This is a genomic window from Pseudomonas batumici, assembly GCF_000820515.1.
GTDB lineage: Bacteria > Pseudomonadota > Gammaproteobacteria > Pseudomonadales > Pseudomonadaceae > Aquipseudomonas > Aquipseudomonas batumici.
In genome coordinates this window covers 1-57,671 of record NZ_JXDG01000011.1, presented here as the reverse complement: position 1 = coordinate 57,671, position 57,671 = coordinate 1, and the positions used below count along the sequence as shown (strand labels likewise).

General features: G+C 60.6%; 46 protein-coding genes and 2 pseudogenes (1 of these 48 running past the window's edge). 15 read left to right on the top strand and 33 right to left on the bottom strand.

Annotated features, from left to right (window positions below):
* The 3 genes from UCMB321_RS05465 to UCMB321_RS05455 form a co-directional block, all read left to right on the top strand.
* Positions 1–902 carry the final stretch of a valine--tRNA ligase gene (locus tag UCMB321_RS05465; RefSeq protein WP_040064479.1) on the top strand. Its footprint begins 1,945 nt before the window's first position, so 902 of the gene's 2,847 nt are visible here — the last part of the coding sequence; its start codon lies beyond the left edge, outside the window; its stop codon occupies positions 900–902.
* A gap of 297 nt (positions 903–1,199) precedes the next feature.
* Entirely contained in the window at positions 1,200–2,237 is a 1,038-nt protein-coding gene (rlmF, locus tag UCMB321_RS05460; RefSeq protein WP_040064478.1) for a 23S rRNA (adenine(1618)-N(6))-methyltransferase RlmF, read from the top strand.
* Positions 2,238–2,773: 536 nt separating this feature from the next.
* On the top strand, positions 2,774–4,411 hold the full coding sequence (locus UCMB321_RS05455; RefSeq protein ID WP_167337419.1) for a membrane-targeted effector domain-containing toxin: 1,638 nt from the start codon (positions 2,774–2,776) through the stop codon (positions 4,409–4,411).
* Between the two features lie 69 nt (positions 4,412–4,480).
* Here the strand turns inward: UCMB321_RS05455 and UCMB321_RS05450 are convergent, their stop codons facing one another.
* A complete protein-coding gene (locus tag UCMB321_RS05450; protein WP_040064476.1) occupies positions 4,481–4,762 on the bottom strand; it encodes an HU family DNA-binding protein in 282 nt (93 codons plus the stop codon).
* Between the two features lie 389 nt (positions 4,763–5,151).
* Between UCMB321_RS05450 and yejK the strand changes: the two genes are divergently transcribed.
* Both yejK and UCMB321_RS05440 read left to right on the top strand, forming a co-directional pair.
* Entirely contained in the window at positions 5,152–6,159 is a 1,008-nt protein-coding gene (gene yejK, locus UCMB321_RS05445; protein WP_040064475.1) for a nucleoid-associated protein YejK, read from the top strand.
* A gap of 3 nt (positions 6,160–6,162) precedes the next feature.
* Positions 6,163–6,513, top strand: coding sequence for a glutaredoxin family protein (locus UCMB321_RS05440; RefSeq protein WP_040064474.1), 351 nt, complete (start codon positions 6,163–6,165; stop codon positions 6,511–6,513).
* Positions 6,514–6,637: 124 nt separating this feature from the next.
* On the opposite strand, the gene UCMB321_RS05435 is transcribed toward UCMB321_RS05440, so the two are convergent.
* The 9 genes and pseudogenes from UCMB321_RS05435 to UCMB321_RS05395 all read right to left on the bottom strand — a co-directional run bounded on the left by UCMB321_RS05435 (position 6,638) and on the right by UCMB321_RS05395 (position 14,945).
* Positions 6,638–7,573: a glutathione S-transferase family protein gene (locus tag UCMB321_RS05435; RefSeq protein WP_040064473.1), complete on the bottom strand. Its 936-nt coding sequence runs from the start codon at positions 7,571–7,573 to the stop codon at positions 6,638–6,640.
* Positions 7,574–7,698: 125 nt separating this feature from the next.
* On the bottom strand, positions 7,699–8,019 hold the full coding sequence (locus UCMB321_RS05430; protein WP_040064472.1) for a GIY-YIG nuclease family protein: 321 nt from the start codon (positions 8,017–8,019) through the stop codon (positions 7,699–7,701).
* Between the two features lie 46 nt (positions 8,020–8,065).
* On the bottom strand, positions 8,066–8,536 hold the full coding sequence (locus tag UCMB321_RS05425; RefSeq protein WP_040064471.1) for a nuclear transport factor 2 family protein: 471 nt from the start codon (positions 8,534–8,536) through the stop codon (positions 8,066–8,068).
* Positions 8,537–8,638: 102 nt separating this feature from the next.
* Positions 8,639–9,947, bottom strand: a pseudogene (locus UCMB321_RS05420) (CynX/NimT family MFS transporter).
* The gene (locus tag UCMB321_RS05415) at positions 9,937–10,596 is read right to left on the bottom strand and encodes a FadR/GntR family transcriptional regulator (protein ID WP_040064470.1); all 660 of its coding nucleotides are present in this window, start codon (positions 10,594–10,596) and stop codon (positions 9,937–9,939) included. The pseudogene UCMB321_RS05420 and the gene UCMB321_RS05415 overlap by 11 nt, the downstream one beginning before the upstream one ends.
* A gap of 186 nt (positions 10,597–10,782) precedes the next feature.
* Positions 10,783–11,547 carry an amino acid ABC transporter ATP-binding protein gene (locus UCMB321_RS05410; protein ID WP_040064469.1) on the bottom strand — a complete coding sequence of 255 codons (765 nt, stop codon included), beginning with the start codon at positions 11,545–11,547 and terminating at the stop codon, positions 10,783–10,785.
* A gap of 10 nt (positions 11,548–11,557) precedes the next feature.
* Positions 11,558–12,655 carry an amino acid ABC transporter permease gene (locus UCMB321_RS05405; RefSeq protein WP_040064468.1) on the bottom strand — a complete coding sequence of 366 codons (1,098 nt, stop codon included), beginning with the start codon at positions 12,653–12,655 and terminating at the stop codon, positions 11,558–11,560.
* A gap of 10 nt (positions 12,656–12,665) precedes the next feature.
* Entirely contained in the window at positions 12,666–13,847 is a 1,182-nt protein-coding gene (locus UCMB321_RS05400) for an amino acid ABC transporter permease (protein ID WP_040064572.1), read from the bottom strand.
* 66 nt (positions 13,848–13,913) lie between these two features.
* Positions 13,914–14,945 carry an amino acid ABC transporter substrate-binding protein gene (locus UCMB321_RS05395; RefSeq protein WP_040064467.1) on the bottom strand — a complete coding sequence of 344 codons (1,032 nt, stop codon included), beginning with the start codon at positions 14,943–14,945 and terminating at the stop codon, positions 13,914–13,916.
* A gap of 479 nt (positions 14,946–15,424) precedes the next feature.
* On the opposite strand from UCMB321_RS05395, the gene UCMB321_RS05390 reads away from it, so the two are divergent.
* The 5 genes from UCMB321_RS05390 to UCMB321_RS05370 all read left to right on the top strand — a co-directional run bounded on the left by UCMB321_RS05390 (position 15,425) and on the right by UCMB321_RS05370 (position 20,655).
* A complete protein-coding gene (locus tag UCMB321_RS05390) occupies positions 15,425–16,081 on the top strand; it encodes an alpha/beta hydrolase (RefSeq protein ID WP_040064466.1) in 657 nt (218 codons plus the stop codon).
* A gap of 76 nt (positions 16,082–16,157) precedes the next feature.
* Positions 16,158–17,633 carry an ATP-dependent RNA helicase RhlB gene (rhlB, locus tag UCMB321_RS05385; RefSeq protein ID WP_040064465.1) on the top strand — a complete coding sequence of 492 codons (1,476 nt, stop codon included), beginning with the start codon at positions 16,158–16,160 and terminating at the stop codon, positions 17,631–17,633.
* A 147-nt stretch (positions 17,634–17,780) separates the two neighbouring features.
* A complete protein-coding gene (locus tag UCMB321_RS05380; protein WP_040064464.1) occupies positions 17,781–18,731 on the top strand; it encodes an ornithine cyclodeaminase family protein in 951 nt (316 codons plus the stop codon).
* Positions 18,732–19,859: an NAD(P)/FAD-dependent oxidoreductase gene (locus tag UCMB321_RS05375; protein ID WP_040064463.1), complete on the top strand. Its 1,128-nt coding sequence runs from the start codon at positions 18,732–18,734 to the stop codon at positions 19,857–19,859. It abuts the gene before it with no gap.
* Positions 19,860–20,025: 166 nt separating this feature from the next.
* Positions 20,026–20,655 (top strand): helix-turn-helix transcriptional regulator, encoded by a 630-nt coding sequence (locus UCMB321_RS05370; protein ID WP_040064462.1) that lies wholly within the window; start codon positions 20,026–20,028, stop codon positions 20,653–20,655.
* Between the two features lie 182 nt (positions 20,656–20,837).
* On the opposite strand, the gene UCMB321_RS05365 is transcribed toward UCMB321_RS05370, so the two are convergent.
* The 6 genes from UCMB321_RS05365 to UCMB321_RS05340 form a co-directional block, all read right to left on the bottom strand.
* The gene (locus UCMB321_RS05365; RefSeq protein WP_040064460.1) at positions 20,838–21,614 is read right to left on the bottom strand and encodes an ABC transporter substrate-binding protein; all 777 of its coding nucleotides are present in this window, start codon (positions 21,612–21,614) and stop codon (positions 20,838–20,840) included.
* 352 nt (positions 21,615–21,966) lie between these two features.
* Entirely contained in the window at positions 21,967–22,416 is a 450-nt protein-coding gene (moaE, locus tag UCMB321_RS05360; RefSeq protein WP_040064458.1) for a molybdopterin synthase catalytic subunit MoaE, read from the bottom strand.
* 1 nt (position 22,417) lies between these two features.
* Positions 22,418–22,660 carry a MoaD/ThiS family protein gene (locus UCMB321_RS05355; RefSeq protein ID WP_040064455.1) on the bottom strand — a complete coding sequence of 81 codons (243 nt, stop codon included), beginning with the start codon at positions 22,658–22,660 and terminating at the stop codon, positions 22,418–22,420.
* The gene (moaC, locus tag UCMB321_RS05350; RefSeq protein WP_040064451.1) at positions 22,657–23,130 is read right to left on the bottom strand and encodes a cyclic pyranopterin monophosphate synthase MoaC; all 474 of its coding nucleotides are present in this window, start codon (positions 23,128–23,130) and stop codon (positions 22,657–22,659) included. The genes UCMB321_RS05355 and moaC overlap by 4 nt, the downstream gene beginning before the upstream one ends.
* A 248-nt stretch (positions 23,131–23,378) precedes the next feature.
* On the bottom strand, positions 23,379–24,773 hold the full coding sequence (locus UCMB321_RS05345) for a PhoH family protein (protein WP_040064450.1): 1,395 nt from the start codon (positions 24,771–24,773) through the stop codon (positions 23,379–23,381).
* A 340-nt stretch (positions 24,774–25,113) separates the two neighbouring features.
* A complete protein-coding gene (locus UCMB321_RS05340; RefSeq protein WP_040064449.1) occupies positions 25,114–26,238 on the bottom strand; it encodes a polysaccharide deacetylase family protein in 1,125 nt (374 codons plus the stop codon).
* Between the two features lie 151 nt (positions 26,239–26,389).
* Between UCMB321_RS05340 and yaaA the strand changes: the two genes are divergently transcribed.
* Entirely contained in the window at positions 26,390–27,169 is a 780-nt protein-coding gene (yaaA, locus tag UCMB321_RS05335) for a peroxide stress protein YaaA (protein ID WP_040064447.1), read from the top strand.
* A pseudogene (locus tag UCMB321_RS31000) lies at positions 27,168–27,251 on the top strand (alginate biosynthesis protein AlgA); the annotation flags it as partial. The gene yaaA and the pseudogene UCMB321_RS31000, both read left to right, overlap by 2 nt.
* Positions 27,252–27,436: 185 nt before the next feature.
* On the opposite strand, the gene UCMB321_RS05330 reads toward UCMB321_RS31000, so the two are convergent.
* Positions 27,437–27,862: a hypothetical protein gene (locus UCMB321_RS05330; RefSeq protein WP_040064444.1), complete on the bottom strand. Its 426-nt coding sequence runs from the start codon at positions 27,860–27,862 to the stop codon at positions 27,437–27,439.
* 734 nt (positions 27,863–28,596) lie between these two features.
* On the opposite strand from UCMB321_RS05330, the gene UCMB321_RS05325 reads away from it, so the two are divergent.
* Positions 28,597–28,917: a DUF6124 family protein gene (locus UCMB321_RS05325; protein ID WP_040064442.1), complete on the top strand. Its 321-nt coding sequence runs from the start codon at positions 28,597–28,599 to the stop codon at positions 28,915–28,917.
* A gap of 93 nt (positions 28,918–29,010) precedes the next feature.
* Here the strand turns inward: UCMB321_RS05325 and UCMB321_RS05320 are convergent, their stop codons facing one another.
* The 4 genes from UCMB321_RS05320 to UCMB321_RS05305 all read right to left on the bottom strand — a co-directional run bounded on the left by UCMB321_RS05320 (position 29,011) and on the right by UCMB321_RS05305 (position 45,890).
* Positions 29,011–31,851, bottom strand: a complete 2,841-nt coding sequence (locus UCMB321_RS05320; RefSeq protein ID WP_245220722.1) for an RHS repeat domain-containing protein — start codon at positions 31,849–31,851, stop codon at positions 29,011–29,013.
* Positions 31,852–31,892: 41 nt separating this feature from the next.
* On the bottom strand, positions 31,893–36,725 hold the full coding sequence (locus tag UCMB321_RS05315) for a Tc toxin subunit A-related protein (protein WP_040064441.1): 4,833 nt from the start codon (positions 36,723–36,725) through the stop codon (positions 31,893–31,895).
* Between the two features lie 18 nt (positions 36,726–36,743).
* Entirely contained in the window at positions 36,744–40,250 is a 3,507-nt protein-coding gene (locus UCMB321_RS05310; protein WP_040064438.1) for a Tc toxin subunit A, read from the bottom strand.
* Between the two features lie 90 nt (positions 40,251–40,340).
* On the bottom strand, positions 40,341–45,890 hold the full coding sequence (locus UCMB321_RS05305; protein ID WP_167337418.1) for a SpvB/TcaC N-terminal domain-containing protein: 5,550 nt from the start codon (positions 45,888–45,890) through the stop codon (positions 40,341–40,343).
* Between the two features lie 380 nt (positions 45,891–46,270).
* On the opposite strand from UCMB321_RS05305, the gene UCMB321_RS05300 reads away from it, so the two are divergent.
* Complete coding sequence (locus UCMB321_RS05300) at positions 46,271–46,672, top strand: thioredoxin domain-containing protein (RefSeq protein ID WP_040064437.1); 402 nt, start codon at positions 46,271–46,273, stop codon at positions 46,670–46,672.
* Between the two features lie 9 nt (positions 46,673–46,681).
* Positions 46,682–47,506 carry an SDR family oxidoreductase gene (locus UCMB321_RS05295; RefSeq protein ID WP_040064435.1) on the top strand — a complete coding sequence of 275 codons (825 nt, stop codon included), beginning with the start codon at positions 46,682–46,684 and terminating at the stop codon, positions 47,504–47,506.
* 44 nt (positions 47,507–47,550) lie between these two features.
* Here the strand turns inward: UCMB321_RS05295 and UCMB321_RS05290 are convergent, their stop codons facing one another.
* From UCMB321_RS05290 to UCMB321_RS30995, 12 genes are all read right to left on the bottom strand, one after another.
* Entirely contained in the window at positions 47,551–48,522 is a 972-nt protein-coding gene (locus UCMB321_RS05290; protein ID WP_040063012.1) for an IS110 family RNA-guided transposase, read from the bottom strand.
* Positions 48,523–48,913: 391 nt separating this feature from the next.
* Entirely contained in the window at positions 48,914–49,450 is a 537-nt protein-coding gene (locus tag UCMB321_RS05285) for a lysis system spanin subunit (protein WP_040064432.1), read from the bottom strand.
* Positions 49,432–50,061, bottom strand: coding sequence for a glycoside hydrolase family 19 protein (locus UCMB321_RS05280; protein WP_040064430.1), 630 nt, complete (start codon positions 50,059–50,061; stop codon positions 49,432–49,434). Before UCMB321_RS05280 ends, UCMB321_RS05285 begins: the two co-directional genes overlap by 19 nt.
* Positions 50,062–50,115: 54 nt before the next feature.
* Positions 50,116–50,490, bottom strand: coding sequence for a phage tail assembly chaperone (locus tag UCMB321_RS05275; RefSeq protein WP_245220721.1), 375 nt, complete (start codon positions 50,488–50,490; stop codon positions 50,116–50,118).
* A 12-nt stretch (positions 50,491–50,502) separates the two neighbouring features.
* On the bottom strand, positions 50,503–51,798 hold the full coding sequence (locus tag UCMB321_RS31315; protein ID WP_040064424.1) for a hypothetical protein: 1,296 nt from the start codon (positions 51,796–51,798) through the stop codon (positions 50,503–50,505).
* Positions 51,799–51,809: 11 nt separating this feature from the next.
* The gene (locus UCMB321_RS05265) at positions 51,810–52,409 is read right to left on the bottom strand and encodes a YmfQ family protein (protein ID WP_040064422.1); all 600 of its coding nucleotides are present in this window, start codon (positions 52,407–52,409) and stop codon (positions 51,810–51,812) included.
* Positions 52,397–53,437 (bottom strand): baseplate J/gp47 family protein, encoded by a 1,041-nt coding sequence (locus UCMB321_RS05260; protein ID WP_040064420.1) that lies wholly within the window; start codon positions 53,435–53,437, stop codon positions 52,397–52,399. Before UCMB321_RS05260 ends, UCMB321_RS05265 begins: the two co-directional genes overlap by 13 nt.
* Positions 53,427–53,825 carry a phage GP46 family protein gene (locus UCMB321_RS05255; protein WP_040064416.1) on the bottom strand — a complete coding sequence of 133 codons (399 nt, stop codon included), beginning with the start codon at positions 53,823–53,825 and terminating at the stop codon, positions 53,427–53,429. The genes UCMB321_RS05260 and UCMB321_RS05255 overlap by 11 nt, the downstream gene beginning before the upstream one ends.
* Positions 53,825–54,334: a phage baseplate assembly protein V gene (locus tag UCMB321_RS05250; protein ID WP_040064414.1), complete on the bottom strand. Its 510-nt coding sequence runs from the start codon at positions 54,332–54,334 to the stop codon at positions 53,825–53,827. The genes UCMB321_RS05255 and UCMB321_RS05250 overlap by 1 nt, the downstream gene beginning before the upstream one ends.
* 27 nt (positions 54,335–54,361) lie before the next feature.
* Positions 54,362–55,408 (bottom strand): phage baseplate assembly protein, encoded by a 1,047-nt coding sequence (locus tag UCMB321_RS05245; RefSeq protein ID WP_040064413.1) that lies wholly within the window; start codon positions 55,406–55,408, stop codon positions 54,362–54,364.
* Between the two features lie 3 nt (positions 55,409–55,411).
* Complete coding sequence (locus UCMB321_RS05240) at positions 55,412–56,698, bottom strand: DNA circularization protein (RefSeq protein ID WP_040064411.1); 1,287 nt, start codon at positions 56,696–56,698, stop codon at positions 55,412–55,414.
* A partial coding sequence (locus UCMB321_RS30995; RefSeq protein ID WP_040064410.1) for a phage tail protein occupies positions 56,688–57,671 on the bottom strand: 984 nt, incomplete at its 5' end. The genes UCMB321_RS05240 and UCMB321_RS30995, both read right to left, overlap by 11 nt.

Below are 57,671 nucleotides of genomic sequence, written 5' to 3'. Positions count from 1 at the left end.
TGCTGGACAAGGGCGAAGACTGCGGCCAGAACGGCGAAGCCTTTGAGCTGTCCCTGGCCGATCGCTGGATCATCTCGCAGTTGCAGCGTACCGAAGCCGAAGTGACCCGCCAGCTCGACCAGTTCCGTTTCGACCTGGCCGCCCAGGCCTTGTACGAGTTCATCTGGAACCAGTATTGCGACTGGTACCTGGAACTGTCCAAGCCGGTGCTGTGGGACGAGAACGCGCCGGTCGAACGCCAGCGCGGCACCCGCCGCACCCTGGTGCGCGTGCTGGAAGTGGCCCTGCGCCTGGCGCATCCGTTCATGCCGTTCATCACCGAGGAAATCTGGCAGCGCCTGGCGCCGCTGGTGGGTGCCGAGGGCAAGACCATCATGCTGCAACCCTGGCCGGTGGCGAACGAAGCGCGGATCGACCAGAGCGCCGAAGACGACATCGAATGGCTCAAGGGCCTGATGCTGGGCGTGCGCAACATCCGCGCCGAGATGAACATCGGCCCGGGCAAGCCACTGGCGTTGTTCCTGAAGAACGTCAACGCCCAGGACCAGCGGCGCCTGAGCGAGAACGAGCAACTGCTGAAAAAGCTCGCCAAGCTCGAATCGATCACCGTGCTGGCTGCCGGCGACGAAGCGCCGCTGTCCGCTACCGCTTTGGTGGGCGAGATGGAAGTGCTGGTGCCAATGGCCGGCCTGATCGACAAGGGTGCCGAACTGGCGCGCCTGGACAAGGAAATCCAGCGCCTGCAGGGCGAAGTGCAGCGGGTCGGCGGCAAGCTGTCGAATGCCGCGTTCGTCGACAAGGCCCCGGCCGAAGTCATCGAGAAGGAACGCGCCAAGCTGGCCGAGGCCGAACAGGCCCTGGGTAAGCTGGCCGAGCAGCATGCGCGGATCGCCAGTCTGTAAGACTGACGCTTGACTGAAAAAGGGAGGCCCTCGGGCCTCCCTTTTTCATGCCTGCCGCATCCTTGAAAACACCACACCCCCTGTAGGAGCCGGCTTGCCGGCGATGAGGCCCGTGAGCCTTGCATCGCCCCTGCGGACGCCATCGCCGCGGTGCGGCGTCCCGGCAAGCCGGCTCCTACAAGGGGCATGTCGTTCTCAAGGCAGCGGACTGCGCTCGGCACAATGCGGTGCGCGTCAGCACCGGTGAATATGGGACAATGCCCGCCATTCCAAGCCCTACCCGAATCGACCCTGCCCATGACCGCTCCGAACAAACCCAAAGCCCCGCGCAAGAAGCCCAAGCCCGCCACTCCGGCCAAGGCCGTCGAGCCCCGCGAAAAAGCCAGCCTGCACCCGCGCAACCGTCATCAGGGCCGCTACGACTTCCCCCAGTTGATCAAGGGCTGCCCCGAACTGGGCCGCTTCGTGATCCTCAACCCCTATGGCAAGGAAAGCATCGACTTCGCCGACCCGACCGCCGTGCGGGTGTTCAACCGCGCCCTGCTCAAGGCCTTCTACGGCATCGCCCACTGGGACATCCCGACGGACTTCCTCTGCCCGCCGGTGCCAGGCCGGGCCGACTATGTGCATTTCCTCGCCGACCTGTTGGCCGAAGGCAACGAAGGCGTGATCCCCCGCGGCGCCGCCGTGCGCGTGCTGGATATCGGCGTCGGCGCCAACTGCATCTACCCGCTGATCGGCCATAGCGACTACCGCTGGCAGTTTCTCGGCTCGGACATCAACGCCACGGCGCTGGCCGCCGCCAAGGCCATCGTCCAGTCCAACGGCCTGAACAAGGCCATCGGCCTGCGCCTGCAAGGCAATCCGAAGCACATCCTCAGCGGTCTGCTGGAAAGCACCGAGCGTTTCGACCTGACCATGTGCAACCCGCCGTTTCACGCCTCCCTGGACGAAGCCCAAAGCGGCAGCCGACGCAAATGGCGCGCCCTGGGCAAGGCCGATCCCAAGCGCAAACTGCCCGTGCTGAACTTCGGCGGCCAGGCGGCGGAATTGTGGTGTGAAGGGGGCGAAGCGCGGTTCGTGACCCAACTGATCAGCGAAAGCCCGCAGTTGTCGAACCAGGTGCTGTGGTTCAGCACACTGGTATCGAAGGCCTCGAACCTGCCGGCCATCGAAGCGGCGCTGAAGAAGGCCGGCGCCCTGGAGAGCAAGGTGGTGGAGATGTCCCAGGGCCAGAAACAGAGCCGCTTTGTCGCCTGGACGTTCCACAGCAAGGCCCAGCAACAGGCCTGGGCGCAACAGCACTGGAGCGCGGCACAGAAAGCCCAGGGATGACCCTGCCCGGCGGCGTCCTGGCGCGCTGCCGTTTCGCCGACACCCCGTTACCCGATCCGATAGGCATCTGGCGAAAAACACCAGAAGGCAGTCAATTTATGCGGCTATCCGACCTGTAAACGATCATCGAAGCTAGCCCTGAACATAAACGTCAGGGCTGGCCGAGGGGAAAACCCTCTTCACTCATGGCTGGACCAGACAGCCTCCTCTCGCAAGGCCCTGGGAATATTCTTCCACGATTGCCCCAGGATCAGCACACCATGTCACCCAAGCCACCCAGGTCATCAAGCTCGCCCTCTTTACCCGCCAAACTTCGCCCCCATGGAGAACCTCCTTCCAGGCAGCCAGGCAACCTGCCTGGCCCCACCACCCGCATCCGTATCCCGGGTCACGCCCCTCCCTCTGCACCTGGCGAAACCGCACCCGCCCCCATCCCCCCTCACCTCCCCGCCGCCTCGATCAGCGTGACGGATATCCCGGCGTCGGCCAGTCTCACGCCGGACACTCGCCCACACGCGCTACAGCTCTATGCAAGAGTGGCACCTCGCCAACTGGCAGCGGCCGATGCCAACGGATTGCGCCGGTATCAGCAACAAAGGTTCGTAGAACTGGAGGGCCACACCGACTGGGTGGTGCAGGTCGAATATGACGCGAGTGTCGGGGCCTTCCGTGCAAAACGCAGGAAAGAGTTATGGCCATCCGGCCCCGCGCTCTACCGAGTGGCAGGGACCGCGAAATGGAGCACTGAAAGCACCAAGGCAACCGTCGAACGCTATCTGATTCCTGACACACACAGGGCCAATGTGGCGTTACTCAGCGGACACAAGCGCGGTTTGATACGCGGTTATAGGGGGCCGTGGAGCAATGCTGGAACCATAGAGGCCAACCGCATATTCACAGCGCGCCAGGACCTGCTCCTCAGCGAAGCGACGTCGTTCCTCAACCAGGTCACACTGCCCGCCCGCCCCCCGCTGGACCCCGGGCTGATGCTCGCCACCTCGGCCGACCAGGTATTCGCCCTGATCTACTCGCACTCCAAAGGCCTGGTGCTGGGTGAAGCTCACGCCGGGATAGGCTCGAAGCAATTGCTGATCGACAATATGGCTTCCCTGGTTCGCCAAGGCGTGAAAACCCTGTACCTGGAACACCTGAGAACCGATTTCGAACAGTTCGGACTGGATACCTATCAGCGCACCGGAGCGATGCCGGAGTCGCTGAAACGCTACCTTGAAACCCAGGACCTCGGGCACAAGACGGACCCCTCGGGCACTTACAGCTTTCTCAATCTGGTGATCACGGCACGGGCACAGGGTGTCAGCATCCGGGCCCTCGACTGTGCTGCCAGCTATCACATGAATACGGGCTACAGTGCAGCCCACCGCATGTCCTTGATGAACTACTACGCCGACCTGGTGATAAAGGCCGACGCCAGCAACCTGGAAGGCGGCAAATGGATCGCACTGGTTGGCGACGCTCACACCCATGACCGACAGGGCATCCCAGGGCTCGCGGCGCTACAGGGTGTTCCCGGGATCAGGATCGCGGATATCGAGGGCGGCGCCCCGATCAGTATCGCCGTGGATCGCGGGCGGGGCGGTGTCAGCGCGGGTCATGGGCCATTCTTTGTCAAAGCCGACCTGGTGCTCTATACCGGTGTGCCGCCCTATAGCGCCTTGCGCAAGGACGGCGACTTCTTCATATACGATCACTTCACACACCATTCCCTTCAACTGGTCCATCGGGAAGGCCAGAAAACGTTACTCAGCCCTATTGTCAAAACCCAGGACAATCACTTCCATCTCGTACGCAGCCAGTGGCAAGACTTGCACGCGGAACGCTTTGGCAGCCTCTCCGAGCTGACGTCAGCGCTGATCAATCAACGAGGCATGGTGGCAGTCCTGCCCCTTGACAGGCCCGTGGTCAGCCCCACGCTCGAACCGCCCCTGATGGAGCCCGGCCATTTTTTCATCGATACAACGACGGGCGGTCAACTGCACCTGAAGCATCGCTCCAGTACCGGCATCATTGTCGAAACGCCGATCACCCACGGCACCAACGGCTTCGCCCTGGCAATCGAGCGATGGCCGGCGATGAAGGGGCAAGCATTCGGCACACTGGATGAGTTGCGCGCGGCACTGCTCAGCCGGCTGGGCATGACAGACGTATCCGAGTAGCCGGGTGCACAATGCACAGGCGAAAAAAAACCGTGCCCGGATCGCTCCGAGGCACGGTTTCACTGCATCTTACTTGTTCACAGCGTCGGTCAGGACCTTGGCCACAACCAGCTTGATCACTTTCTTGGCAGGGATTTCGATGGCAGCGCCAGTCGACGGGTTACGGCCGGTACGGGCAGGACGCTCGGTCACTTTCAGCTTGCCAACGCCTGGCAGAGTGATTTCGCCGCCGTTTTCCAATTGATCAGCAACGATCTGGGCCAGTTGGTCCAGAGCGGCACGCGCGGTGGTTTTCGGCGCGTCGATAGCTTCGGCGATATCGGCGATCAGTTGGTCTTTGGTAATAGCCATTGAGATGTTCCTTCCCTATCAAATTCATTTGGATTGCAGAGTGCAGTGTCAGCCATCGTGCCTGCCTTATGCCCCCCGCTGACAAACCACGACGGATCGCGGATGTAGATAGCAGAAACGGGGTTTGGTTCGGCGTGACACCTGCTGAATGCACGCTTTGCGCCGTTACCGAGCGCAAGACCGGGCAAAACTAGCACAGAGACGGGGAAATATCCGCCTCTACCTAGCCATTTGGTCAGCTTTCGCGCTCGTTTTCGAAAAAAAAGCTCTCTGAAACCGCTCATGCCGCCAGAACGACCGTGCAAAGGCGGATTCAGCCCACGGGTGCGGTACACTGGGCGCTTTTCCGGGGAGCCCGCCCTCCCCCTGACAAACCAGCCGAGAAACCTATGCCGATCCGTCATTGCATCGTCCACCTGATCGACAAAAAGCCCGACGGCACCCCTGCGGTCCTGCATGCCCGTGACTCCGAACTGGCCGAGTCCCAGGCCATCGAGCACATGCTCGCCGACCTCAACGAGAACTACAACGCCAAGCAGGGCAAAGCCTGGGGCTTCTTCCATGCCGAGTCCGGCGCGCATCCGTTCAGCGGCTGGCTGAAGGAATACCTGGACGGCGGCAAGGACTTCACCGCGTTCAGCCGGATTGCCGTCGAACATCTGCAAAAGCTGATGGAGGAGTCCAACCTCTCGGTGGGCGGCCATGTGCTGTTCGCCCACTACCAGCAAGGCATGACCGACTACCTGGCGATCGCCCTGCTGCACCACAGCGAAGGCGTGGCGGTGAACGCCGAGCTGGACGTGACCCCGTCGCGTCACCTGGACCTGGGCCAGTTGCACCTGGCGGCCCGGATCAACGTCTCCGAGTGGCAGAACAACAAGCAGTCCAAACAGTACATTTCCTTTATCAAAGGCAAGAACGGCAAAAAGGTTTCGGAGTATTTCCGCGACTTCATCGGCTGCCAGGAGGGCGTCGACGGTCCGGGCGAGACCCGCACCCTGCTCAAGGCCTTCAGCGACTTCGTGGAAAGCGAAGACCTGCCCGAGGACGATGCCCGGGAAAAGACCAAGACCCTGGTGGACTACGCCAGCAGCCAGGCGAAAATGGGCGAGCCCATGGGTCTGGAAGAGCTCTCCGGGCTGATTGACGAGGATCGTCCACGGGCCTTCTACGAACATATCCGCAACAAGGACTACGGCCTGTCGCCGGAGATCCCGGCCGATAAACGTACCCTGAACCAGTTCCGCCGTTTCACCGGCCGCGCCGAAGGCCTGTCCATCAGCTTCGAGGCGCACTTGCTGGGTTCGAAGATCGAGTATGACGAAGAAGCCGGCACCCTGATCATCAAGGGCCTGCCGACCCAGTTGACCGATCAGCTCAAGCGGCGCAAGGACTGAGCCATGCTCACAGGCATGTTGAGGAAGGTCCTGCTGATCCTGCTGGTGGTGGTGGTCTATCAGAACTGGGGCAAGATCGAGCGGGTGTTCAATCCGGGCCAGGTCGTCTCCGAGCAGACCCGGGCCAGGGCCCGGGTGGTGCTCTATGCCACCGACTGGTGCGGCTACTGCAAGCAGACCCGGCGCTTTCTCGACCAGAAAGGCATTCCCTACCGGGAATTCGATATCGAGAAAGACGCCGAGGCGCGCAAGGCCTATCAGGCCCTGGGCGGCGGCGGGATCCCGATCCTGGACGTGAACGGCACCTTGATTCGCAGCTATGAGCCAGAAGCTATTCTGGCCGCGCTGAAATAACCACCGCCGCACACGGACTATTGTAGGAGCCGGCTTGCTGGCGATGAGGCCGGTGAGTCTTGCGTCGATCTTTCGGCCGCCATCGCCGGCAAGCCGGCTCCTACAGAGTTCGCGGTGTTTTTTCTTACTGCGCTTCGATCCTGAAACCGAGCCGTGGGAAGTGCACATGCACCACACCCGCACGCTCATCCTCACGACGCACGATCAGCTCTTCGCTACCGGCAAACACCAACTCGCCCGCCACCGGATCGACCCCGTAGTCAGTCGCGGCGATGATCACCGGCTGGCCGGCCACAAAACCGTTCGGCTCGTCGAAGCGCTCGCCGGGAAGCGCTGCCGGCGTCGATTCGCGCGCCACCTGCAAGGCCTGTTCGGCGCTCATCTCACTCGCCGCGCCATGCCCGAACGCCATGACCCGGGCGAGCCAGGCGACCACCGCCGGATAGGCATCCACCAGCGGCGCGGTCACCGGCGTCGCCTTGAGGAACCACAGCGGATGCGCCATGGCGATATCGGCAATGGATGGCTCACCGAACAGGAAGTCGCCCTCCTCGCGCTGCAGTTGCTGCTCCAGCCGCGCCATGAACACCGGCCACTGGTGCTTGGCCTGCTCCAGCGGGACGCGTGCGCTCGAGCCGCCGCTGAACAGACCGGCGCGGTCGACCATGAAAGCCTTGAGCTGCTCCGGGGAAAACCGCGCAAAACGCAGCGCCGCCGACTCGGGCTGGAACACCAGGCTGACCGCGTGGGCGAACACCACCGAGTCGGCCCAGGCGGCAAAGGTCGCCGCGACCATTTCCCGGCCTTCGGGGAACAGGCTCGGCATCACCTTTTCCTGCTCCAGGCGCCGGGCGATCAAGGCCGTGTCACAGTAGACATCGGCGCCGACCTGCAGCACCGGGGTTTTCCGATAGCCACCGGTCAGAGCGGTCAGGTCGGGTTTTGGCATCACCGGCGAGATGTTCACCGAGCGCCAGGACAACCCCTTGAAGCCCAGCAGCAAGCGGGCCTTTTCGGCAAAGGGAGACGTCGGGTAATGATGCAGAATCAATTCAGACATGCAGGGGTCCGCCGGGCAGATAAGAGCCTCCAGCTTAGCCTGCAAATCGCGGGCGGCCTACCCAAGCGGCCTGATGTCGGCTTATCAACGGCATCAATTGCAAGTGCGTCGAAAAGCGTCCCGGGTCATCCCTGCGCCGCCGTAAAGGCCTCCAGGCTGAACCCCGCCGCCAGGGTTTCCTTGGCACTCTTGCGCAATTTCTTGATCAGGCGCTCCTGGCGCAGGGCGTCGCCCTTGTCGCGGCACGCCTCCACATACACCAGCGCCACCGCCGGGCTGGAGTGGAAGAAGCGCGCGCCCTTGCCGCTCTGGTGCGAGGCAAAACGCCGTTGCGGGTCGTCGCTGATCCCGCAATACAGCGAACCGTTGGCGGCACGCACCAGATAAACAAACCAGGGTTTGACCGTAGGTGGCGTCTCGGCACTGAGCGTTTCGCTGATGTTCACGTGGCAAAGGGCTTGATCGGTAACGGGGCGGCGATCTTAGCAGAACCTAGCGGCTCGCCTGGAATGCCTTCAAACCTTTCAATGCCTGGGCACGAACAGCGTTTTTGACCAACGGCGTCCAGCCCAGCAGCAGCCCCTTGGTTCCCAGCGCCTGACGCGCCCAGCGCCAGAGGTCGAACTGGTCATGGTGCTCACAGATCTTGCCGTCGCGAAACACGAAGCGCGCCTGGATATCGTTGACCACGGTATTGCCGGTCTGGCTGAACAGGTAGGTCGCGACCCAATGGGCACCACCGCTGCGTTCGTCGGCCCGGACATTGTCGAAAGTCAGGGAGAAGTCCTTGGCCCGGGTGGTCAGCATGCGCCACATATCGCCGGCATCACGGCCCCGCAGTTCGCCGAACGCCGGATCACTGAACAGCACATCCTCGGTGTAGCAGGCACTCATGGCCTCGGCATCCAGCCGCTGGAACGCTTTATAGAACTCAGTAATCAACGCGTTGTTGGCATCACTCATGAACAGGCTCCGTGCAGGTAAAGGAATCGCCTGCACGATAGTCTGCAAATACGCGGCTGACTATCGGCATTCGCGATCCGAATACCGGAAGTGCGGGGCGATTCAGAGTTTTTCGCTGGTGACTTGCACATAACGCGCCCGACCGGCACCGAGCCCGGCGACGATGGCGCCGAGACCGATCACGCCGAAGATCCAGCCCAGTGCCCCCCCAGCCACCGGTGAAGTCATGCACCAGCCCGACCGCGAGCGGCCCCATGGAGGCCAGGGTGTAACCGATGCCCTGGGCCATGCTCGACAGGTTCGCCGCCACATGGGCATCGCGCGAGCGCAACACGATCAGGGTCAGCGCCAGGCTGAACGTGCCGCCCTGCCCCAGGCCGAGCAGGATCGCCCAGCCCCAGAGCCCTTCCAGCGGTGCATACAGGCAACCGAACAGGCCGCCCAGGGTCAGCGCCATCACCACGACAATCGCCAGCCGTTGATCCTTGCCCCGCGTCGCCAGCCAGGGTGCCGCCAGTGAGCTGGCCAGTTGCACCAGGATCGAGCCGGACAGCACGATCCCCGCCTGGGTGGCGCTCAGGCCACGCCCAATCAGCACCGAGGGCAGCCAGCCGAAGACGATATAGGCCAGGGACGATTGCAGGCCCATGTACAGGGTGACCTGCCAGGCCAGCGGATCGCGCAGCAAACCGCGCACCCGGTAGGCCACGTGGTGGGCGCCGTGCTTGTGCCCCACCTGCGGCAACCAGAAAATCCCCGCCACCAGCGCGGGCAACACCCAGAAGCCCAGGCCGAGCGACCAGCTCTCGCCAAAGTGCTGGCTCAGCGGCACCGTGGCTCCCGCCGCCAGGGCCGCGCCCAGGCACAGGGCCATGGTGTAGACGCCGGTCATGGTTCCGGCCTGCCGCGAGAAGTCACGCTTGACGATGCCGGGCAACAGCACGCCGATCACCCCGATGCTCGCACCGGCCAGCACACTGCCGGCAAACAGGCCGAACTCGCCCAGCGAACTGCGTAGGATGATCCCGCCCGCCAGGGTCAGCAGAATCCCCAGCACCACCCGCTCGCTGCCGAAACGCCGGGCCAGCAACGGTGCCAGGGGCGCCGCAAGGCCGAGGCAAAGCACCGGCAAGGTGGTCAACAGGCCGGCCTTGGCCGCCGACAGGCCCAGGCTGCGGGACACCTCGCCGAGCAATGGCGCCATGCTCGACAACGCCGGGCGCAGGTTCAGCGCCACCAGCACCAGGCCCAGCAGCAACAGCCAGGGACGGCGCAGCACCGGCTGGCTGTGCTGGACCAGGTCGTCATCGGCCTCGGCGTCGATCAACAGCCGGTCGAGTTCGGCAGACCGAGGGGGAGTACGGGTTTCTACAGCAGCACGGGACATGGGACGCTCGGTTTCAAGGTTCATTGATCAAGGTCCGGCACAGCGCCTTGGCGCGTTCAGGGTCCTGTTGCTCCACGGCTTCGAACAGGGCGACATGCAGGTCGAACACCGATTGGCGACGGGGGGAGATATCCAGGGTCTGGCGCAGGGCACTGGCGATCACGCTGGAAAAGTAGCGGTACAGCTCGCTGAGCATCGGGTTGTGCGCGGCGTCGATCAGGCGCTGGTGAAACACCAGGTCGCAGCGGATGTAGTTGTCGAGATCGCCGTGATAGTGGTCGCCGCTGATATCGAGGGCCTCGCGCAAGCCCTTGAGGTCCTCCTCGGTACGCCTCAGGGCCGCCAGGCCGACGGCTTCGACCTCGAAGCTGTGCCGCGTCTCGCGGGCCTGCTCGAGGGAACAGCGCGACAGCGCCTGCATGGTCGCCAGCGGATCAATGGTTGCCCGCAGGTAGCTGCCGTCGCCCTGGCGAATCTCGATCAACCCGGAAAACGCCAGCACGCGCAGGGCTTCACGCATGGTATTGCGGCTGATGCCCAGCTCCGCGGCCAGCTCCGGCTCGGTGGGCAGCCGCGCGCCCACGGCCCAGGTGCCACGGCTGATGCGTTCGCGCAATTGCTCCAGGGCCTGGTCGACCAGGGAGCGCTTGATGAGGGGAATACTTTGAGACATGGAGGTCGCCCTAACATCCAATCATAGGATGAATTGGCAAAAGGTTACTCCAAACCTGACTGTGTGTTCAAGAACCAACGATTCCTACAAGAGATGGAGAAGCCGAACAACCACTCGCCTGATTGATAAGACGCAGGCAAAAAAAAACCCGGACCAGGTCCGGGTTTTTCATTCAACGCCTGCCGATCAATGCAGGATCTGGCTCAGGAACAGCTTGGTCCGCTCGTTCTGCGGGTTGTCGAAGAAGTCGTTCGGCGCGGCCTGTTCGACGATTTCGCCCTTGTCCATGAAGATCACGCGGTTGGCCACGGTGCGGGCGAAGCCCATTTCGTGGGTCACGCAGAGCATGGTCATGCCGTCTTCGGCCAGGCCGATCATGGTGTCCAGAACCTCTTTCACCATTTCCGGGTCGAGCGCCGAAGTCGGTTCGTCGAACAGCATGATTTTCGGCTTCATGCACAAGGCACGGGCAATCGCCACACGCTGCTGCTGACCACCGGACAACTGGCCCGGGAACTTGTGGGCCTGCTCCGGAATACGCACGCGCTTGAGGTAGTGCATGGCAATTTCTTCCGCCTCGCGCTTGGGCATATTGCGTACCCACATCGGCGCCAGGGTGCAGTTCTGCAGGATGGTCAGGTGCGGGAACAGGTTGAAGTGCTGGAACACCATGCCGACTTCACGACGGATCGCTTCGATCTGCTTGAGGTCGTTGGTCAGCTCCACGCCATCGACCACGATGCGGCCCTGCTGGTGCTCTTCCAGGCGGTTGAGGCAGCGGATGGTGGTGGACTTGCCCGAACCCGACGGGCCGCAGAGGACGATACGCTCGCCCTGCTTGACGTTCAGGTTGATGTCTTTCAACACGTGGAACTGGCCGTACCACTTGTTCACACCCTGCATCTGAATAATGCCTTCAGGACCCACAGGCTGTTTGATAGCTTCACTCATGAAAAAACTCCTAACGCTTGTGGCCTGTGTCCAGCTTGCGTTCCAAATGCATGGAATAGCGGGACATACCAAAACAGAAAATCCAGAACACCAGGGCGGCGAACACGTAGCCTTCGGTGGCCATACCCAGCCATTTCGGGTCGGCGCCGGCTTGCTTGACGCTGTTGAGCAGGTCGAACAGGCCGATGATGATCACCAGGCTCGTGTCCTTGAACAGCGCAATCAGGGTGTTCACGATCCCCGGGATTACCAGTTTCAAGGCTTGCGGCAGAATCACCAGGCCCATCGAGCGCCAGTAACCCAGGCCCATGGCGGCAGAGGCTTCGTACTGGCCCTTGGGAATGGCCTGCAGGCCACCGCGAACCACTTCGGCGACATAGGCCGACTGGAACAGGATCACCCCGATCAGCGCCCGCAGCAACTTGTCGAAGTTCATGCCTTCAGGCAGGAACAACGGCAGCATCACCGAGGACATGAACAGCACGGTGATCAACGGCACGCCGCGCCAGAACTCGATGAAGGTCACGCAGACCACTTTCACCGCCGGCATGTTCGAACGCCGCCCCAATGCCAGCATGATCCCCAAAGGCAAGGCCCCGGCGATACCGACGGTGGCGATGACCAGGGTCAGCATCAGACCGCCCCATTCGGTGGTGGCGACGCTGGCCAGGCCCAGGTAACCGCCGCGCAACAGGGTGAAGGCGATGATCGGGTACAGCACCAGGAAGCCCAGGGCGTAGATCGCCTTGCGCGGGACACGCGGGATGAACAACGGTGCCACGCCGAGTACCGCCAGCCACACGGTCAGGTCCACGCGCCAGCGCAGCTCGGGCGGGTAGTAGCCATACATGAACTGGCCGAAACGCTGCTGGATGAACACCCAGCAGGCGCCGCTCTTGGTGCAGTCGGCGCGGGTGGTGCCGACCCAGTTGGCGTCCAGGAAGGCCCAGTGCAGCAGCGGCGGGATGACCAGGTAGATCAGGTAGAAGGCGAACAGGGTCAGCAGCGTGTTGAGCCAGCTGGAGAACATGTTGGCCCGCACCCACGCCACCGCGCCGATGCTGTTGCTCGGTGGTGGCATGTCGGGTTTGAAAATATGCGAACTCATGGGCGTTTCCTCACCGCTCGATCAGCGCAATGCGCTTGTTGTACCAGTTCATCAGCAGGGAAATGCTGATACTGATCGCCAGGTACACGCTCATGGTGATGGCAATGACTTCGATGGCCTGCCCGGTCTGGTTCAGCACCGTACCGGCAAACAACGAGACCATTTCCGGGTAGCCGATACCGGCGGCCAGGGACGAGTTCTTCGCCAGGTTCAGGTATTGGCTGGTCAGCGGCGGAATGATCACGCGCAGGGCTTGCGGGATGATCACCTTGCGCAGGGTCGGACCGTTGCGCAGGCCCAGGGAGCGCGCCGCTTCGGTCTGGCCGTGGCTGACCGACTTGATGCCCGAGCGCACGATCTCGGCGATGAACGCCGCGGTGTAGATCGTCAGGGCCAGGGTCAATGCCAGCAATTCAGGGATCAATACCCAACCGCCGACGAAGTTGAACCCTTGCAGCGTGGGAACTTCCCAGTGCACAGGCGCGCCGAAGACCAGGGTGCACAACGCCGGGATCACCAGGAACAGCGCCAGGCCGACCCAGAACTTGTGGAACGGTACGCCGGTTTCTTCGAAGCGCTTGGTGGCCCAGCGGGACATCAGCACGATCGCCACGATGGCCAGCACGACGCTGATCACGAACGGCCAGAAGCCCGCCGAGGCAATGGCTGCCGGCATGTTCAGGCCACGGCTGCTGACGAAGAAGGTATCACCGAAGTTATGGCTGTTGCGCGGTCCCGGCATGGTCAGGAACACCGCGAAGTACCAGAACAGGATCTGCAACAACGGCGGGATGTTACGGAACACCTCGATGTAGACGGTGGCCAGCTTGTTGAGCACCCAGTTCGACGACAGTCGCGACACGCCGATGATGAAACCGAGCAGGGTCGCCAGGATGACGCCGATGAAGGTGACCAGCAGGGTATTGAGCAGACCGATGACGAATACGCGCGAATAGCTGTCCGATTCGGTGTAGTCGATCAGGTGCTGGGCGATACCGAAACCGGCACTGCGCTCAAGAAAGCCGAAACCCGAGGTAATGCCCCGGTGTTGCAGGTTGGTCTGGGTGTTGTGAAACAGGTACCAGCCCAACGAGACCACCGCGACAATCGTGATGATCTGAAATAGCCACGCACGCACTTTGGGGTCGCTGAGACTGAGTCTCTGCTTGGGTGCGCCGATTTGATTTTGCATGGAGTGCCCCAGGAAAAACGGAACAGGAACATCGCCCGGCAGTTGGCCTGCCGGGCGATAGGTCAATCAGCGCACAGGAGGTGCGTATTGAATGCCGCCTTTGTTCCACAGAGCGTTCATACCGCGGTCGATTTCCAGCGGAGTGCTCTTGCCGAGGTTTCTCTCGAAGATCTCGCCATAGTTACCGACCTGGGCAACGATCTTGACGACCCAATCCTTCGGCAGTTTCAGGTCCTTGCCGTATTCGCCGTCGCTACCCAGCAGACGAGCAACGTCCGGGTTCTTGGTGGACTTGGCTTCTTCCTGGACGTTTTTCGAAGTGATGCCAGCTTCTTCGGTGTTGAGCAGCGCGTAGCCGACCCAACGGACGATCTTGTTCCACTCGTCGTCGCCGTTACGCACCACTGGGCCCAGGGGCTCCTTGGAGATGGTTTCCGGCAGTACCACGTAGTCTTTCGGCGAAGCCAGCTTGCTGCGCTGGGCGAACAGCTGGGACTTGTCCGAGGTCAACACGTCGCAACGACCGGATTCCAGCGACTTGGCGCTTTCGTCGGAGGTGTCGAAGGTGATCGGGGTGTACTTCAGGCCGTTGGCGCGGAAGTAGTCGGAGACGTTCAGCTCGGTGGTGGTACCGGCCTGGATGCAGATGGTCGCGCCATCCAGTTCCTTGGCACTCTTCACGCCCAGCTTGGTGTTGGCCAGGAAGCCGACGCCATCGTAGTAGGTGATGAAGCCCGGGAAGAACAGGCCCATGCCGGCGTCACGGGAGCTGGTCATGGTGGTGTTACGCGAAAGGATGTCGATTTCGCCCGATTGCAGCGCGGTGAAGCGCTCCTTGGCGTTCAACTGGCTGAACTTGACCTTGGTCGCGTCGCCGAATACGGCAGCGGCCACGGCACGGCAGACGTCAGCGTCGATACCGACGATCTTGCCGGAAGCATCAGGCACCGAGAAGCCCGGCAAGCCGTCACTCACGCCACACTGAACAAAACCCTTCTTCTGTACGGCATCCAGGGTAGCGCCTGCTTGCGCGAAACCGCTGACGCCCAGTACGACCGCTGCAGTCACGACTGCCAGGGTGGATTTCAACATCTTCATTCAAACCTCCAGTTGCTCTTGTTGTGTCGGAGCTAGAGTCTAGCCGCACCCTTATGAGGCGCTGTTAACCCGTGCTGGCTTTTTTTGGGTCAAGCGGCTAAAGACTTGAGCTATGAGTTTAGTAGGAGAAAATCTCCCGTCTGAAAAACTCACCGCCCACCAAATTGGCCGAACGGGCCTCAGCCCTTTCCAGGTTCGCTAAAGCCCAGCCGGCCCTCGGCGAACGTGAAGCTGAACCCGCCTAGACGGATTCATTTGCTATCCCACGGCCAGCGGTAGACTGATAGTGTTACCGCCAGGGGTGAATGCATTCACTCGGTTCTCCCATAGCAAAGCCCGTACCACAGTCACGGCTAAAGCGATTCAGCCACAGGTCAATAGAAAAACAGTCAATATTGCGACACTTTATTAACGAATCCACTCGTTACGCACCGTAACCGCGCACGCATCTGGCGCACACGCACGCTAATGGAGCACACATGACCGAGCCCCTGATCATCCACCCCGCCAAGACCGCCGACGCCTGTGTTATCTGGCTTCACGGGCTGGGCGCCGACCGCTACGACTTCCTGCCGGTGGCCGAGGCGCTGCAGGAAAGCCTGACAAGCACGCGCTTCGTCCTGCCCCAGGCGCCCACCCGCGCCGTGACCATCAATGGCGGTTACGCCATGCCCAGTTGGTACGACATCAAGGCCATGAGCCCGGCGCGTTCCATCAGTCTAGAAGAGCTTGAGGAATCGGCAGCGACCGTCATCGAATTGGTGGAAGCCCAGCGGGCTGCGGGTATCGACCCGTCGCGGATCTTCCTCGCCGGCTTTTCCCAGGGCGGCGCCGTGGTGCTGCACACCGCCTTCCTGAAGTGGCAAGGCGCCCTGGGCGGCGTGCTGGCGCTGTCGACCTACGCTCCGACCTTCAGCGATGCACTGCAACTTTCGGCCAGCCAACAGCGGATTCCGGTGCTCTGCCTGCACGGCCACTATGACGAAGTGGTCCAGAACGCCATGGGACGAACCGCTTATGAGCACCTCAAGCGCCTTGATGTCACCGTGACATGGCAGGAATACCCAATGGGCCACGAAGTGTTACCTGAAGAAATCCAGGACATCGGTACCTGGCTGGCCGCTCGTTTGCGCTGATCGCGGTAACGCACTACGCCGCGCCCGATTCTTGCATTACACTGGCCGGCGTACATTCCTTAACCAAATTAATGAGATGACCGTGCTCAAAGCACTCAAAAAAATATTCGGTAAAAGCGAGGCTGAGCAGCTCGCGCCAGGCTCCAGCGCCCCCGTCCCAAGCGCCGACAGCCGCAGTCACGGCCACCCCGCGGAGCGCGCCGAGCCTGCCGTCAAACCGAAAGCCCCGGCCGCCCAACCCGCGCAGCCGGCAGCAACGGCTGAAGCGCCACGCGCCGAACAGCCGAAAGCCGCCCAACCGCGCCGTGAACGAGCGCCGAAGCCACCCGTCAAGCCGTGGAAGATCGAGGACTTCGTCGTCGAGCCGCAGGAAGGCAAGACCCGCTTCCATGACTTCAAGCTCGCGCCGGAACTGATGCATGCCATCCACGACCTCGGTTTCCCCTACTGCACGCCGATCCAGGCGCAGGTCCTGGGCTTTACCCTGGCCGGCAAGGACGCCATCGGTCGCGCCCAGACCGGTACCGGCAAGACCGCCGCCTTCCTGATTTCGATCATCACCCAGCTGTTGCAGACCCCGCCGCCGAAAGAGCGCTACATGGGCGAGCCGCGGGCTCTGATCATCGCGCCGACCCGCGAGCTGGTGGTGCAGATCGCCAAGGACGCCGCCGACCTGACCAAGTACACCGGCCTCAACGTCATGCAGTTCGTCGGCGGCATGGACTTCGACAAGCAGCTCAAGCTGCTCGAAGCCCGTCACTGCGACATCCTGGTGGCCACCCCCGGCCGCCTGCTGGACTTCAACCAGCGCGGTGAAGTGCACCTGGACATGGTCGAAGTGATGGTGCTGGACGAAGCCGACCGCATGCTCGACATGGGTTTCATCCCGCAGGTCCGGCAGATCATCCGCCAGACGCCGCCCAAGACCGAGCGCCAGACCCTGCTGTTCTCGGCCACCTTCACCGACGACGTGATGAACCTGGCCAAGCAATGGACCACGGACCCGGCCATCGTCGAGATCGAAGCCCAGAACGTGGCCAACGCCAACGTCGAACAGCACGTCTACGCCGTGGCCGGTGCCGACAAGTACAAGCTGCTCTACAACCTGGTCACCGACAATGGCTGGGAGCGGGTCATCGTGTTCGCCAACCGCAAGGACGAAGTGCGGCGGATCGAGGAGCGCCTGGTGCGCGACGGCGTCAACGCCGCGCAATTGTCCGGCGACGTGCCGCAGCACAAGCGCATCAAGACCCTGGAAGGCTTCCGCGAAGGCAAGATCCGCGTGCTGGTGGCCACCGACGTGGCCGGTCGCGGGATCCATATCGACGGCATCAGCCACGTGATCAACTTCACCCTGCCGGAAGTGCCGGACGACTACGTCCACCGCATCGGCCGGACCGGACGGGCGGGTGCCGACGGCGTGTCCATCAGCTTCGCCGGCGAAGACGACTCCTACCAGTTGCCGGCGATCGAAGCCATGCTGGGGCACAAGATCAGCTGCGAAATGCCGCCCACCGAGTTGTTGCGGCCGGTGGTGCGCCAGCGTCCCTGAGGCCTGACCGCTCAACCTGAAATCAAAGCTGCAGCCAAAAACGTCGCCCGATACCAGGCGGCGTTTTTTTTCGCCCGGTGATTGCTGAAATAAACTAAAAGTCCATAATGGACAAATAAGTTTAACAACAACCTTCGGGAGCACCTCATGTCCGGCCTCACCCCCTACGTGATCGACAGCCACCAGGCGCATCGACTCCTGCAGCAGATCGACGTGCCGCAGATCCTGCGCAAGCTGTTCCGTGACCTGGCGACCGGGCAGGCGGTGCAACCGGCCCAGCAACTGGTGGAGTTCCCGCAGGGCGCCGGCGACTTCATCAACTACCTGGGCGTGCTGGCCGATGACCAGGTCTATGGCGTCAAGACCTCGCCCTACATCGTCCGTGAGCAAGGCTCGCTGGTGACCGCCTGGACCCTGCTGATGTCCATGCGCACCGGCCAGCCGTTACTGCTGTGCGATGCCGGCGAACTGACCACCGCGCGCACCGCGGCCACCACCGCCGTGGCCGTGGACGCCCTGGCCCCACTGGACGCCAGGCGCCTGGCCATCATCGGCAGCGGCCCGGTCGCCCAGGCGCACCTGCACTACGCCAAGGACCTGCGCGATTGGCAGGGCATCAGTCTCTATTCGCCCAACATGAATGCCGACAAGCGCGCCCGCCTGAACGACATCGAGCCGCGCCTGCGCATCGCCGAGCAGCTCGACCAGGCCCTGGAGGACGCCGACGTCATCCTGCTCTGCACCTCCTCGGCGACCCCGGTCATCGACCCGAGCCGGTTGCGCAAGCCGGCGCTGATCACGTCCATCAGCACCAACGCAGTGCGCGCCCATGAAGTGCCGCCGCAGGCCTTGAGCGACATGCAGGTCTACTGCGACTATCGCCAGACCACGCCGGGATCGGCCGGGGAGATGTTGATCGCCGCCGGGCAGCACGGTTGGGACATCGGGCAGATCCGCGGCGACCTGGCCGAACTGCTGAGCGAGCAGACGCCACGGCCGACGTACGAGCGCCATGTCTTCTTCCGTTCCATCGGCCTGGGCCTGGAAGACATCGCCCTGGCCAATGCGGTCTATCACCTGCACCACGGGATCAACTAAATGAACCAGGCAGACTTCATCATCATCGGCGGCGGCATTGCCGGCGCCTCCACCGGTTTCTGGCTGGCCGGGCACGGCCGGGTGATCGTGCTCGAACGTGAATCGCATCCGGCCTACCACTCCACCGGACGTTCCGCCGCCCTCTATACCGCCGCCTACGGCACTGCCCAGGTGCGCGCCCTGACCCTCGCCAGCCGGGCCTTTTTCGACGCGCCGCCGCCCGGCTTCGCCGAACACCCGCTGCTCACCCCCCGGGGCGAAATGACCGTGGACTTCACGGGCGACCCGGACGAACTGCAACAGCAATACCTCAGTGCGAAAGCCAGCGTGCCCGAGACGCAGCTGCTCAGCGCCGACCAGGCCTGCGCGCGCCTGCCGATCCTGCGCCGGGACAAGGTCCACGGGGCGATCTACGACCCCAGCGCCAGCGACATCGACACCGATGCCCTGCACCAGGGCTACCTGCGCGGTATCCGTCGCCAGCAGGGCGAGGTCCACACCGACTGCGAAGTCCTCGGCCTCGAACGCGACGCCGCAGGCCTGTGGCAGGTCCGTACCGCCGGGCAGACCTTCAGCGCCAAGGTGGTGATCAACGCCGCCGGTGCCTGGGCCGACCGGATCGGCGAACTGGCCGGTGCCCGCCCCCTGGGCCTGCAACCCAAGCGCCGGGCCGCCTTTATCTTCGCGCCGCCCGAAGGCCTGGATATCCACGACTGGCCGATGCTGGTGAGTCTCGACGAATCCTTCTACATGAAGCCGGATGCCGGCATGTTCCTCGGCTCCCCGGCCAACGCCGACCCGGTCGAGCCCCACGATGTGCAACCCGAAGAACTGGACATCGCCCTGGGCATCTACCAGATCGAAGAAGCCACTACCTTGACCATCCGCCGCCCGACCCGCACCTGGGCCGGCCTGCGCAGCTTCGTCAGCGACGGCAACCTGGTCGCGGGCTTCGATCCCCAGGTGCCGGGCCTGTTCTGGGTCGCCGCCCAGGGTGGCTACGGCATCCAGACCTCACCGGCCATGGGCCAGGCCAGCGCGGCGCTGGTGCGCGGCCAGGCCTTGCCCGAGCACCTCGAACACTTCGGCCTCGACGCCGCGATGCTCTCCCCTGCCCGTCTCGGATGACGGCAAACGTCGATTGCGGCACACTTCTTGTACGCTCGTACCTGGAGTGTTACCCATCCGCCACGCGGTGATCAGGCCAGCCTCTTGCCAGGCGACCTGATCGACGCACCAGCTGTTTTCCTTTGGCGCCCCTCCCCAGGGTGCCGAAGTTGCCTGGAGAATCACCATGACCCCCAAACAGGCCCCCGCCCTGGACAACTTCCGGGCGATTGCCGATGCCATCGCCACGCTGTTCTTTCCCCATGCGGAAGTGGTACTGCACGACCTGCGCACGCAACAGATCGACTACATCGCCAACAATATCTCCAAGCGCGAGATCGGCGATGATGCGGCACTGGAGGACATGCTCGAAGAAGGGATCAACGAGCGCAACATCGGTCCTTACGAGAAACTCAACTGGGACGGCCAGAAGATTCGCAGCATCAGCACGGTACTGCACGACGCTCAGGGCACACCGCTGGCGGTGCTTTGCATCAACCTGAATATTTCCCTGTTCGAAAGCGCCAAGGCGGCACTGGACCTGTTCCTCTCGCCGAACAAACTGATCCCGCAGCCCGATGCGCTGTTTCGCGATGACTGGCAGGAGCGGATCAATACCTTCCTGCACAACTGGCTACGCCAGCGGCAACTGGGGCTGAACCTGCTGACCCGCGACCACAAGCGCGAACTGGTGCTGGCGTTGCATGCCGAGGGCGCGTTCAAGGGCAAGAGCGCGGCCAACTACGTGGCCAACGTGCTGAACATGGGGCGGGCGACGGTGTACAAGCACCTGAAGGAGTTGAAGGCGGAGGTTTGAGGGCAACCCCATCGCCGAGGCAAACACCGAACCTGTGGGAGCCGGCTTGCTGGCGATGGCGATGTCATGGTCGACATTGTCGTCGCCTGATATACCGCTATCGCCAGCAAGCCGGCTCCTACAATGATCGCGTTGACCGTAGTTGCGAGTGAAGGGGCAATCTACGGTCAATGCTCCAGCGATCAGTCGCCGTAGATATCTGTCTTGAAGTACTTGCCCTCGATCTTCTGGTACTCGCCGCTGGCGCGAAGCCCGTCGATGGCCTTGTTGAGCTTGCTCACCAGCTCGCCGTTCCCCTTGCGCACCGCGATCCCGGCGCCCTCGCCCACGTACTTCGGATCCTTCAGCTCCGGCCCGACAAAGGCGTAGCCGGCACCACGCGGCATCGACAGGAAATCGTCCAGGGGGATGGTGTCGGCAAAAATCGCATCCAGCCGCCCGGACGCCAGGTCCATGTAGATCTCTTCATTATTGCTGTAGCGCATCACCTTGATGCCCAGCGGTTCGAAGACTTCCGTGGCGTAACGGTCGGTGGTGGTGGAGCGCTGCACGCCGACGGTCTTGCCCTTGAGACTGGCGTAATGGTCATCCACCACCGCGCCCTTCTTCATCACCAGGCGCGATGAAGTGAAGTAGTACTTGTGGGTGAAATCCACCGACTTCTTGCGCTCGTCGGTGATGGTCATGGACGACAGCGCCGCGTCGATTTTCTTGACCTTCAAGGCTGGGATCAGACCGTCGAACTCGCCCTCGATCCACTCGCACTTGACCTTCATCTGCGCACACAGGGCGTTGCCGATGTCGTAGTCGAAGCCGACGATGGTGCCTTCGGAGGTTTTCGAGGCAAATGGCGGGTAAGCCGCCTCAATGCCGATGCGCAAGGTCGGTTCGGCGGCAAACGAACTGCTGCTGGCCAACAGGCCCAATGCCAGACCGCCGATCAGGGTGAACTTCTTCATGCTGGAACTCCCGCTCTTTTATTTGAGGTGTTGTGGCAAGACAGTAGAAGGAAGGCGATTTCAATGATTTGTACTTATGAGTCCATGCTGGACTTTTAAGTACATTTCGTCAACGAGCAAATGCGCGCCCTCTGTCAGAAAGCCATGCATGGGTGAGTTTTTGTAGGTGATAAGGCCCGCTGGTCTTGCAGCGCCTGCACGGGCCTCATCGCCGGCAGCCGGCTCCTACAGGATCGGGGTCGCCGACAAATTTTGTGTCCGACGCAGCACAACTGTGGGAGCCGGCTTGCTGCGGGCGGCGTTCCGACGATGAGGCCCGAAAGACTTACGCTGATCGAACGGGCGCAGGCCACTACTTCCAGCGTTCGACCGCCGCCTGATCGCTGGCACGACCCTCGACCCAGCGCGGGCCTTCGGCGGTGTTTTCCTTTTTCCAGAACGGCGCCCGGGTCTTCAGGTAGTCCATGACGAAATTGCAGGCATCGAACGCGGCCTGGCGATGGGCGCTGGTCACCCCGACAAACACGATGGGCTCACCCGGCTCCAGGGCGCCGACCCGGTGCAGCACTTCCAGCCCGAGCAACGGCCAGCGCTCATGGGCTTGCGCGACGATCTTGCCCAGGGCCTTTTCGGTCATTCCCGGATAATGCTCCAGGAACATCCCCGCCACTTCACGCCCGTCGTTGAAATCGCGCACGTAGCCGACAAAGCTCACCACCGCGCCGATCCCCAGGTTGGCGGCGTGCAAGGCATTGACCTCGACACCCGGATCGAACGCTTGCGCCTGTACGCGAATCGCCATCTCAGCCTCCGGTCACCGTGGGGAAGAACGCCACTTCGTCGCCCTCGGCCAGCGGCTCGTCGAGCGCGCAAAGGTCCTCGTTGCGCGCGCACATCAGGTTCTGTTCGCCGAGGACCTGGGTGCCCTCGCGCAAGAGCAGAAACCGGCGGACATCATCGACACTGGCGAAATCCCCCTCCACCGCCAGCTCATCCACCCCGAGCGCTTCGCGGTAGCGGGCAAAGAACTTCACAACGATCTTCATGCTTCATCCGCCAGGTAATGTCCGCTCTTGCCGCCGAGCTTTTCCAGCAGGCGCACGTTTTCGATGGTCATGCCGCGATCCACCGCCTTGCACATGTCATAGATCGTCAGCGCCGCGACACTGGCGGCCGTCAGCGCTTCCATCTCCACACCCGTCTGCCCGGACAGCTTGCAGCGCGCGACGATCCGCACCGCGTCCTCGCCTTCGGCGCTCAGCTCGACCTTGACGCTGGTGAGCATCAGCGGATGGCACAGGGGAATCAGCTCGGAGGTTTTCTTCGCCGCCTGGATGCCGGCGATCCGCGCCACGGCGAACACATCGCCCTTGGGATGGCCGCCGCTGACGATCATCCGCAGGGTCTCGGGCAACAGGCGCACGCGGGCCTCGGCCACCGCCTCGCGGAAGGTCACGGCCTTGTCGGTGACGTCGACCATATTGGCGCGACCTTGGGAATCGAGATGAGTCAGCACGGCGATACTCCTGATCGGGAGCCTCGATTGTAAACCCGTGGGTCAGCTTTGCGCACGCGCCGCAAAACCTGGGAAGCACACGGATTTATTTAATGTGGGAGCCGGCTTGCTGGCGATGGCGGCCGATCAGGCAATACAAGGCTCACTGGCCTCATCGCCAGCAAGCCGGCTCCTACAGGGACCGTGGCCACCGCAATATGGCAGACATGAAAAGGGCGGCCGCCTGGCCGCCCTTGTTGTGGATGAAGTTACAGGTGGGATTCGGCGTATTCGGCCAGGATCGAACGCGGCACGCCCTGCAGGGTGATGTGCACGCCGTTCGGGAAGTCCTTGAAGCGTTCGGTCAGGTAGGTCAGCCCGGAGCTGGTCGCGGACAGGTAAGGGGTGTCGATCTGTGCCAGGTTGCCCAGGCACACCACTTTGGAACCGGCACCGGCACGGGTGATGATGGTCTTCATCTGGTGCGGCGTGAGGTTCTGGCATTCATCGATCAGGATCAGGCTCTGCTGGAAGCTGCGACCGCGGATGTAGTTCAGGGATTTGAACTGCAACGGCACCTTGCTGAGGATGTAGTCGACGCTGCCATGGGTGCTTTCGTCATCCATGTGCAAGGCTTCGAGGTTGTCGGTGATCGCCCCCAGCCAAGGTTCCATCTTCTCCGCCTCGGTGCCAGGCAGAAAGCCGATCTCCTGGTCCAGGCCCTGCACGCTGCGGGTCGCGATGATCCGCCGGTAGCGCTTGCTGACCATGGTCTGTTCGATGGCGGCGGCCAGGGCCAGGATGGTTTTCCCGGAACCGGCGGCCCCCGTCAGGTTGACCAGGTGGATATCCGGATCGAGCAAGGCGAACAGTGCCAGGCTCTGGTAGATGTCACGCGGTTTCAGGCCCCAGGCTTCCTGATGCAACAGGGGTTCCTGATGCAGATCGAGAATCAGCAGCACATTGGCGCGGATCTCCTTGACCCAGCCGACGAAGCCCTGCTCGTCGATGATGAATTCGTTGACGTGCACCGCCGGCAGGTTGTCGGTCAGTTGCACCTGGTGCCAGGTGCGGCCATGGTCCTGGCGGGTCTCGACCTTGCTGACGCGATCCCAGAACGAGCCTTTGACGTCGTGATAGCCGTTGGGCAGCAAGGACACGTCGTCGACCAGTTGGTCGGTGCTGTAGTCCTCGGCCGCGATCCCGCAGGCGCGCGCCTTGAGGCGCATGTTGATGTCCTTGGTCACCAGGACCAGGCGCAGATCCTTGTCCCGCGCATGCAGATCGATCAACTGGTTGATGATGATATTGTCGTTGAGGTGTTCGGGCAGCACCAGGTTCGGTTCGCTGCGCTTGCTCATCAGGATCGACAGCAAGCCCTTGGGGCCGCTCTTGCCACGCTGGATCGGGACGCCCAGTTCGACGTCCTCGGGACTGGCGTCCCCCAGGGTCTGGTCGATGAGGCGGATCGCCTGCCGGCATTCGGCGGCGACGTTGTGATGCCCGCTCTTGAGCTTGTCGAGCTCCTCCAGCACGGTCATCGGGATGGCGACATGGTGTTCTTCGAAGTTCAGTAACGCGTTCGGATCATGGATCAGTACGTTGGTATCGAGCACGTAGAGGATAGGCTCGTTGGAAGAAGGATTGCGTCCGCGATCATCCATACTCGGTCACCTTTGTGGGGCCATTCGACGCAATACCTTGACGGTGCTGCGCCTCGAAGTGACCGCCGATTTCGCCTGTGAAGGGGCAGGCGTTCTGTGCACAAGTAGGGTCTTGTAAGACGCCACCTGTGTTGCAGGTTTCGGCGGTCTGACTCCGTAATACCGCAAAAGACATGACAGGAAAAAGCACTTTGACGGTTTTTTGAAGTTTATTTTTCAAAGTGACGAATAGCGCTTGGCGAGTGGCCTGCGCACCGTTAAAGTCGGAAGTCTGCCTGTACTGAAATCACCACCTGATTTTTCCCTGGCCCAGCAAATCCGGGCACTTCGCGTTCCCCCCCTAACGAAACGCTTCCTTGCAATCCTGCCATCCGAGCCCGCTTTCGGCGGTCTGCTTGAGCAGCCAGGGCAATGCCGTGCGCGCCTTGTCCTGGGTGTCATGGAACACGATCACCCCACGACGCCAGAGCAGCATAAGGGTCATCACCCGCTGGGCCGACTGTTCGGCACTGAGTTTGCCGGTGACGTCCCCTGAATCGATATCCCACAGCGCGACTTGCAAGTGCTGGGCCTTGAAAAACGCCGCGCTGTCGGCCCGACGTTGTCCGTAAGGCGGCCGGAAGAGCGCGACATAGTTGTCCGGGACGGCGTTCTGCACCAGCGCGACACTGCGCAGGATCGAGTCCTCCCAGTCCTGCCACTGGCTGTGGGAGCGGTACTGCCAGCCTTCCACACCGACGCATTGCTGGCGGTAAAGCTCGCGCACCGCCGGCATCGAGGTCTTGTCCAGGCGGGCCTGCAAGGCGTTGCCCAGGACAAAGAACAGGCCGCTGATCTTCTGTTTGCGCAGGTAGTCGGCCAACTCGTCGGTATTGCCCTGGGCCATCGTCGGCCCGCCGTCGAAGGTCAGCAGGAACAGCCGATCGTTGAAAGCTTCGCCATTGCGCTCGTGGTCGCCCATCAGCTGGATTTCGCTGCTGGTCTGCGGCAACAGCGCGGCGAGGCGCAGTTGCTCGTCCAGGTAACGTTCGTTGAAGGCCCGGGCGGGTTCGGCCCAGCGCACATAGAAGGAGTCATCGGCAACCCGGAACTTGCCGGCGGCTTTTTGCAGGCTGTCCATGTCCTCTACATAGAAACAGAAGGAGGCGTCCTGTTCGCAGCTCTGCTGGGCGGCGTTGTAGCTGGTCAGCAGGCGCTGCCACATGCGATGGCGCACCGCGTCGATGGCGGCCATGTTGATCTGCTTGAGCCCCAGGCGCTTCTTCAGGGCGGGCTCATCGAGCACCTCGCTGACCAGCAGCAGATGGGCGAACATCAGGATCTGCGCGCGCGAAGCGACATCGAACAAGGCCGGGCTGCTCAGTTGTTCGGGCCAGGTGCTGCGATCCAGGGTCGCGGGGTCGTTCGGCGCAGCGACGGCCGCGAGGCAGGCCAGCAGGGCCGAGAAGAAAAGAACGATACGCAAAAGGGTGCCTCCATATCAGAACCCGCCGCGCACTATAGCCGATCTGAGGGCCCGGGCCTTTGCGGTGTCTGTTCCGGCCCTATCGCCATCATAGGTGGAGTCAAACCGCCCAAGCCCCTAGAATCCCCCGACGATCAAAGGAGACGACTGCATGCTGATGGTGATTTCCCCCGCCAAGACCCTCGATTTCGAAACACCACCGGTGACCCAGCGCTTCACCCAGCCGCAATACCTGGACCACTCCCAGGAGCTGATCGAGCAACTGCGCACCCTCAGCCCGGCGCAGATCAGCGAGCTGATGCACGTCTCCGACAAGATCGGCGGCCTCAACGCCGCGCGCTTCGGCAGCTGGACCCCGGCTTTTACCCCGGACAACGCCAAACAGGCGCTGCTGGCCTTCAAGGGCGACGTCTACACCGGCCTCAACGCCGAAGACTTCAACGACGCCGACTTCGACTACGCCCAGACCCACCTGCGCATGCTCTCCGGGCTCTACGGCCTGTTGCGCCCGCTGGACCTGATGCAGCCCTATCGCCTGGAGATGGGCACCAAGTTCGCCAATGCCCGGGGCAAGGACCTGTATGCCTTCTGGGGCACGCGCATCAGCGAATGGCTCAATGAAGCCTTGGCTGAACAAGGTGATGATGTGCTGTTGAACCTGGCGTCGAACGAGTACTTCTCGGCGGTCAAACGCTCGGCCCTGAACGCACGGATCATCAACACCGAATTCCGCGACCAGAAGAACGGCCAGTACAAGATCATCAGTTTCTACGCGAAAAAAGCCCGGGGGATGATGGCGCGCTTCGTGATTCGGGAACGCATCCAGAACCCGGAGCAATTGAAGGCATTCGACGAACAAGGCTACCGATTCAGCCCCGAACTCTCCAAACCGGACAACCTGGTGTTTTTGCGCGATCACGCGCCGGAGTGAAGACGATATCGAGCGGTTTGAAGATATCCATGGGCGTTCGAGCCCGATTGAAATGCAGGTTTCGGTGAAAACCCTCGCATAGTGAACTACAGTGTTTCACTCACCCCCGTCCCGCTCGCTGCGTCCCCCCTATCCGCAGCTTGTGGTGCGAGGGTGTTTTTTTATCACCCCGTCAGTACCCATACCTCGTGTAGAACACCTCAACAGGTTCACCCGCCAGCCCGACAATCCACGCCTGCCGTAAGCCGGATCTGGCGTCGCTGAAAATCACCGCTCGAATAACCTTGTGGACACACACGGCTTGATAACCCCACCACCCACCGGGTCATACATAAATTCGACCTCAATAATCCCTTTGTCTGTTGTCGGCCAGCTGAGTCCCACAAGATGGTCATGCCACTGCGCATCCTGCTCCAGCGAAGCGGGTGAGGTGTACCAAATGCCATAAGTTGTTCCGCTTTGATCGGCCTTCCCAATACGGAACCGGAAACGGGCTATGTTTTTTCCAGTGTTTGGGCTGAATTTATAAGATTGGGCAGTCACGACAAAAAGAAATTCGTTATCCGCTGCCGGCATAAACATATAAAGGAGTTTCAGCTCCCCGAGATGACTGTTCGCCACACCGCATGAAATCACCACTTCTTTCACACTGAGGTGCGACATGGCAGCCTCCTCGCCTTTGATCGTGCTCATGATAGAGTCCGTTTTATAGAGGGAATATCCCTGTGAATGTGAGTTTTTGCAGAGGTGCCCCTGGATCGTTCAACTGAGCAAAATGAAATCAACGGGGTCTCTCACCCTCAGAGTTACAAACCTCCGGGTGCCTGACTACTGTCAGAAATGACAGTGCCGATAAATGGTATTGAGCTGCCCACGGCCCAATGTCAGTCAATTAAGAAAATGGGATATTGAAAACGCCACACAACTTGTAGGAGCCTGGCTTGCCAGCGAAGAGACCTCAAGCCTTGCAGTGCCCATCCGGACGTCATCGCTGGCAAGCCAGGCTCCTACAGGACCGTGTTCACCTTAACTGGCAGGTATTGTGCTCATAGCTGAGCGCTTGCCAAAAATGCATTTGGATCTGAGCCTGCAGGTGATCCGCGAAGACTATTCCCTTTCACTTGAATGAAATTTCCTAGAAAATCCCAACCCGTTGCGCCTGTCAGGACCGACGACTAGTCTGCACAGTGTCACCGCCAATTCGGTGATACGGACGTGCAAGTCCGGACTGACAAAAGGCGCGCGACGCCAAATATTTCAGGCTTTTTTTACGTCTGAAATATTGTGTTATGGCGGCCGTGCGCGGGAGATTCTTCGGGATCTGCCGGGTTTACCTTTTGCCCCGGTCTTGCACACCTGCGTACGGCCGCCACCTTCTTCGTGTGCAAGCGAACGGTGACGGTCCCACTCATCAAAAGGGATACACCATGTTCAAGATCACCCCCAATCCGCCTGAAGCGGAAGACCTCACCTCCCCGGCATTCCGGCTCGCCGCCGAGCGTGCCTTCGCTCACTACGAATTACCCGCGACTCGTACCCCGCCGCGGAAACGGCAATCACGCAGCACAGAAGAAACCCTGCTCCATATCTACGAAATTCTCCAAAGCGCCTCGGCGACCGCCTACGAATCGGCGGACAATCTCCAGGGCTCACAGCGCAAACTCGCCTTGGGGGCCGTGCACCTGATCGATATGGCTCAACAGAAGATGGATGAGCTACTCGACGAACAGGAGACGGCAACTGCCTGACGGACTGAGCGCTTTACCCGCTCTCGCACCACCGTGCGGGAGCGGTTGTTCTTTGTAGAACACCGAACAGTGCTGGAGTCCGTGCGCTCGCCCTCATCGACCACCAAGACGATTACGAATGAAATCAATCCGCCCCAGAAAGGCCGATTTTATTTCCGCTCGATTTTCTACCAGGGACGGCGATATGTTGTCTTCGAAAAAGCTGCCCCAATCGGTATCACGCAGGCGCTCAGCGGTCATCGGGTTACTGAAAAACGCATCCAGACTGCCCTGTGCGATATCTTCAGGCCTGATATCGATATACCCCAGTTCCAATATGGATTGATGGTCAATCGCAAAAGCCTTGCCCGCCTGATCAAATATAACGTTCCCCCCCTCATTCGTTCGATCACGCGTATTCAATAGAAAATCAAAAACATACATACTGGTCTGCCGACGGTCAAACGCGGGGCTTTCGCCAACGTTGACATAACGAGAGACAACCTCTCGTTCGGAATCCGGTCTTAACGCTGTACCTGGAACAATATTCAACCCCAAGTGCTGACTCACTTTATAAGCAAATACCTCGTTGCCCGCCCCCACTTTCTGCCGGGTCACTTCCGACGCTTCCAGCGCGGTCATACTTGAGTAATCCTTGATAACAATCCACTCGTCGTCAGAAAAACCATAAACCGTACTTTCATAGCTGGAAGATATATCTTTTATTTTTTTGCCCGGCACAAATCCGGCGTCCAATATCAATTCGGTATGGGGCTCACGCAATCCCACTGGAACATCTCCAGCCGATCTTTCTGCCTGACTTGGCGCCACCGGGGCAGCACTTTTTGTCAAAGCAATCATCTCCGCGAGCGATAGCTGAGGACGCCGGGAAGGAGCGGCAGGCGCCCGAGCCCCGGAGGAGGATGGTCGAGAGCCTGGGATTGGAGGTGGTCGGTCCATCAATCCCTCGCTATCAACCCGCGAGAGTGGATTGTTGGACACCATTCGATAGAAATTCAATCCACCCCTGCTTCCAATCGGATCCGGATTAATCCACCGCTGCAACCACGACGCGTAATACCTGAAGCCATAGTAGTAAAGCCCCGTCGCGTCGCGCTCCTTGCCCGAATAACGCACGGTCTTGTAGCTCGCCTCCACTTCACTGCGACCGGCAAACCAGGCCGTACCGCCATAGGGGTAATACGCTTCCTGGCTGATCACCCCAGCTCTACTGTCCAGCTCCAAGCTGCTAGAGCCCAGGTGGTCGGTCAGGTTGTAGCGATATTGATCGTTGGCGATGCCAGAGGGCGGTGCGGTTTCCCAGTGCAGCACCTGCATGGCACTGCGGCCGGCTTGAACACAGATGACCTGCAACACTTCACCACTGCCTTCACGGGTGCGGATTTCCAGGCCCGGCAAGTAGCGGACTTCGGAGATCAGCGAACGGACGTTGGTCTGGCTGGAGCGAACCTTGCGCCGCCGCATCCCATCGCCGCCGTACAGGTACAGTTCGCGATCATCGTCGGCCCCCTCACGCTCAACCGGGCGCACCTCGCGCAACTGATTACGCACATCCCAACTCATCGCCTGCCTCGGTTGCAGATCCAACAGGTTGCCGTTGCCATCAAAAGCGGCTGCAATCTCCTCTTCAGTGGGTGGCCGGCCATTCTGTTCAGGCAGGCAGCGATTGCTGTGGCGCGCCACCGTCAGCTTACGGCTGTGGCTTTGCGGACCGACATGGACCAGTTCCAGCAGGTTGCCACCGGCGTCATAGCTGTAAGTTTGCTGGTAGTTGGCGACTGCACCCGGATCGCCGAAGCGATTGAATTCCGGTCCTCGACTGGCACTGCCCGCCTCCCAGCCGGTCGCGTCGGTCAGTTGATAGAGGCTGTCGTAGCCATAATGCTTGATTGGCTCAACTCGCTGATTGGCGAAAAACCGGATCGGCAAGGCCGCGTCCTCAATACTCAGCACATTGCCCACCGGATCGTAGTCGTAGTGAAGATCCTGCAGCGCAGCCTCGCTGCCAAGTCGAGCTTGCAGCCGGAGCAGACGGCCGTCTTCAGGTCTGTACGTCAGCGTACTCACTACGCCGTTTCCGGCCGTTTCCTGTTCAACCTGGCCGTAGGCGTTGTAGCGGATGGCACTGACCAGGGTTTGCGGGGTTGCCTGGGCACTGAGTTGCAGGTGAGTGGCGAACAACTGACCGTCGAAGGTGTAATCGAACGATTGCCGATTGCCCTTGGCATCGGTCTGTTCCAACACATCACCCAGCGGGTTGAAGCGCGTCGCGGTGGTTGCCGCCTGCTCTGAGGGCTCCAGCAACGCATCCCGCTCCAACAACCCGCGCGGCCAATCCGGTACTTCCAGCGAACTCAGAAAGCGCTGGGTCTGCTCAAGGACTCCACCTGTCAGGGCGTACTCGTCCAACGTCTGGGTACCCGCCGGGTCATCGTGCCGAATCAATTGCCCACATTGGTTGTGAGCCGCGAACCCGGCATCGGCATCGGCGTACTCATAACGCTCGGTGCATCGCGCTGCGTCACCTTCGCCCTGTTCGAAAATGGCCAGCGGTCGCAGCAGATCGTCGTACTCGATCCGCCGTTCAGTACTCCGGCTGTCCCAGGTTTGGACCAACTGATCTCCATCACCGAACAAGCTGACCCGCTGACCCGCATCGACGCTGATCGAACTCAATACCTTCCCGGACAGTGAATAACGATTGACCAGGTTGGCTGGGGGTTCGACATCTTCCGCATTGAGCGCCCAAAGTCTGGGGTCCCATTGCTCGATCAGACGCCCCATCGCGTCATAAGCACTTCGATTGACCCGCTCTTCAGGCCGCGCCGTCTCGACAGAACGGCAATAAGCAACCACACGCACCGCCAGCCCACGGGGATCAACGACCGCCAGCGTTGGTGTGTGAGTGTGAATACCCTGCGTCAGAACCGTCATGGCTTGCACTCCGTATTCGATACTGATGATTGCCTGAACACCTAGGATTTGGCGGTGTATTGGACGTGCACGATGATGTCGGTCAGGGACTTGAGCGCCTCCCGCTGAAGGTCCGGTCTCGGAAACACCAGGGCCCAGCGTGAAACCGCGCCAGTGCCCTCGAACGGCAAGTAGCGCTCATCATCGAAATTCAACACGAACATGCCGTCATCGTTGAGGCCACCGGACAATGCGATCTGCTGGCTGGCGCGCAGGTTTTCCCGTACCACGGCATCCACGGTCGCGCTCAGTTGGACCTTGCTGTAAATCTGCGTCAGCTCCGCCCGGATATCTTCATAGGGTCCGAGGAGCACCGGCAGGGACACGCTGATACGCTTGATACGGCGCAGGTAGTGCCCGGGATAATCGTTATCAAACAACGCCTGGGTCAGCTCGAAAGCGACGCTACCGTCTTCTTCCAGGCGATCCTGCAGGTCCTCCCAAGGCAGATTGATGGTCGATGTCGGGTCCTTGGCGTTGAGTTCACGCAACGAGAGGGTCTTGGTCATTTCCAGCTTGCGTTCGTGACGCTTGAGGTACTCGCTCTCCATTCTCAGCAGATTGACCTTCAATGACTCACCGGCACCCAAGCCCCGATAGCTGTCGTTCCAGCCGCCGGTCTGAATGAAAGTGGTGACGAAATCGGCGATCTCGTATTGCCAGCCGGCCTGGGCTGCCAGGCACAGGGACAAGGTCGCGTCATACATCTGGTAATAGAAGGTGGCGAACTGACCAATCAGCCATTGATACAGCTGGGTATTGCTGAAGCGCTTGGACAGGAAGGCATGGCTGACCCTGGCCTGTTCCAACGCGGCCTCGGCCTGCAACAGTTGCAGACGGGTGGCCTCATTCTGCTCATCCAATACCTTGAGTTGAGCCTCTATCTGGGCAATTTCCAGTACAGCCTGATCACGGGCCAGCATCCATTCCTCGTGGCGGCGACGGTAGCCCTCAACACGATCCAGCGCTTCGCCAGTGGCGTGGCTGAGTGCCGCCCCACCGCGCAATGAACGGGCAACCACCTCGACAACGCCCTCGACCTCGACGCCACCAACACCCATACCAATCGTCGGACCAGCGGCCATGCCGGCGATGAGCCCGGCGATCGCTGAGGCGTCCCCCGGCACCGGTTTGAGCGCCGCGGCGACACTGTCAGCGACCGCGGCAGCCCCATCGAGGGCACGTCCCAGCAGATGCTCGACGCCCGCCGCGATTTCTCCCGCACTGACCACTTCATCGCTCAGCTTCTGGTAAAAAGCCCGGCGTCTTTCAACAATGTTTCGACTGGCCTTCAGAGCGTTGCGGCTTTCTGCTTCGATCTTCTGTGCCTGCTTTTGCAACAGAATGGCGTACTCGGCGAACTCCCAGGCTTGCTGGTGTTGCAACTCCAGGAACTCGGCCTGTTCCTTGCGCTCGATCAATGACAGCAAGGTCTGGCCAAACTGGATCAGGCTGTCCACTGCGCTGCTGGCACTACGGTGCATGATCGAGAAACGATAAGGCGCGATGTCCGTGGCGATCAGACGACCGCCGCCACCCCCGCCGCCACCCTGACCATAGGCGGCAAGCAAGGCCCGTGGATCGAGCGGGGCGGCGAACAGCGGCAGCAGCAACGGCTTGCCGTCCAGGGTGCGGTTGTTACGCAGATTGTGCAGCCGACTCTCGGCGGTATCCCAGAGTTCCACCAACTTGAAGTTCATCGGCACGCGCAGGAAGTCGCTGTCCACGCTCTGCACATTCGGGTCTGGAGTGAAGGTGCGCAACTCCAGCGGTGGTTCGTTGAACAGGATCAGCGACACGCCGTCATTGTCCTCGGCACTGACGCGCCGCTCCTCGTCCTGGGCCACCAACCGCCGTTCATAGTCGCGCAGGCCTTGGCTTGAGCTGTCGGCCAGGGTCAGCAGGGTGATCGGTGTCCAGGGGTCGATCAGGTTGACATCGGGTCGCGGCCCCAGCAGGTCCAGTACCCGTACGTACCAGAGTTTGGCTTCGGCCAAACTGTCGGGCGTCAGTTGCCGATAGGCGTTGTCGCCCCGGTCGAGCAGGTTCTTCAAATAGAAGCTGTAGATGGCCTTGCGGTAGTGGATCGGGTTGCTGCTGGCGATCCCATCCGGATCCTGGGGCGCTCGGACCGCGTAGTCGAGATTACGGGTGCTGCTGCCCACCAGGGGACGCACATTCCAGTACGCAGGGCGGCCACTGCTGTCGGACCTGCGGCTCGGATCGAAAATAAAGCTCAACCAGTACTCGGAAGCGTCGAACTGCTGTTCGAGGTTCAGACGGTGAGCCACCATGAATGGCAGATGCAGGAACAACTCCCAGAAATACAGGCCATTGGCGCCATTGAAGTCCATCTTGTTATCGGTGCTCGGCGGCTCCAGCGGCGGTTCTTCCTGTTGCTGGGTTTCCCAGGACAACAGGTTTTCCAGGGCAATATTGGCCTTTTCGATCAGGGTGCGGGCGAACAGGGTGTTCATGCGGATCGGTTTGCGCGCGACCGCGGTCGAGCCGTCGCTGAACGCGACATCGGACCCTCTGAAATCAATGAATTCGGCGATGCCCAGTGTCGGGCTGTCACGTGTGCCCATGCCGGGTGATTTCAAGGTACCGCCGCTGCTGGTCTCCAGTTTCAACTCGACGGTGACGTGTTTGTGACCGCCGCCGAGCAGGGGGCCGCCAGGCGTCACTGAGCGAACGAATATGCCGTGGTTGAACGGGATCACCTTGGAGTTGGCCGGCCACTCCACGGGCCAGTCGGGAAGCAGGGTTTCCGGGTCTATTTTTACCTTGATACTCAAGGTATCAGGTGCAATCAGAGTCTCTTCATATTCTCTGCTCGCCAGCCAGACCGACTCCGAGGACAGATTGACAGGCGTTGGAGTAAGGACTGACTTCGGCCGTGAAACCTGATGCTGATAGTATTTTTTAGGTAATTCATCGACCAGTTCAACAACGTGTCTCAAAACCGCGGAAGTGTTCGGCAAAGTGCCGTTATCCGACTCGACAATTATTGACCTCTCACTGGATACTGAAAAAAGCCAATCAATGGCTGCTTTCCGTATAAATTTACCCTCCAAGGAGTACCCATCATCGTTAACCGGAATAGGTGGGAGCTTGATTTTCCCCTGCGCTTTATTATCGACGAGAAAGTCTTTTCTCGAATCGGTATCGTTTCGATACAGTTCAAAGGAAAAATTATCTTCCCGAGTATAATATTGGTTGCGAAGATTGATGATCTTCGATCCTGCCTGCAACGTTTGAAAGTTGGGATCGGTATTCTCATCACCAATACGCAGAATCAATGTGAAATAGTGAAAAGTTCCTAAATAAACAAAGCGTAAGGTCGCCTGCCGATGCTTGCCGCTGACCACATCCGACGTGATCTTTGAAACCATACTGATTTCTGACTTTGTACGATCATAGGTCACGTCGGCACTGCTAACATTGGAAACCATAGCTTGCAAATTTTTGAAATTCCAGCTCGACTCCGCACTATGCGGGGATGAACTTTTCACTTCTTTCACAGAAATCTGAAAGGTCGGCAGCGTAAACTGAAATTTATTCCTATTATCATAAGCAAACATTCGCGCCACTTTTAACACATGCGGTCTTTTATCGCCGGGCTCCGATTGAGCCACGCCGACTTTACCCGCACTGGGAAACAGCAAGTGGCGATTGAAATTCTTGTCGACATTGGCGGTCTTGAGAAAAGCATAGGTATCCTTGCTGCCGTCGCTGCCGCTGCTTTCAGTATTAGGCGTATAACCCGCATACATCGCAATAAACAGGGCATCCGGTGTCGACGAGGTGTCCTGAATGGCAATGGTTTCCAGCACCCCGTTCAAATCCTCGCCCAGCGGAAAACTATCCGCCTCACTGGTGGCGATGATGTAACAGAGCGGCGCGCTCCAGGAGTTGTCATATTTCTTGTAGGACAGATTCAGGTGCAACTCGGTGCGTTTAAAGGAAGAGGTCTCCACTTCGGGGCTGTCTTTATCGATGGGTTCCTTTTCTTTCATCTCGGTCCTTTCGGCCAGGTGCAGCACATCGACCCAGACCACGAACAAGCGATTATTGAAAAACACAGGGCGAATGGTTTTCTCCACCGTGGTTTCGGAAATCCCCAGGTCCGCGCTCATCCAGTCCGACCAGGCCCCCGGCTGCGGGTAATCGTGCTTGGGCCCGTTGGTACCGCTCACGTAGCTGCGTTGCGACATGTCCACCGAGCGCCAGTAGTACTTGTTCTCCGCCCGCGACTTGCCGATGAAGTAATAGGTGCCGTTGGCAAAATCGTCATCGGTGATATAGCCATTGATGATGGTCAGGTTGGCGACTTCCTCGAAGCTGGCGAGGTAGTGCTTGACCGCCTCCTGGGTGGTATCAAGATGGATCTTGTTCTGGTTGATATCGTTTTCCAGCTGACGGAAATATCCGGACTTCTTCATCCGCAGGCTGGGCTCGATATAGATCGAGGGGTAATACGCCAATTGCTGGTTCGCCGCCCAGAGCGGGTATTGGCATTGCTGGTCGCGCCATTCGACAATCTGGTGCTCGGCCAGGGTCTTGTTCTCATAGCCGGGCTCCATCCCCATGAGAACGCCATTGATGTACTGCTGCAGGCTGGCAATGGCCGAGGCGACCCAACTGGTCTCTACTTCCTGGCTGACCTGAACATCCAGCAGCAGGAACTCATACAGGTCGTTGGCGGTTTTCAGTTTGTCGCTGAGGCCCAGCTGCTGCAAAACAGGATCGTTGGCCACGACCTGATCCAGGTAGTAAGCCACCTGGACATCGCGCAATGTTTCATTCAATTGTTTTTCGATGGAAAGCGTCATGGGAGCACCTTGCTTCGATCAGCGACTGACGGCCATCAGGGCTTCGCCCAGAGGCACCCAACTGGGGGTATTACTGTAGGAAAGCAAACTCGTGGACAGCAGCACGGAGCCGGCGCCAAGGCCCGTGGCCTGACAAACCTGCTGGCAGCGGTACAACCATTCCACCTGCACCCACTGGGTCGCACGACCATCGGGCAAGGTGTCGCAGAAGGTCTTCACTTCGCCGGGCTGCCAGTTCAGCAAGCGGGCCAACGCGGTATTGACTGATTCGTTGGTGGCCGCCGGGAGGGCGTTGGTTTCCCGGATCTGCGCAGGTGAGTTGGCGAGGGCCAGATAACCCAGCCACTCGGCTTCCGGCTTACCCAACATGTCGACCAACTGGCAGTAGCGCTCCAGGTAATAGAGGCTGGCCAGTGTGAGTTCTGTTGAGCGGCTCGGCAGACCCAGCCAGGTCGGTTCACTGAGGAATGTCTGTAGCGCGCGCTCGTTGATGCCCAGGTACCGCGCGGCGGCGGCATGGCGCAGCAGTGCCTGAAAACGCTCGGCCAGCGCGGTGTCCAGGACTTGGCTTGGCCAGTTCTGGCCTGGCGCCGTCAGCACCAGGGACAGCAAGCCATGGGTCGACTCGCCGCACCATTGGATAACACACGCCGCCAGGGCCCTGGGCAAGCCCAAGGTATCCTGCAGCAGACCTTCAAGCAGCTGCAATTGCCGAGCGTGACCACTGACCAGACACTCGCCGAGTTGCTCCTGGACGCGGGCCTCGACCTCGGCGGATAAGTGCAGCGGTTGGAGTATTTGCGCCAGGGTCCGATAGATCGCCTGGGCTGCCGTGTCCTCCAGAAACTCGGGATAGACACTGATCACCAGGCCCTGATCGCTGAGCAATCGGGTGCCGAGCAGGGTGCGCCAGGCGATGTCCGCGCCATTGTCGTCTTTGGTCGGGAGGTTCAACCGCTCCAAGTCTGATGGCGCGACGAGTGCGGGCGTCAGCTCGGTCGCCAATCGATTCAAACGTTCCAGCAACGTCTGTGGCGGGAGAAACTCATAAGGATCCCGGCCCAGCAAGCGGCGCACCTCGCCAACCGTCCGTTTGCCGTCCTTGAGCCAGGTGACGGCCCAGTCCATGTGCATCAGCACATCGGCGATATCGGGTGTGCTACCGGTCACGCGGAACCGACCGGTGGCAAGGTTCCCCTGGTAGGCCGCGCCTCCCAGCAAGTCCAGCAAGGCGCAGTAATCCTCAATCGATAAACCGAACATCCGGGCGATGCGGGCTTGGCGGTAAAGCGAGGAGACGATCGCCAATGAACGGTTCAAGGGACCGACATATCTGATCGTGATGTTCGCCAATTGCAGCAGCGAACCTTCGGTGAACTGAACCCCCAGGCCGGCACAGAGCTGATAGGCGGTTTTCTGATCAGCAAGCGCTTCACTGGAGAGGTCGAACGTTTGCTGGTCGAGGACGAACGGCGTGTCGAACAGACTCGGGCTGTTGAATACCTGGTCGAACAGCGGGGTCCGCTCGCCGGTAGAGTAGGGTGACAGGTGATGGAAAAACGCCGCGAACTCTTCGGGGCTGACCGTATAGTGGCTGCTGAAGTAGCGGAATAGCCCCAGCACGCGCATGACATCCCCGTTAAGCGCCATGTCCAGATTGTTTTCACCGCAACCACGAATGGCACTGACCACCAGGGTATCCAGTTCGGCGAAGGGGATATTCATCCAGCGTTGCAGGCGGATCATGCGCTGCAGGCGGTCGAAACGGTTCAGCGACGTCTTGGTGATGGACCAGTAGGTGCGTCCTTGCTCACGGTTTTCCTGAAGCCCCATGGAGTTGTCGAACCTGTCGCGGTCTTGCGCGGCGGCGGAGGCCCCATCGAACCTATCGGAGCCCACGCCATTGACATAACAAGCACCATAATGGGAGGCATGGGGATACGGTAGCTTGAACTGCCCGCCGTTTGCCGACGGATTGAGGGACGGACAATTGGCCGATAGCCGAGGGCGTTGACTGCGCTGGGAAAGCAGGGCTTCAACCTGCTCGGCATTCAACTCGGACCTGGCCATGAAGGTGTCCAGGTCCGACAGAGACGCCGTGTTCAGGGTCATCACCTCCAGGCCATAGTAGGTGCGAAAGAACTCCTGCTCCGCCCCGTTCAGCACGTAAGCTTCGTCAAGTGTCAGGGTGAAGCGCTGTTTTTCAAGGAGTAGAGTACCGTTATCAGTACCTAACGCGACGAGCATCTCGAAGGTCGTTTGATAGCCAGGGCTGACTGGCAACGCGGCGCCCGCATTGTCGGCCGGCTGATATTGGATATGCGCGCATGCCGGTTGATTCGCACTAGGCGGGGAGTGACGGTTGAGTGCATAGTTTTCGCTTTGGGTAACCCGGCGAACGCCAAAGCTCAGCACGATGTCTTTGTCACCTGCGCCAGATTTGCTGAAAGCCAGTGTCACCTGAGTGCTCATGGGACCTCCCGTCGTAACAATCTCATGCGCCTCGGGATTGGCGTGCTTGACCTCCGGTTGTATGGGTAACAGATAGCCGGTGTAGCGCGACTCAAAAAGATGCAAGTTGGAAACACTTGGCCCCTGCCAGCCGTCGACCAGCTGAGAGTGCGAAATATAATAAGTGCTGAACGGGGAAACTCGCGTCAACAATCCGTATTGCTCCACGCTCAGCCCCGCAAACAGTTGCTGCGCAACCGTCGGGTGTTGCTGCCCCCGACCGTAATTATTTCCGCCTACGACGGGTAGTTGCGGACTGATCAAATAGTTGATTTCACCCAGCAGCAATTTTTTCCCGGCCAATCCCAACACACACTGGTGTTGAGCAAGGCTGTACGGAAAACTGAACGGGTAATACCGTTGGCTGAACAAACGGTAAAGCGGAGTCCCCGCGGCGGGCGTGCCTGACAGATAACGTTCAATACCGCGACTCAGGACAGTGTTGGCAATGTCCAGCATCGGCAGAGGCTTGAAGGTCGCTTGCTGGTCGATCAGCAAGGTTTTGATATCGGGACGCCGAATATCCAAACGGATTTTTTTCGATGCGTCTCCGGTATTTTCCGCCTCCAATTGGGTCGTTGCCAGGCGATAGAGGGTACTCAAGTACGCCACCGGAGAATCCACCGCCGCCAGCGCGCCGACCTTACAGAACTCGTCCCAACGCTCCCTGAACAAGTTGGGATAGCTGGGGCCGATCTCCACCAGGGCGCGAATACCCGAACGTTGGGCAGGGGGACGAGGGCTGTCGGCCGTCACCTGTTCTTCGCGATACAAGCGGGCAATTTGCACGGCGTAGCACAAGGCATTGTCATAGGCGAGTTCGCCGTCGGCATCACTGAGTTCGGCCAGTCGTTGACAGAAGAGCCCCTTGGGTTGCCGGACAATATCAAACACCGACTGAATATCGAGGCGCTCCATCGCCGTGATGAAATCGACTTTCTCTTCGCCCTCTCCCTGCGCACCTGTCGCCGCCGCGTCAACGAGATGACTCAATAGCGGATTGGATTCACTCATCACTCAGCCCTCTATCAAACAACCCATCGTTTTCGCCCTCATCGAACCCACACCAGCTACCCAGCCGAAACATCTGACGGTCAGGTCCACTCAAGAAAACTGCGCGGACTGGGGATTGTTACTCAGGTAAACCAGCGCCCCATCAACCCGGCGGTCGAGATTGGCCCTCACTTCTTTCGTACCTGCCGTGGTCGCTACCAGATAGACCGAACAGGTCCCATCCGGCCCGGTGATGCAGGTTCTCTCCAGCAACGTCGCATCCGTCGTTCCGAAATACACGGTAGCGCCGGCAAAGGGGGTATCGTCGGCATCCCGGATAAAAGCCGTGACGGTATGGGGGGTCACGCCATCGGCCGGCTGACTACCTTCGCTGACACTGAATGTCGAACGGCTTTCATCCGCGGTGACGCCGACAAACCTCGCCGTCTGCGGCTGCCCTATGGCAGCGCCACTTCCGGAGGTCGCCGTAATGGAATAGGTGCCCTCGAGTTCCGACGTGATACGGGCACTGGTCGTTGCGCTACCCGGCACAAACTCGCATCTGTCAGGAGCGGTAGGGTCAATGGTGACGCCGGAGACTGCCGGAAACAGTACGTAGGAAGAGGCCGTGGTCGCCGTATAAGGATTGCCGTAGGTATCACGCAACGTCACGGTTGCGACGTGCGCATCCACCCCATTGGCCTTCTTGTCGCCTGTTATCGGTTCCAGGGTGGAGGCAGCTAAATCGTAGGGTCCGTGAATGAATGTCGCATCGACCTGCGCCGCTGAAAGCACTCCCGGGACGTGGGCGCTGATGCTGTACGTCTTCGCCACGGTACTGCCTAGCATCACAAGGCACCGGCCGGAACTGCCCGCAGTCAGGCAAGCAGTCGCGTTAAAAACAACATCATCGACCGCATCAAACGTTACCCGGGTGCCCTGCGGAGCCGGGGAACCATCGGCCATAAGTACCGTAGCCAAGACCCAGTTGTTTTTCTCCGTATCGCTGACGAGTCCATTGTCAGGGGCCATCTCCAACACCAGTTGAACCGAACCGAACTCGATGGCCTGCAGGTTGCCCTCCACAACGCCAACCGACGCTATGACACGGACCGTCCTGGTGCCAGGCACGGTCGAGGTGATGTGGGTTTCGAACAGCCCCTGCGCATTGGTGTGACCGGAGGGAGGATTACAGGAGGCGTCCGGAATATCGGAAAAGATCACCGTAATGCCCGCGACCGGACTGTCATTGGCATTCTTGACAGTGACGGTTGCCGTATGGGCATCCGAGCCATCAGCATTTTTCACGCCAGTGCTCACGGTCAAGGTGGCGACCTCAGGAAGCGTTGGAGACTCCTCCTCTCCCAATGTGTCGTTTTCGTCCTCGTCGATCACGTACCAACCCAGGTAGCGCCGGCGCCGCAAATAGTCCATGGCGGTGATGGTCAGGGTCGGACGCCCGAGTGGATCGTAGAATTGCTGGTCGCAATGCCCGAAGCGGCGGAACGATTCGTCCTTGATGTAGCGATAACCATCGGCGAAGTAAGGTCGATAGACGCGTACCGCCAGGCCCTTGTTGTTGTATTCGACCCGTTCGCTGACCCGCCAGCGCTCAGCGGCCGGTGCGCTGACGGGCTGGTCATTGTCCAGCACCAGGGTGCCGTCGGGTGCTATCTGGTAAGCGTCCCCCGGCTCGACTTTCTGCTTGGTCTGCAAGATTCGGCCGAAACCGTCCCAGCACTGCACGGCGATACGGATTTTCCGCCCGGGATTATCCGGGGGCGCCGGGTAGCGGTCAGCTTGCAGGACCGCCGCGTTGACCGGCTCACGACGCTGCATCCAACTGAAGGCATCGCGAAAGCAGGCACTGGCGGCTCCTTGCAATGCCGCGTCCGGGTCGGCGATGGCCTCGGCGGGCAAGCGGGCAACGGACTGATACTCGTCCAGTGGGTCGAAGCCGATTGCACTGCCCCCCTCCGTGCCATGGAAGCTGCTGGCCGACAGCTCGCCAAAACCGTCATAGCGGGCCTCCTGGATGTTCTGGTTCGGATCGACGATGCGCCGCGGCAACAGGAACCGGTAGTCCGCCTCAGCCACGCGGGTGATGCAACCGTCTGCGGTGGTGACACTGAGCGGCAGGCAGTAATAGGGATCGAAGCCGATGTCGGTTGGCCCCTGGCTTTCCGTGGCCCGGGCACTGATCAGCCGATAGAAACCGTCCAGCCCGGCGTAGGTCATAAAGCCCTTGCGGGTCGACCACAGCACCCTGCCCGGTTCCGTCGGCAACATGGCATCCATGGACCGATAACCGAGCCCGGGCAGTTTGTCCGCCAGTTCCTCGGGGCTGAGCACCGACGCGTACACCTCCAGCGCCACTTCATCCAGTTCGGCGGACTCAAGGAAGTCAGTCAGTGCCTCGAAGCTGGCCCGCCCCGCCGGCAGGGTCTGGCCGGCCTCCTGATAACGCTGCACGGAGAGCTGTGTCAGCACTCGCGTGAAGTCACCCGTTGGCGGCGCATCGAGACGGTCGAGCATCGCCTCATGGGAAATATCCTCCGGCCCCAGCACGGCCTTCGACACTACCATTGCGTTGCCACGGGACAGGTAGGGCAAGCCCAGACGGCAGCCTTGCGGATCATCCAGGTGGATGAATTGAGCGCGGCTTTCGTTCAGGTAGTAAAAACGCTGAGCGTCATCGTGGGCGGCACGCCACCAGGTTTGTTCATGGGCTTCGCTGAACGGCGGATCGTCGCTGACGCCCTTGCGCCGGGCATAGTCGACCGTCACCTGATGGATCAGCCCGCCATAAGGATCCCAGGCCAGGCTGATATGGTGCTGGCACAGCGGATCGTCAGGTTGACGCTCGTAGGTATAAGCAATCGACTCCAGTTCCAGCGGCTGCATCCGGCAGTACGGCTGGTAATCGTCGCGCCGTTGCAACAGGCGCACGGCATAGCGCGATTGCTGCACCGAGTAGGGCAGCGCCTGCAACCGCTCGTCGGCGTCGAGACCGAAGACCTCGACTCGCAGCGGCATGCCGGCCAGGGCGTAGGCCATGTCGTGCCAGGTCTCGTCATTGGCGTCGCTGATGATGTCGTCGGTCGAGTCGCCTTTGGGTTCCAGCAGCAAGGCCGTGCCCAGGGGCCGGGCCGCGCTGTCCGAACGGTCATAGTCCAGGCCTGGCAGGTCGGGCGCGCGCCCGGTATGGAACCAGCTCTTGCGCAGCACCGGCGCGGTATAACCGACCTGCCGCTGTGCGTCGCCAGTGACCTCGCTATCGGTTTGCAGCACCAGGCCAAAACCACGGAACTCGCGCTCCTGGCCATCGTAAAAGCCCTGGCAGTACTCGAAGTGCTGGGTCAGTCGATTGCCGGTGATTTCATCGAGCTGGATCTGTTCGACAGCCACCGGCATCGGAAATGGCACATAGCTGACAGGCTTCAGATTCGCCGCCATCAGCGCCTGTTTTTCATCCAGCCATTCCTGGGCCGAGCTGCGGTAGATCACCTCCCCCACCGCGCCCATATTGTTATTGGTGCTGTGCAGCAGGTACGGCTTGGCCTGGACAAAATCCACCCGCCAATGCTCGGGTTTCATATGCGGGAGGGTGATCACCAGGCTGGAACAACCGAGCCCCTGCAGGTCGGCGGTGCTGACCTGGCACAGCCGGTCATAACGCACGCCCGGCGGCCAGGGCTGGATCAGTGGCGTGCTTTCAAAGCCCATGCCGGTGCGGTTCATGAATATCTCGGCATGCTCGCTGGTGAGGTAGATCAGGTCCGCCGCGCCGGAGCCGTCGAGGTCGGCCAGCAGGATCCGCGAGGCGTCGAAGGACTCGTAGGTATAGGACAAGGTGCCCAGGCGAAAGCCCGGGTCGAAACGGCCATGACCGAGGTTGGGCCAACAGACGATTTCGTTATGGCGAATGCGCACCAGGTGCTGCTGGCCGCTGCCCAATACATCGCTGAACGCCACCAGTTCGGTTGGCGCCTGGCTCAGCAGCGGGAGGCGATCGTCGGGGGCGGTTTCGGTGAAATGCGCCACGTCCTTGCCCGGTGCAAACCCCTCTCGCCGACGGTTGGCATACAAGCGCACGCTACGCGGACCGATCAGCGCCAGGTCGGACAAGCCGCCGCCCATCAGGTCGGCCAGTTGGCTCTGCGGGTGGAAGAACTCCACGGGAAAGGCGTCAAAGGTGACGAACTTCGACCAGCTGCGATCCGGGTTGAGGGTGAAAAAACCGCTGACGCCGGGTTGCGCCATCACCCAGTCCAGGCGGCCATCGCCGGTGAGGTCCATCAGCGACTGGCGCACCGGTTTGCGGCTGTCCATCACCGGGATGGCGTCCAGTCGTTGCCACGAATCGTAGACCACCTCGTCGGGCGTTTCCGCCGGCTGCGCCCGTAGCGGCTCGCGGTAGTACCAGGCCTTGTCGCTGCGATAGAGCACACCCGGAATGCCCTCGCCGTACAGGTCGACCAGTTGGTACTGCTGGCCGTCGTTCAGGCCGGGCATGGCGTCGAATTCCTGGTACTCGCTGTCCTCGGGTTCAAACGCCGAGTAGGTGAACTCAACGGGCGGGCGCGCCTCGGTTCGCCCCTGCTCGTCATAGCCTTGCTGGTACGCGGCGGACAGCAGGTTGTAGCCCAGCTCGGTGGTCTGGTATTTGAACAGCAAGCGCTGCACCAGCACCGGTTCGCTGCCCAGCTCGGCGAACTGGTGGAACATCAGCACCTGCTGGCACAGCCGCAGGTTGCCCAGCAGGAAGCCATAGCCGTAGGTCGCGAAAGGGTCGCTGCGCACCGGCCACTCGCCCGTCGGCTCGTAGGCGGGAATGTCCTCGACCCCGGTGTCGCGCTCGCCGTAGTCGAAGATCAGATCGAAGTGCCACTCTGTCCGCTCCAACTGTCCCGGCACCCAGTGATAGAGGTGCGCGTTCGCCTCGGCATTGCCATAACGCACGCGGCTCAGGTAACACTGGGCGCGAAAGTCGCGCGGCGTATCCGGGGGCATCCCGGCATGGTCTTCGCCGGCGTACTCGTAGAGGATATGTTCGCCGTGGGCGTTGAGGCTTTCTTCCAGCAACCACTCGCCGACGCGCAGGTGATCTTCCAGGTCGGTACTGCGCGACGAGCTGTTGAAGCCGTACAGATGCAGGCTGCCGTCGGCGCCGTGAATCAGCCAGAACCCCGGATAGTCGTCCGCCGAGCGCCAGTGCTCGATCCGTTCGAACGCCCCTTCGATCCGAGGAAAGTAACGGGCTACCTGATAGTCGATGCCCAGTTCCAGGCCTCGATAGCGGCTTACCGGAGTACGGATGATCGCCCCGTCGGCATCATGCTCCGCCATCCACACCGTGCCGTCGGGGCCGAGCATGACATCGTCATCGGTGTAATCCGGCACGCCCTTGCTGGTGCGCCGCGCCACACAGCCCAGCGACAGCACCCAGCCGATCCCGAACAGGCTGTTGCCGACGCTGCTGCCATAAGTGAGGGCCAGCGCCGGGGCGAAACCGCGTCCGGGAGAAATCGGTAACGGCAGGTCAAAGGAGGCCTTGCCGGTGGAGCCGACCTCGCCCCAACCTTTGCCGATGCTCTGGATGGCACCACCGCCCTTGGGCAACGACGGCGGCGTGATGCTGAAACTGTCCTGTTGGTCCATCGCCTGACTCCGAGCGGATACGCTGGGAGCTAATGTGGGCGCAACCCGGGGGAGGCAGCTACTGTCAGAAATGACAGTTTTTTAGTGATTAACGAAATAAGCAAAAACCAAATGGGGCATATCCCGGCGGCCCCAGGGCAACAGCCCGAACATGTAACTAACTATTTCCGACCAAGACCCAGCGAAAAGCGACCTGCCTCTTGCACCCTCGCACCTCGCTTAGCGTCAGTAATCCATTGAATTTACGTAAAAATATCTATTCAAGTCGCCCAGCCAAGAAAGTGATATCACTTTGACACCCGTTATTTCTGACAGGTTACATTGGATCACATTTGCCGTTGAATACCCGGACACTGAAACCGGGCGGCAGGATATCGAGCATGAAAGGGACGAATACAGTCATCGAAATAAAGACTCGACAAGCGTTCAGGGCGGAATTGGGCAGCCTGGAGGTGCCCTTGATCCGTCCACGGCCTACCGTGGTGCTGGTCTACAAACGCGACTGCCCACCCTGCGAGAAGCTCAAGCCGCTGCTCGGCGCCCTGGCCGCGGGACCTTACCGGGATCGGGTGGCCTTCTATCAGATCAGCTATCCGATCTTCAAACTGTTCCAGCCGGAGATCAGGATCGAAGGCGTCCCTGCGTTGTTTTTCCTCGATGCCCATGGTCCCCAGACCCACATGTACGGCACACAGAAGGACGAGTTGAAACAGGGCCTCGATACGCTCCTTTTTGTCTCGAACGGGGTATTCTCGGAGGTCTTCGACTCTCAGACACCTTAAGGATGTGCCATGCCCGTTGCCCTGATCACCGGATGTTCCAGCGGCATCGGCCGCGCGTTGGCGGATGTGTTCAAACAAGCGGGTTACGAGGTCTGGGCCTCGGCGCGCAGGACCGAGGATGTGGCGGCGCTGGCTACGGCCGGGTTCACCGCCGTGCAACTGGACGTCAATGATGGCGAAGCCCTCCAGGTCCTGGGCGAACGCCTCAACATGCACTGCGGCGGTCTCGATGTGCTGATCAACAACGCCGGCTACGGCGCCATGGGTCCGCTGCTCGACGGCGGCGTCGAGGCCATGCGCCGGCAATTCGAAACCAATGTGTTCGCCCTCGTCGGGGTAACCCGGGCGATGCTGCCACTGTTGCGTCGCAGCCAAGGCCTGGTGGTGAATATCGGCAGTGTGTCCGGGGTGCTGGTCACGCCGTTCGCCGGGGCTTATTGCGCCTCCAAGGCAGCGGTGCATGCCTTGAGCGATGCCCTGCGCATGGAATTGGCGCCGTTGGGCATCCGGGTGATGGAAGTGCAGCCCGGGGCGATAGACACCAGCTTCGCGAAAAACGCCGGGCATGAAGCCGAACAGCTGATTGGCGAACAATCGCCCTGGTGGCCGCTGCGCGAAGGGATTCGGGCGCGGGCCAATGCCTCGCAGAACCATCCGACCTCCGCCGCCCGCTTTGCCAGCGACTTGCTCAAGGCGACTCGGCAGGCCCGGCCTCCGCGTCTGTTACGCCTGGGCAATGGCTCTCGGCTATTGCCTTTGATGGCAGGCTGGCTGCCCAAGGGCCTGCTGGAAAAGCTCCTGATGAAGCGCTTCGGTTTGAGCGCTCGCCTGTAGCGACCGGGCGGCATACACGGTTACTGTAGATACCGTCTTGACCCTCATCGCGCAAGCGCGATGTTTGGGTCAAACGGTATGCCTGATTTGAGCACTCCGTAGACCAGATGTAACAGCTTGCGCATTGCTGCACAGATGATCTGTTTAGGGGCCTTTCCTTTGGCTTTCAGGCGCTCGCTCAGTGCCCTGACCGCCGGGTTCCATCTCATCGCCACCATCGCAGGCATGTACATTCCGGTCCGTAGGCTGGCCGAGCCGGTCTTGGATATCGGCGTCGGACCAACGTAGTTACCTGATTGGTCTATCAATGGATTCAGGCCTGCAAATGCCACAACAGCGCGAGGGCCACTGTAGTCCAGAGGGTCGCCCAGTTCGGCGAGGATCAAGGCGGCGCTCGTTTCACCCAACCCGTCGATGGACACGATCAAATCACGCTTCTGACGTAGGTCAGGATCGTCATCAATGTTGTCTTTGATGGCCTTCTGAGTCGCGGCAATCTCACTTTTCACGTGATTGATCACGGACAGGATCGAGGCTTGGACGTTGGCTTGGGCGACGTCCAGGCGGTTGGTCTCCATTTGCAGGATTTCCTGGAGATCCTCCAGTCGCCGGACTAAAGCCCTTAAACGACGGCGAGCAGGCAGTTCTGGTACCCAGGCTCTGAGTTTGTGCTGCTTCTGCTGGGCATAGGCGGCGATCAGTTTGGCATCGGCTTTGTCGGTTTTGACCCGACGCAAATCCTCCTTGCCGAACGCATGAATGACGGCAGGGTTAACGATGCAAACTCGATAACCTTTTGCATGCAGGAAGTCTGCGAGAGCCTCGTGATAGGTGCCGGTAGCCTCCATGACGACCCAGGCTTGCGGATCGGCATGTTTCTCCAGCCAGGCCTCGACCTCGCTGAAGCCTGAAGCGTTATTGGGCAGCTTGGCCTTCGTACGGAACTTGCCGTTGTCCAACGGCGTAGCGATGTCGAAGGTGTTTTTGGCTGTGTCGATACCCACGAAAGCGGACATGGTCTTCTCCCTGAAATCCGAAAAGATCACCACTGCACTCGGTTCTGCCTTGCCAATACGTGCTCACGCCGAAGCGGGCCACTAGATACCGTTCGAACTTGCTGAGTGAGTGTGGAAGGCCGGAGCACGTATCTATAATGCGGGCTCGAGGCCCTAGGAGCTGGACGGCTTCTCGGTCTTCCCTCGATGATCAGTCGAGAACTATCGCCTCTGACGAGGCGTTAGTCGAGATACAAGGAGCTGGCTTGCCAGCGATAACGATGGTGAATTCACCGCCGTCATCGCCAGCAAGCCGGCTCCTACAGGTTCCGCACACCCGGGGCCGATTGTGCAAAATGAACACCCTACACGAGCGGATCGCGCTTTCAAGACACGATATTGCATCCGGATGTCAGTGAGAGACCGCCCCGGCATACGCCTGACAAGCTTTCAAGGCGATCAGGGCGCGGTCGCCGTCGTCGGTGATGGCGATAATTCGTTGAGCATGCGCCGGGTCAAGTCGGGCTCTTGTGGCTGCATGAACCACACCGCTGGCGGCGGCGGTGGCTGGCACGTTGCAACCACTGGCGGGATCGTTGCCGTCGAGGAGGACTGACAGCCGCAGATCAGCAGTGGCAAGGCGATCGCGCAGGCGAGCCTGATCCTGTTGGACATCGTTCAGCTCCTTTGAATGGGTTTGGTCGCTGCTCTGGAGCCGTTGCTCCAGGGCCAGGCGTTGGTCCTGCTCGGCCCGCTGTTGCGCGGCCGCGGCGAGGGAAAGTTGGTTGAGCGTGTCGGCCTGCAACCGGGCTTGATGCTCCAGCTGCAGACCGTAACGCCAGTCCTGGATATGCCAGGCGATCGTCGCCGCACCACCGGCCAACAAGGCCAGCAGTGCGACGACAACACCCAGGCGCCAAGGCGCCGGGATCAGGTCGAGGAGGCGCATAGCACCGCCCTCGCCCGTGCCCAGAGTTGCAGTCGATCCTCGAGGCCGTTCAGGCCGCCGTTGATCTTGCGGGTGATGCTGTTGAACTGGTCGGCATCGGCCAGTTCGTTCAACCCTTGCTGCTCCCAGAACCAGGCTGCCGACTCGGCAGCCCATTGCGGTTGTTCCAGCAGCTCCGGTTGCTGCAACAAGCGTTCGTCGCCAAACAGCCCGAGGCTGCATTGGAGATAGTTGTCGCGACCGGTGATCTGGATCAGCCCGCGACCGCGATAGTTCCAGCCGTCGCCAGACGATTCATCGCCGTTCCCCATACGCGATGCGTAGACGATGTTCGCGATCTGCTCCGGCTGCCGGGCGACCTGCGCGGCCAGGTCCGGAGTAAACCGGCTGGGCCAGGTGGCGACCAGGGCCTGCGCGCCATAGTTCAGGTTCTCGACCACCGACTGCAGTTGGCCTGACTCGTGACCGGCTTGCGCCAGGAACGCAGCAACGCGCTGTGCGGTGACGATCTGGTAATCATTCATCGCTGTGTTGAGCGCAGGAACAAAAACGCCCGCTTGGGCGCGGGCGTTGGGCATGATCGTCAAGAGCTGAGAAAGTGTTATTGCCATGGATACCACCCTTTTACACGAACCGACTCGATTGAGGCTGGAGCTCTCTGCACGCTACACGCCATACTTAGAAACCCAGACAGGTGCCAAAGGCCGATTATCCCTCACCGGAAAACCGGTAGATTGCGGCCAGTTCCTCAGGGCCTGGAGGTAAGTCAAAAGCTCGGTAAACTCCGAATCGAAAAGTGTAGTTTTTCCTTTCAAGAGTATTTCGTCCTGATGACGCTCTCCCAACCACTTGACCCTGAGAATCTCAGCATCCCGCCAAGCTCTTTCTGTCGACTCAAGAGACATGGTATCAGCCGGCATTGGAGTGCCGCCGGAAAGTAGCCACGCCTCATAGTCATCCCAAAACCTATGCCCCCGAGGAACAATAGCGCCGTCATCAACACGAATGACAACCTCTGCATTATTCGTCAACTTATACATCATAGCTCCTCCTTATAGCTCCGCATCGGCCGATGCATGAATATAATATGCCTGAGACCGGACCCCGACATCATTATTATATATAACGCAACCACCCGTACCGATGTAGTTTACACCGGCATTAGCTGTTGAAGTGGCATTGTCCCCACTACGCCACTGCCCGACAGGGCCATTTCCATAAGGGGTATAAAGTTTAACGCTTGGGTTTATACGCTTTTCAACCTTAAACCGCCAGTTTACCGAAGGTTGGGAAAACGGCCCCGTTTGACCGCCATACACCAAACTCGAAAGCATCCCATTGGCACCCGCCCCATCGGCAGGCGCCACGGAAACGTCCAATGTTTTCTCAAAATAACGCTGACAGTCCTCAAGTTCCCTGACAACAGATTTATATTCATACTCTGTCGCTACCGAGCCGATTTCAAGCTGTACCGCCGCCAACTCGATCGTATGAGTCATCGCAGCGCTACTGATCAAAATAAATTCCAGACAGTCGTTCCCGGCCGTCCCTTTGGTTTTCCCAAGAATAGACGGCAAGGTCAAAGTCACGGAGATTTTTTGATAAGTACTTCCAACATTAATATTTGTCTGCGTATCAACATCCGCGCTCCCTCCAGTGCTAGCCCCGAAGTTCTGGCGCAATGCAACTGTCAACGTTTGCGGAACGGAGGATTTAACATAAAAAGATGCGGTAACCGTCTTACCGGCTCCGGTTTCGACATTCTCAATTCGCTGACGTATATTCGCACCCGCTACAGCGCCGGTGTGGGTAACACTGAGGGCCATCCTGGACTCATTAGGGCTGGCGCCCGGTGCAAAGGTTACCTTTGACCACTGCGACGATATACCTTGCGGTACAAAAACTTGCCAGCGATCCGGTCCGAATCCACTAGCGACACTGCTGGTGCCCGATACAAGGCCCGATTCACCACGCTGCCAGATATCAAAACTCCCGTTAATAATCCTGTTTTTCCGATAAACCTGTACAGGAAACGGTTGGATATCTTGAAAGGGAACGATCAACGAGCCATTGACGACACGTCCATATTGATCAACGTTGACCGAGTTATAGGTATTCGCCACCGCTCCTACAACCCTCGAAATGGAGATGATCGCCTGCTTGAGTTGATCACTCCGGCTTTCATCAGGAACGATATTGGCGGCCTTGATGACATTCAAAACCTCATCGGTAACCGAATTGCCCCACTCAGCCGGAATCAACGACCCCGGTGTTCCATTCACCGGGTTCTCATCGACAAACTGTCCGTTCACCAGCCCAACGCTGGGCACACTCTTTGGATAATCCACGTTTCTATCCTCTAGTCATAATTGATGTGCACGAGCGTGTGGGCCGGTGCACTGCGATGTATCAGGCATTCCAAGGCACTGCCGGGGTTGGCGCCGAAACGCTCTCCCCAATAGCTCGCGCCGAAACGCCGGCCCATGAGCAGTCGGCCACCGGTGTTGAGCGTCCACATGAACTGCGCCTGCCAAGTACCGAAACGCGCCTTGCCGAACCGTGCCCAGCCCATACGCGGGGCCTGCAGTTCTGTCACGCTGGCATTTGGATAACCTTGGCTGCGAGCGATATCAAGGAAGTAGCCGATACTCTGGTCGCCCACCGCCAGCAACCGCCGACGCACCGCCAAGCGGCGATCGTCGAACAATGGACTGGGGCCCAGGCACGGGTCGGGCAGGTTCATCACCCGCTCCCAGTCCGGCACCAGCTCACTGACCGTTACCGGGTCCACTTCGTTGATCAGATCCACCGCCCGGGCATCGATCCGTGCCAGTTCCTGGGCGATCCCCAACAGCACCTGCTGGATTTCCGGCACCTGCTCCGGGTCCCAGGCCGGGCCCGCCGGCATCAGGCTGCGCAACTGCTCCTGGTATTGCGCGGCGGTTCTTACTCCAGCCATACGCAACCTCCGAAGGTCAGCAACTGATTGGTGGCTGCCGGCACATCGGCGGATGGCGAGACCAGCAGATGATCCTGCTCACCGCTGGCACTGCTGATGGACTCGGCGATATGGGTCAGCAACAGCGTTTCACCCAGGCCGCCCTCGCGATCATGCAGGTCCCGCAACTCGGCCTCCACGGCTGCTCGGGTGGCAGTGGTGTCCGGGATCAGGCGCAAGGTGTAGGTCACCGGGACCAACACCGGCGCCAGTACATGCAACTCGGCGGTCACCGGGCGTAACGGGTCGATATAGGCCTGGACCAACGCCAGTTGCCCGGCATCGGGCAGCGGCACCGGATCGTCGTCGCGCATCACGAACAAGCCGACGGTACCCGGGCCCAGGTAACTGCCACGACACCAGGCCCGGGTAATCCCCGAACACTCCAGTGCCCAGGTTTCGTAGTCGGCTGCCGAACCGCCATTCGGAATAATGCGATAGGAACGAATCACCCGAGCCCGCAGCGATTCGACGCTTTCTGCCGCGACGCCACCGCTCAAGCCTGGATCCAGCACCGTGAAGGTATTGCCGATCCCCTGCACCGGCTGTACCGGAAACAGGGTCAAACCGGCATCGGCGTTGCCCAGGCTGCCGGCATCCAGCGCCTGGATCTGCGCAGTATTCGTCCCGCTGTTGGTAGCACCACCAAGCGTCACGGTGTAGCTGCGCCCGTCACTGGTCTGCAGCAGGGTACCGGCATCGAGCAGCGCCCCCGCCGCAGCGGTATAACTGACGCTGCCGCTAGCCGCCTGCGCCGCCTTGCGGGGTTGATGCAGGCGCAACGCGGCAATGCGCTCCAGGGTGGTTTCATCGGCGGTGTCGGGGAGGATCTGCTCGGCGATCCAGTCGAGGTAACCGTAGAGGCCGAAGGCCGTACCGCCCAGGGTGCGGGCCAGGACCTGTGCATCGGACTGGCGCAGCGCATCGCCGGCCAGGTCGCCTTGGGTGCGATTGATCAGCACCGGCAGCGAAGGAGTTTCAAACGGCATAAGTCACCTGCCAACTGTGGTTCGGGTTGATATCCAGGCGCTCGCCACTGGCCAGGGTCAGAACCGTGCGCAGGTTCAGTCGCTGGGCGTCGAGCCGTTCGGTTTGAATCTCGATGGCGCTGCAATGGCCGTCGTCGAGCAGCCATTGCAAGGCTTCGCGGGCATAGAACTCGGCGTCGAGCTGGGTCTGCGCGGTGAGCTTGACCCGCCGCAACAGCCACAACCGCGAGCCGATACGGTCGTCGGTCACCGAGGGAAAACTATCGCCCCACCAGCCAAAACGCTCATCGTCATCGAGGCGGTCATCGGCGTTGGCGCGACGCCAGGTAAACAGGCTGATCAGAACCGAGCGAGTCAGCGCCGTCTTGAGGTCGTTGGACACGAACATCAGGCACCTCCCGTCGGCGCGCCGGTCTGGCCGTTGCCCGGCTGGATGCCGCCGTGTACATGCTTCATCTGGCTGATGCCGCCAGCTATCTGGTCGCCCTGGGAGACGATCTTGCCGGTCTGGGTCAGGGTCGGGCTGTCGATGTTCACCGCGCTGCTGGCGCGGATGTTCAGGGTGCCGGTTTCGATATCGATGATCCGGCCACGCTTGAAGTGGATCTTGTCGCCTTCGTCGGTGTAGAGGGCGATTTCGCCGGGGGCGAGGTTCTGCAAGCGGTAGCGACGGTCGGCGACCACCAGGACGATAGCGTGGGAACGGTCGCCGCCGAGAAAAGTGGCGATGCCTTCGGCGCCGGCCAACGGGTTGCTGGTGAAGCCGTAGGGCTCGAAGTGCTCCATGTCGTCGTTCACTTCTCCGGCGGTCAGGCGCATTTGCAGCGATTGCAGTTTGTTGGCCGAGTTGGCGAGCACGACAGTGCCGCGCGCCAGCAGGCGTGTCAGTAGGCTCATGGGGATTCCTTGGGCAAGCGGGGGTGATTACTTCGTAGCCTTTGCAGGCGCTGGGGTCGCATCGAAGACTGTCGGTGGCGCCACTTCCAGGGTGGTGATCGAACCCTTGTCGGATAACGACCAGGTCACCTTGGAGATGAGCATGTCCTGGTCCACGTCCAGCACCGGATCCTTCACCCGCACGGTCAGGTTGTGTCGCCACAGGTCACCGTTGGACTGTCGCCAGCCCTGCACGGTGTAGGTGGTCGTCAGGGCCCTGGCGCTGCGCGTCGCCCGCTCCCAGTCAGCCCGTTGCTGGGCCAGCTCCGGAGTGATCTGCGCGCTCAGGCTGATCACCGTGACGCGCTTGCGATCCGGATTGGTCTCGCTGGATACCCCGGACACTTCGCTCACAGCGCTGCCACTTTTCTGGTCGCTACCCTTGTGCTGGCCAATCACCCGGTACTCGGAGAACACCTTGCTGTAGTCCCTCGCCGTATTGGCCGAAAGAATGTTCTTGCCCAGTTCCAGCACATCAGTGGCCCGCCCTGCGCTTCCGGGCTTGGCGAGTACCAGGTTGCCGGCCGCATCATCGGTGGAGAACACCCGATACAACGTCAGCAACCGATCGATGGACTTGAACACCGTCTCACCCGGCACGATGCTGTGGGTTTGCAGTTTGGTGGTTTCCGGGATCTCGCTACGCACGTTGACCTGGTAGGGCTTGGCCAGCGCCTCGACGATCTTCAGCAGGCTCTGTTCTCGCCATTGGCCCGGCTGGTTGACGGCCGCACAATCCACCAGGTCCCGGGTCAGCGAACTGCCCTCGACGGTCAGGCTGATCTGATTGCCGTCATAGCTGATAGGCGCCTTGTACACGTAACCGGTCAGGACCTGGTCGCAGCCGATCAAGACCGAACAACGAGCGCCGGCCTTGATCGGCACGGCCAGGGTCTGCCCCGGCCATTTCCAGGTGATACCGAGCTTGAAGGTGCGGAACTGACGCTCGAGATCGGCACTGATCTCGATAGTCTTCCAGCCCTCATAACTCAGGCCGTCAACCAGCAGGACGACGGCATTGTCGATGTCATTCATGGCTTACTCCCGGGATATCTGCACCGGCGCCGGCGGTATGAAACCGGGGTGCGAAATCCGGTTGCGCTGCACCACTTCCCCTACCCGCGTGGCATCACCGAAGTTCTGGTAGGCCACGACCAGTGCCGGCAGGTTGCTCTTGGGAATCAGATCAATCAGCCGCACCCCGGTGGAGGCCACCGCGTTGAGATGCTGCGTTAGCGCCTGACGAACGGTACTGAGCGCCTGGTAATGCAGCGCATCAGCCTTGAGCGCCGCCTGCCAGATCACCTCGTTGAGGTTGTCACGCAGCGCCAGCACATCGTCGACCACCGGCACATCGGCCCGTTGCACCGGCTGCTGGGCTTGTTGGGCCAGTGACGGTGTGGTCGTCAGTTTCACCGCTGGCGTCGCCACCGGTATCATTGACACAAGCTGGGAGATCTGGACCAGCAAGGCATCCTGGATCAGGTTCACCGTGGCCTGTGAGGCCGCGGCGGAGTCCTTGCCAATGGTCAGTTTTGACGTGTCGAGGGACTTGGCGTCCTCGACCTGTTTCGAGAGGTCGGCCAGCATTCCGTGATAGCCCTGGACGGCAAAGTCTTTCAAGCCCCGAACTTCGCCCACAACGCTCTTGACTTCGCCCACCAATCCCTTGAACTCGCCCAGCACGCCTTTGACCGCGGCACTCACTTGCTTGGGGAACTCCTTGATCGTGCGAACCAGGGCGTAAACGTTCGCGTACGTCTCGATTAACGGCTGCAACTCCTGTTCGATCACGTGATACGCCAAGGTAATCCCCTTGCGCAGGTTTTCCAGGCCGATCCGCGCCTGGTTGATCTGCGACATCGCCCCATCGAAACGCGCCACCGAAGAATCGAGCAAGTTGTCCGACGCCACCTGCAATTGCTCCTGGGTGTTGACGACGGCCTTGGGGAACTGCAGCGGTTCGTCCGGGTAGAACTTCAAGTTGAAGGTCACCAGCCCGCCGTCCTTGCGGGTCTGGGTCATGTCGCAGGCACCGACCTTGACCTGCATCCGTCCTAGCCACGGGTGGACCAGTTCGCCACTGCCCTCCTCCAGCGCCTTGAGCAGTTCGTCACGCTGTTCAAGACAATCGGCGCCGACAATAAATGCCATCAGATCATGGATCTTCGCCTGCTGGCCGAGGCCTTCGAAGAACGGTTGGTCGCGCTGGGGGTATTCATGCAACTGGCCTTTCTGGCCGACCGGGGTTTTCGCCTGGTCGACCCAGAACGGCACGCCGCGAAACGACGCCGGCAACAAACGATCACGCCAGTTAGTCGCCATAAGCACCTCCGAGAGAAAGCGAGCGATAACCGACGCGAGGCGTCAGGTCCAGGCCCGGTTGGTTGGTTTGGGATTGCTCGACGCGCAGACCCGGCGGTGCATCCTTGAAGCTCACGACCAAGCCACCTTCGAGTTGCGTGCGGTTGTTGGCGGCGGTTTGCTGGACCAGGGCGTTGGCGTTGCTCGTCAGACCGGAGTCCGTACTGGTCGAGGAGTCCCCCCAGTTCCAGAAAGAAGAACCACCGCCATTGGCCGCCTTGGCATTCGTGGCCTCTTGTTGCTGCGCCAGTCCATCGACCTTGCCGGTGACCTGGGCGACAAAGTTACCGAAACCGCCACTGAACAATTCCTTGATCGGCGCGATAAGGGTTTGCAACTTGCTCCACCAGCCAGCGAACCAGGTGACAATCGGGTCCCAGTTCTTGATGATCATCCCCAGCGGCGACCAGTCGAACATCGTCTGGAAAAAGTCCATGACTGGTGTCGCCAGGCTTCGCAATACATCCCACAAGGCAGAAAAGACTTCGCTGATGGGCTGCCAGTTGGCAACGATCTGCTCGACCGGAGACCACTCGAACAACCTTTGGAAGAAGTCCTTGAGCAACTGTGCGGGGTCTTGCAGGGCTGCCCAGATCGTGTCGAAGTAAGCGCCGATAGCGCTCCAGTTATTGATGATCAGCCCCAGCGGCGACCAGTCGAACAGCACCTTGAAAAAGTCCACTACCGGTGCGGCCGTCGCTTTGAGCGTGTCCCAGAGCCCCTCGAAAAATGCGCTGATCGCTCCCCAGTTATTGATGATCAGCCCTAGCGGTGACCAATCGAAGACCGCCTTGAGAAAGTCCACTACCGGTGCGGTCGCCGCTTTGAGCGTGTCCCAGAGCCCCTCGAAAAATGCGCCGATCGTCCCCCAGTTATTGATGATCAGCCCCAGCGGCGACCAGTCGAACAGCGCCTTGAAAAAGTCCACTACCGG

Excerpts from the sequence above, each read along its gene's own strand:
- UCMB321_RS05300 (WP_040064437.1), top strand. The coding sequence starts at position 46,271 with ATGAAAGGGACGAATACAGTCATCGAAATAAAGACTCGACAAGCGTTC.
- UCMB321_RS05450 (WP_040064476.1), bottom strand. The coding sequence starts at position 4,762 with ATGGCTATTACCAAAGACCAACTGATCGCCGATATCGCCGAAGCTATC.
- UCMB321_RS05315 (WP_040064441.1), bottom strand. The coding sequence starts at position 36,725 with ATGACGCTTTCCATCGAAAAACAATTGAATGAAACATTGCGCGATGTC.
- UCMB321_RS05405 (WP_040064468.1), bottom strand. The coding sequence starts at position 12,655 with ATGAGTTCGCATATTTTCAAACCCGACATGCCACCACCGAGCAACAGC.
- UCMB321_RS05255 (WP_040064416.1), bottom strand. The coding sequence starts at position 53,825 with ATGTTCGTGTCCAACGACCTCAAGACGGCGCTGACTCGCTCGGTTCTG.
- UCMB321_RS05425 (WP_040064471.1), bottom strand. The coding sequence starts at position 8,536 with ATGAGTGATGCCAACAACGCGTTGATTACTGAGTTCTATAAAGCGTTC.
- UCMB321_RS05370 (WP_040064462.1), top strand. The coding sequence starts at position 20,026 with ATGACCCCCAAACAGGCCCCCGCCCTGGACAACTTCCGGGCGATTGCC.
- UCMB321_RS05415 (WP_040064470.1), bottom strand. The coding sequence starts at position 10,596 with ATGTCTCAAAGTATTCCCCTCATCAAGCGCTCCCTGGTCGACCAGGCC.
- rhlB (WP_040064465.1), top strand. The coding sequence starts at position 16,158 with ATGACCGTGCTCAAAGCACTCAAAAAAATATTCGGTAAAAGCGAGGCT.
- UCMB321_RS05310 (WP_040064438.1), bottom strand. The coding sequence starts at position 40,250 with ATGAGTGAATCCAATCCGCTATTGAGTCATCTCGTTGACGCGGCGGCG.
- UCMB321_RS05275 (WP_245220721.1), bottom strand. The coding sequence starts at position 50,490 with ATGTATAAGTTGACGAATAATGCAGAGGTTGTCATTCGTGTTGATGAC.
- UCMB321_RS05395 (WP_040064467.1), bottom strand. The coding sequence starts at position 14,945 with ATGAAGATGTTGAAATCCACCCTGGCAGTCGTGACTGCAGCGGTCGTA.
- UCMB321_RS05400 (WP_040064572.1), bottom strand. The coding sequence starts at position 13,847 with ATGCAAAATCAAATCGGCGCACCCAAGCAGAGACTCAGTCTCAGCGAC.
- UCMB321_RS05285 (WP_040064432.1), bottom strand. The coding sequence starts at position 49,450 with ATGCGCCTCCTCGACCTGATCCCGGCGCCTTGGCGCCTGGGTGTTGTC.
- moaE (WP_040064458.1), bottom strand. The coding sequence starts at position 22,416 with ATGGCGATTCGCGTACAGGCGCAAGCGTTCGATCCGGGTGTCGAGGTC.
- rlmF (WP_040064478.1), top strand. The coding sequence starts at position 1,200 with ATGACCGCTCCGAACAAACCCAAAGCCCCGCGCAAGAAGCCCAAGCCC.
- UCMB321_RS05355 (WP_040064455.1), bottom strand. The coding sequence starts at position 22,660 with ATGAAGATCGTTGTGAAGTTCTTTGCCCGCTACCGCGAAGCGCTCGGG.
- UCMB321_RS05365 (WP_040064460.1), bottom strand. The coding sequence starts at position 21,614 with ATGAAGAAGTTCACCCTGATCGGCGGTCTGGCATTGGGCCTGTTGGCC.
- UCMB321_RS05390 (WP_040064466.1), top strand. The coding sequence starts at position 15,425 with ATGACCGAGCCCCTGATCATCCACCCCGCCAAGACCGCCGACGCCTGT.
- UCMB321_RS05240 (WP_040064411.1), bottom strand. The coding sequence starts at position 56,698 with ATGGCGACTAACTGGCGTGATCGTTTGTTGCCGGCGTCGTTTCGCGGC.
- UCMB321_RS05375 (WP_040064463.1), top strand. The coding sequence starts at position 18,732 with ATGAACCAGGCAGACTTCATCATCATCGGCGGCGGCATTGCCGGCGCC.
- UCMB321_RS05280 (WP_040064430.1), bottom strand. The coding sequence starts at position 50,061 with ATGGCAATAACACTTTCTCAGCTCTTGACGATCATGCCCAACGCCCGC.
- UCMB321_RS05410 (WP_040064469.1), bottom strand. The coding sequence starts at position 11,547 with ATGAGTGAAGCTATCAAACAGCCTGTGGGTCCTGAAGGCATTATTCAG.
- UCMB321_RS05305 (WP_167337418.1), bottom strand. The coding sequence starts at position 45,890 with ATGGACCAACAGGACAGTTTCAGCATCACGCCGCCGTCGTTGCCCAAG.
- UCMB321_RS05440 (WP_040064474.1), top strand. The coding sequence starts at position 6,163 with ATGCTCACAGGCATGTTGAGGAAGGTCCTGCTGATCCTGCTGGTGGTG.
- UCMB321_RS05290 (WP_040063012.1), bottom strand. The coding sequence starts at position 48,522 with ATGTCCGCTTTCGTGGGTATCGACACAGCCAAAAACACCTTCGACATC.
- UCMB321_RS05435 (WP_040064473.1), bottom strand. The coding sequence starts at position 7,573 with ATGTCTGAATTGATTCTGCATCATTACCCGACGTCTCCCTTTGCCGAA.
- UCMB321_RS05265 (WP_040064422.1), bottom strand. The coding sequence starts at position 52,409 with ATGGCTGGAGTAAGAACCGCCGCGCAATACCAGGAGCAGTTGCGCAGC.
- UCMB321_RS05320 (WP_245220722.1), bottom strand. The coding sequence starts at position 31,851 with ATGACGGTTCTGACGCAGGGTATTCACACTCACACACCAACGCTGGCG.
- UCMB321_RS05345 (WP_040064450.1), bottom strand. The coding sequence starts at position 24,773 with ATGGATGATCGCGGACGCAATCCTTCTTCCAACGAGCCTATCCTCTAC.
- UCMB321_RS05295 (WP_040064435.1), top strand. The coding sequence starts at position 46,682 with ATGCCCGTTGCCCTGATCACCGGATGTTCCAGCGGCATCGGCCGCGCG.
- UCMB321_RS05325 (WP_040064442.1), top strand. The coding sequence starts at position 28,597 with ATGTTCAAGATCACCCCCAATCCGCCTGAAGCGGAAGACCTCACCTCC.
- UCMB321_RS05260 (WP_040064420.1), bottom strand. The coding sequence starts at position 53,437 with ATGCCGTTTGAAACTCCTTCGCTGCCGGTGCTGATCAATCGCACCCAA.
- UCMB321_RS05330 (WP_040064444.1), bottom strand. The coding sequence starts at position 27,862 with ATGAGCACGATCAAAGGCGAGGAGGCTGCCATGTCGCACCTCAGTGTG.
- UCMB321_RS05380 (WP_040064464.1), top strand. The coding sequence starts at position 17,781 with ATGTCCGGCCTCACCCCCTACGTGATCGACAGCCACCAGGCGCATCGA.
- yejK (WP_040064475.1), top strand. The coding sequence starts at position 5,152 with ATGCCGATCCGTCATTGCATCGTCCACCTGATCGACAAAAAGCCCGAC.
- UCMB321_RS05245 (WP_040064413.1), bottom strand. The coding sequence starts at position 55,408 with ATGAATGACATCGACAATGCCGTCGTCCTGCTGGTTGACGGCCTGAGT.
- UCMB321_RS05250 (WP_040064414.1), bottom strand. The coding sequence starts at position 54,334 with ATGAGCCTACTGACACGCCTGCTGGCGCGCGGCACTGTCGTGCTCGCC.
- yaaA (WP_040064447.1), top strand. The coding sequence starts at position 26,390 with ATGCTGATGGTGATTTCCCCCGCCAAGACCCTCGATTTCGAAACACCA.